We start from the raw sequence: 55,228 nt of genomic DNA, 5'->3' as shown, positions 1-55,228 counted from the left end.
TCAGCCCGGCCATCTTCATCGTCTTGCTGACGCCGAATTCGCTGCTGGCCTTGATCGCGTTGATCGTGTCCGGCCCGGCGTTCGCCAGCCCCAGCACCTGTGCCTTGGAGGCCTGCGCCTGCATGATGAACGACGAGAAATCGGAGGCCGACAGCGGGTGCCTGGCTTCGCCGATGACGGTGCCGCCGTTGATCTTCACGACGTCGGCCGTGTCCTTCTCGAGCGAGGTGCCGAAGGCGAAGTCGGCCGTCAGGAAGAACCACGACTTGCCACCCTGGCGCGTCATCGCGCCGCCCGTGCCGCGCGCCAGCGCGACCGTGTCGTAGGCGTAGTGCACGGCATAGGGCGTGCACTCCTCGTTGGTCAGCCGCGCACTGCCGGTGCCGACGGCCATGAAGACCCGCTTCTTGTCCGCGGCCAGCTTGGCGGTGGCCAGGCCGGCGCTCGAGTTCGCGCCACCGATCAGCATGTCCAGACCGGAGTCGAACCAGGCACGCGCGGTGGTGGCCGCGATGTCGGCCTTGTTCTGGTGGTCGGCCACCTGGAACTCGATCTTCTTGCCGTTGATGCTGCCGCCCATGTCCTCGATGGCCATCTTCACGGCCTCGGCGCCGCCGGGGCCGTCGATGTCGGTGTAGAGCCCGGACAGGTCGGTGATCAGGCCGACCTTGATGGTGTCGCCGGTGTATTGGGCGTACGCCGAGCCCGCGAAGGACAGGGCCGTCAGGGACGACATGGCGACGGCCAGAAGCTTGGATCCAGTTTTCATTGACGATCTCGCAGAGTTTGGACAGGTAAGGGTTTTCGGAAGGGGACGGCGCCGCGCCGTCAGGCGGACTGCAGCTTCTTCGCGGCGGCCAGCGCGGCGAAGGCCACCGGATGCGCCTTGCGGCCGAAGGCGATCGCTTCGGCCAGGGAGTTGCCGCGCAACGTGCGCCAGTAGTCCTTGTTGAGCCTGACCGCGACCGGCGACATGGAGGCCAGCGTGGCGCCCAGTGCGGCGATGCCCGGCAGGAACGCCTCGCGCTCGTACACCCGGCTCACGATGCCGGCCGCGCAAGCCTCGCGGCCATCCATGGCGCGGCCGCTCAGGACCATGTCCTGGATGACGGACATCGAGGCCATCGGCACCATCAGGGCGGCACCGGTGATGGTCGGGATGCCCTTGTTGATCTCGTTGAAGACAATCCGCGCATCCGCGGCCGCCACCCGGACATCCGCCAGCAGCGCCACCTGGAGTCCGCCGCCGGCGGCAAAGCCGTTGATGGCGCTCAAGGTGGGGATGTCCAGTGCCAGCACCGACTCGTACAGCGCGCCCCATTCGGCCATCCATTCGTCGGCGCGCAACGGATCGACGGGTTCGCTGGTGTCCTGTCCCGAGGAGAAATCCTGCGTTCCGGCGCCGGTGATGATCAGCGCCCGCACCGAAGGATCGTCCTTCAGGGCCCTGGCGGCCTGCGTCATTTCGAGCCGCAGTTGCCGGTTCATGGCATTGGCCTGTTCCGGCCGCTCCAGGCGCAGGGTCGCGACGCCGTCCAGATGGGTGAGGGAGATGGTTTGGTACTGCATGGGGCTTCCTTGGGTTCTCAGGATTTCAGGGCTTCGCGCAACACGAGCACCACGGCCGCGTCGGCCGCGTTGCCCAGGTAGGTGAATCCGGTGCGGTCGGCGCGCCGGCCGTAGGAGTCGATCGGCAGCTGCATCTCGACCGCCCTGGCGTGCGCGGCATCGATGTTCTCGACCTCGAATCCGATGTGAAAGACGCCCTCGCCTCGCTCGTCGAGGAAGCGCTTCTCGGGGCTGTCGCTGCTGCCGGGCTGGCACAGCTGCAGTTGCATCGCCCCGATGTCGGCGCGCTTGAAGCGCAAGCCGAAGAAGCCTTCGGGATTCGGGATCTGGCAGTCGGCGTAGGCCTTCAGGGACATTTCTTCCCAGGGACCGATGCCGAGCGAGGCGTAGTAGGCCGCGGTCTTCTCGATGTCGCGCACCACGATGCAGACGTGGTGCACGTGCTTGAACGGCGTGTCCATGGCGCGCGGGTCGGAGCGGTCGGCGTCAGACATCGAAGCGCACCCCCTGGGCCAGCGGCAGCTCGCGCGAATAGTTCACCGTGTTGGTGGCGCGGCGCATGTAGTTGCGCCACGAATCGGAGCCCGATTCGCGGCCGCCCCCGGTTTCCTTCTCGCCGCCGAAGGCGCCGCCGATCTCCGCGCCCGAGGTCCCGATGTTGACGTTGGCGATGCCGCAGTCGGAGCCGTCAGCGCACAGGAAGGTCTCGGCTTCGCGGACGTCGTTGCTGAAGATCGAGGACGACAGGCCCTGCGGCACGTCGTTCTGCATCGCGATGGCGTCCTCGAGATCGACGTAGCTCATCACGTACAAGATCGGTGCAAAGGTCTCGCGGCAGACCGTCGCGGTCTGCCCGGGCATTTCGACGATGGCCGGCTTGACGTAGTAGGCGTCGCTGCCGAACTGCGCCTGCAGCACGCGCTCGCCACCGAAGACCTTGCCGCCCTCGGCCGCGGCGCCTTCGAGCGAACGCTGCATCGCCTCGAACGCCGCGCGGTCGATCAGCGGGCCGACCAGCGTCTGCGCCTCCAGCGGGTTTCCGATCGGCAACTTCGCATAGGCCTTCTTGAGGCGCTCCACCAGCGGCGCGCGGATGCTTTCGTGCACGATCAGCCGGCGCGTGCTGGTGCAGCGCTGCCCCGCCGTCCCGGCCGCGGCGAACAGGATGCCGCGCACGGCGAGGTCCAGATCGGCCGACGGCGCGACGATCACGGCGTTGTTGCCGCCCAGTTCGAGCAGGCAGCGCCCGAAGCGCTGGGCCACCTTGGGACCGACCGCCCGGCCCATCGCGGTGCTGCCGGTCGCCGAAACGAGGGCCACGCGCGGGTCGTCGACCAGGGCTTCCCCGATATCTCGCATCCCGATCACGACCGAGGTCAGCCCGGCGGGCGCACCCGCGAATTCGCCGGCGACGCGATCGAACAGGGCCTGGCAGGCCAGCGCCGCGAGCGGTGTCTTCTCGGAGGGCTTCCACACGACGGCATCGCCGCAGACCACCGCCAGGGCCATGTTCCAGGCCCACACGGCCACCGGGAAATTGAAGGCCGAGATCACGCCGACGACACCCAGCGGGTGCCAGGTTTCCATCATGCGGTGGCCCGGACGCTCGGAGGCGATCGTGAGGCCGTACAGCTGGCGCGACAGGCCCACCGCGAAGTCGCAGATGTCGATCATTTCCTGCACTTCGCCCTGGCCTTCGGAAGCGATCTTGCCGGCCTCGATCGAGACCAGGGCGCCGAGCGCCTCCTTGTTCGCGCGCAGCGCATCGCCGAACAGCCGGATCAGTTCGCCGCGCCGCGGCGCCGGCACCTTGCGCCAGGCCACGAAGGCCGCCTGCGCGGCGTCGATCTTGCGGGTGACGTCGTGCGAGGCGTCCATCGCGAGCTGTGCCAGCACGGAGCCATCGATCGGGGAACGCGCCTCGAGGCCCTGGCCCTCCAACGCCTGCGCCGGAACGCCGAGCTGAGGCAGGAGCCGATGGATGAGCGCGGGGGTGTCTGTCATGGAATCAGGGCCCTGGGCGAACTTGGCGCCCAGAAAGCGAATAGTGGATGATTCCCTTATCTTATCTATTTGGTCACTTTAAGTACATAAGTTTCCGATAGGGAATTTACTTACTCTTTGGGGATGGGCGCGTGGGGCCACACTCACTCCGCCCGATCTTGGGGGCCGGGTGACAAGGGGGGTAGAGCCAGATGGGTCTCAAGAAGGCGTAGCAGTTGGCGCTGCGCCTTGCCTGGGGGCGCCGGGGTCAGTCGCCGCCGGACGTGCGCGACGCGCGGGAACGCCAACCGACGTAGCCCGCGAAACGGCGCAGAACGCGGGACCGGGGAACATCGCGAGCCAGCGGCGGCAACGACAGCGCCAGCAGCAGCGCAGCGAGAGGCACCGTGCAGATGAAGCCGACATACTTGAAGCCCAGCGCCCCGGCAATCCCGCCCAGCACAAACATGCCCAGCAGCCCGCTGGCCATGCGAATGCGATGGGGGTTGTGACGCACCCGGGCCGGTGCGGCGCTGCCGGCCCGGTTCCAGTAGAAGAGCTTGCCCAGCTCCATGCCCAGGTCGGTGATGTTGCCGGTCATGTGCGTGGTGCGAATGCTGCCGCCGGAGGTCTTGGACGCCACCGCGTTCTGCAAGCCCATGATGAACGACAGCAGCAGCACCGTGAGCGGCACGGCAAAGGGCGTGCTCCACGTGAGCGTGATCGCCCCCATCAGGCCGAAAGGAAACATCAGCGCGGCCTCGAGCAGCAGGGGCAGCGCATAGACGGCACGGAGATGGTGCTGGCGCCCCCAGTTCACCAGCATGGCGCAGACCGCCGCGCCACTCACGAACGCCAGCACGGCGCCCAGCGCGTTGAGCAGGAGCTTCGCATTGCCCAGCACCAGTCCATCCGCCAGCTGGGAGGCGAACCCGGTCATGTGCGAGGTGTACATGTGAAGCACCAGGAAACCGCCCGCGTTGACGGCGCCCGCATTGAAGGCGAGCAGCAGGCCCAGGGTTCTGTTGGTCGAGGGCGCGCGATGGCGGTTGGTGAGAAAACGCAGGCGGCGCATGGCTCTCCATCTTGACACGAAGCCTCTGCAGAAGATTCTCGGCTATCGATTCGCGTTTTCGTTTCTTCCTTCGCCGCAGAGCTGCGGGGACAGTCGCGACTTCTCATCTCTTCACGACGCGCTTTCCATGTTCACTCGACTCCACCGCCGCGCGGCGATCGCCGCCCTTTCCGCCCTTCTCTTCTCAACCCAAGGCCCGCTCCACGCCCAGAACAAGAAAACCCTCAAGGTCGGCGTCTCCGTCGGCAGCGGCGAGCAGATCTTCGAAGTGGTCAAGAAGGCCGCGGCGCGCGAAGGACTCTCGCTCGACGTCATCGTGTTCAACGACTACCAGTTGCCCAATGCAGCGCTGGCCGCGGGCGACCTCGATGCCAACGCCTTCCAGCACCAGCCCTTCCTGGACAACCAGAACAAGTCGCGCGGCTTCGACATCGTGCCGGTGGGCTTGACGATCACCGCGCCGCTGGGCTTCTACTCGCGCAAGATCAAGTCGATCGACGCGCTGCCCGATGGCGCTTCGGTCGGGATCCAGAACGATCCATCGAACGGCAACCGCGCGCTGCTGCTGTTGCAGCAGGCCGGGCTCATCACGCTCAAGCCCGAGGCCGTGAAGAACAACACCGCGACGCCGCTCGACGTGGTGTCGAACCCGAAGAAGCTCAGGCTGGTGCCGCTCGACGCGGCGCAACTGCCGCGCTCGCTGGACGACCTGGCGATCGCCGCGATCAACAACGACTATGCGGAGAAAGCCGGGCTCACGCTCGCCCGGGACGCGGTGATCAAGGAGTCGCCGAAGGGCCCCTACGCCAACATCATCGCGGTGCGCCGCGCCGACAAGGACAAGCCCTGGGCGCAGCAGCTCGTGAAGGCCTACCACTCAGCCGAAGTGAAGCGCTTCATCGAGACCCAGTTCAACGGGGCGCTGGTGCCGGCCTTCTGATCCGGGACGGCAACTGCTCGCCGCGCGGCTGTACGCGATGCAGCATTGCGCCAGCACCTGCGCCGGATCGACGATCGGGATGATCCTGCCATCGACCTGGTAGCCGAGGTTCTGTTCGACCAGCAAGGGAAGCTCGGTACAGCCGAGGATGATCACCTCGGCGCCCCGACCGGCAAGCGCCCGTACCGCGGCTTCCACGCGGGCCCGGCCCTGCGGATCGCGGAACCCGGACTTCACGCCTCGGGGTCCGTAGATGGCATCCATGACCTCGTCCTGGGTGGCGGCCTCCGGCGTCAAGGTCTGTCGCATCGCGCGCTCGATCTCGTCGTGGTACACGCGGGCCGCGATCGTGCCGCTGGTCGCGAGCAGCCCGATGCGACGCGCGTTCCCATAGGCCTTCGCAATGAAATCGACAGTCTCGCGCAGCATGTGAACGATCGGGATCCCCAGCATCGGCTGGATGTGCTTCACGAACGCGTGGGCCGTGTTGCAGGGGATCGCGATGATGTCGGCGTCGGCGTCCTGGAGCTTCCTGCAGGTGGCGTACAGCGCGAGCGTCGGGTCCGCGCCGGCCCCGAGCAGGTGCGCGGTCCGATCGGGGATCTGCGGGTTCTGCTCCACGACCACCTTGAGGTGGTCCTGATCGCGCGTGGCGGGCGTGGCGCGAACCAGCTTGTCGAGGAAGCTCACGGTCGCCGCCGGCCCGATCCCCCCGACCACACCGACCTTGAACAGCCGGGCCACCGGAGCGAAGGCCCGCGAGGCGGCGAACGCCGCGTAGACCTGGTTGGAATCGATCAGGGGCAGCCCCGCCGCCAGCGCACTTCGCTTCAATTCTTGCAGCACACCGCTCAGGACCGTGCTTCCGACCAGGATCACCTCCGCGTCCTGGGCGACGACGTCGTCATGCGCGCGCCGGGCCCGCTGCCGATCGTGGAGGGAGACCCTGTACGTCGACGAAGACGCGACGCCGAGTTCCTCGATCAGAACGGTCAGATCGTCCAGCGCCCGGGCACGCGGGTAGATCACCTCGATGCCGCAGCCCTCGAACGCACGTTCGAACAGACCCAGTGCCTTGACCGGCGCAGACGCCAGCACGCCGATCCGGCGAACGCCGGGGAAGACGGCCGTCACGTGCTCGACCAGGGCGTCCATGAGGCTCGCGACCGGCACCGGCGAGACGGTCGCCAGTTCGGACGCGAACCGGTGCGATGCGAAGGTCGGCAGCAGCGCGCCGGCCAGCCCTGCGTCTGCAGCCCGCCGAATCGAATCGAAGAGCGTGATGCCTCGCTCCGCGTCGGCGTCACGGAACGCCGAATCGCCGTCGAATAGGACCCGATACCGCCGGGGAATCTGGCCCGAACAGATCGCTTCGAGCTTCGCCGCGATGTCGGACGCTCCGAGATGCCCGGGCGGTCCGATGACAAGCAGCGATCGAGGCATCGTCGAGTTCATGGCCGAATTCTGTGTCGTCCGGCGCTGCTTGTCGCATTGGAAATTGGCCAGTAACCATTAAGCCAGCTAATACCTTCGCGTGCCCGCGGTGAGACAATCGACGCCGAGGCGCGGCGTCGTGGCGCGCGGCGCCCACGACGATGGACCGGAGACTGCCTGTGCGACTGAAACATATCGAGGTCTTCAACGCGATCATGCTGACCGGCACGGCAAGCGGGGCGGCCCGGCTCCTGCACGTCACGCAACCCGCCGTGACCCTGACCCTGCAGCACGCCGAGCTGCAACTGGGCTACGCGCTGTTCACGCGCCAGCGCAACAGGCTGGTGCCCACCAGCGAGGCCCAGGCGCTGTACCCGGAGGTCCAGATGCTGGTCTCCAGGCTCGAATCGGTGCGCCGGCTTTCGACCAGCCTGCGCCAGGGCGGCCGCAAGGAACTGAGACTCCTGATCGTGCCCTCCCTCGCGGTGCGGGCGCTGCCGGACGCCCTGAAGCTGTTCCGCAAGCGCTATCCCGACCTCGCGATCTCGAGCCGCATGCTGCACTCGCACGAGATCACGCAGGCCATCGCGCTGCGCGAAGGCGACGTGGGCATCGTCTACGGCATGAACCAGCACCCCGGCGTCCAGCAGGTGGCGATCGCGGCGGGGCGCCTGGTGTGCGTGTCGCTGCGCCCCGCACGCGTCAACGACCGGCGAAGCACCGTGGAGCTCGCCGAGCTGATGCGCAGCGGATTCATCCGGATCGACGAGCGCGATCCGATCGGGGCGATGCTGGCCGAGCAATGCGCGCGGCACGGCGCCGAGCCCAAGGGCGGCTTGACGGCCCAGACTCATCACATCGCGATGGTGTTCGCGGAGCAGGGGCTGGGGCCGGCGATCGTCGACTCGTTCACGGCCGCGGCCACCACCAGCAGCGCGCTGCAGGTGCGCACGCTGCTGCCCGAAGTGCCCGTCAGCGTGCAGGCACTGCTGCCGCAGGGCGAACGCTCGCCGAAGCAGGTGGCCGACTTCATCGAGGCGTTCAAGACGGTGATCGTCAGTGCGCCATCCGGCTGACCGGCACACAATGCCCGTCAGGCTCCGCCATCTCTTCATTCGATTCGCAATGAATTTCATCTACAGAAAAGCAATACCTGAAGACACCCCGGCTTGCATCGCCTTGAGAGGCAAGACCCGAGAGAACGCCTTCTCGGTCGAGCAGTTGAAGGCCCTCGGCATCACGCTCGAGAGTTGGCGATCCGGCATCGGCGACGGCTCCCTGCCCGGCTACGTCGGCACGGTCGAAGGCGAGCTGGTCGGCTATTGCTTCGGCGATCGAAACACGGGCGAGATCGCGGTCCTTGCGCTGCTGCCCGAGTACGAAGGCAAGGGCATCGGCAAGACGCTGCTGGACCTGATGATCCAGGAGTTCAAGGGCCTGGGCTTCAAGAGGCTCTTTCTCGGCTGCTCGTCCGACCCGAAGGTCCGGTCGCATGGCTTCTACAGGCACCTTGGCTGGAAGTCCACGGGCGCATTCGATGCGGCGAACGACGAGGTGCTCGAGTACTTTCCTTGAGGGAGCGGCCGGCGAGCGCACAAGGATCGCTCGATCCATCGGCGTGCGGATCCCTCATATCGTTATCCGATTCCGTTCGTTGCAGCGCAGACCCTTGCTTCCTAAAGTCTCGTCCTTGATCTGATCCATGACGGCGTCTCCCCACCGGGGTCGCCTCTCCATCGAAAGCAAGGTTCGAGAATGAGCGAAGAGAGTGCGGCCCTGTATGTCGGGAATCGCCCGGCCGCCCGGCCGCTGGTCGGCGGGCGGCGTCTGTTGCCTGAGTTCGCAGGCTTGCGCGGCTGGCTGTCGAGCATCGTGCTCGTGCTTTGCTGGTACGCGGCGTCCTCGACGGGCTGGCTCAACCCGCGCGCGCTGCCGGGTCCCGATCGAATCGTTCTCACGGCCTGGGGGATGCTGCAGGACGGCTCGCTGCCACATGCCCTGTGGGTGAGCCTCTCGCGGATGGTGGCGGGTGCGCTGCTGGGCATTGCCGTCGGGCTCGCGGCCGGCATATTCGCCGGCTTCTCGCGGCTCGGAGAAGACATCGTCGACAAGCCGATGCAGATGCTGCGCACCATTCCCTTCACCGCGCTGGTGCCGCTGTTCATCCTCTGGTTCGGCATCGACGAGACGCCCAAGGTGCTGCTGGTGGCCCTGGGGGTGGCGGTGCCGCTGTACGTCAATACCTTCGGCGGCATCCGCAACGTCGACGTCAAGCTGGTCGAGGTGGCTCGTGTCGCTCGCATGGGCCGCATCGCGATCGCACTGCGCGTGCTGCTGCCGGCGGCGCTCCCGACACTGCTGCTCGGGCTGCGCTTCGCGCTGGGGCTGGGCTGGATCGCGGTGATCATCGCCGAGACCGTCGGCGCCAACGCCGGAATCGGCTACCTGCTGACCAATGCCCGCCAGTTCGTGCGCACCGACGTCATGCTGGTCTGCGTCGCGGTGTATGCCTTGCTGGGCCTCGCCACCGACTACCTGGTGCGCCTGCTCGAACGCGCGTTGCTGTCGTGGCGCACGGTCTACGCGGGCTGAGGGCGCCGTACCGCCCCTCTTTCCTTTCCTTCCCTCCCCTCTTTTCTCGTCCGGAGTCGCATGCCACTCACCGTGGGGGTCCATCCCCAGAATCCTTCGTTGTCGATCCTCGCGCGGCGGCCGCGCTTCGTCGAGGCGCTGCGTGCGCAGGGACTCGATTTCTTCATTCATGGCGCAGGTGCGCAGACCATTCCGCTGGTCGAACTGAAGGTGCTGCAACTGGCGGGCACCGGCGCGACGCCCCCCATCCTCGCGAAGGCGCGCGGCCTGCCGAACGCGGTGTTCGGCATGTCGGGGCCGCGGCCCGAGCATGGCGGCCTGGTGGTCCGGGCGGATTCGCCATTCCACTCGCTGCATGACCTGAAGGGACGCGGCATCGCGCTCATGCCGTTGTCTTGGCACACCCAGTTCCTCGCCGCGGAACTGGACGCCGCGGGCATCGACTGGCGCGAAGTCAATGCCGTCGAATTGTTGCCGGCGACCGCCAAGGACGCCTTCGAAGCGGGCCTGCTCGACGCCATCGTGGCCACCGATCCGCTGTTCTCGAAGATCGCTGCCGGGCTTCCCGTCCGAATCCTGGCCGCACCCGGCGATGTCTTTTCCAACCGATCGGTCTACTGGGCCTCGCACGCCGTCCTGGCGGAGCATCCACGCGCGGTCCAGGCCCTGGTGGATGCCATCGCCGCATCCGACCGTGAAACGGCCAAGGATCCCGAAGGCGCCGCGCAGTTGCTCGAAGGCGTCAACGGCAACACGGCAGCCCAATGGCTGCCTGCGCTGCGGGCGCGGCCTTGGGGCATCGAGGTACCCACCGACGCGTTCGCGGCCGAGCAGCAGGCTCATGCCGACATCTTCGCGAAGTTCGGATTGATCCCGTCGCCGCTCGACGTGCGCGACACCGTGACCGACGCCTTTGCGGCGGCCGGCACACATTGAACACAAGGAGCAACGATCCATGGAAGTCCTCTGGTACCTGACAGGCCCCGATGGCCGCTATCCCTGGCGCGCGGATGGCGCCCGGCCACTGAGCTACGCCTATTTCCAGCAGCTCGCGCGCGCGGTCGACCACCTCGGCTACACCGGCGCGCTGCTGGCCACCGGCGCGCACGACGCCTGGGTCCAGGGCGCATCGCTGATTCCCTTCACCGATCATTTCCAGCATCTGATCGCGGCACACCCGCCGCTGCTGTCGCCCACGCTGCTGGGCAAGATGATCACCACCTTCGACCAGTTCTCGAAGGGCCGCCTGCGCGTCAACATCGTCAACGGCGATGCCAAGCTGATGGCGCAGTACGGCGTGCACCTGAGCCACGACGAACGCTATGCGTACACCGACGAATACCTCACCGTGCTGACGGCGCTGCTGCGCGGAGAGACCGTCACCTTCAAGGGCAAGTACATCCACGTGGTGGACGCCGGCATTCCGCTGCCGCCCCATCAGAAGCCGGCACCGCCGCTGTGGTTCGGCGGCTCGTCGCGCGCGGCGCACGAGGTCGCCGCCAAGCACATCGACACCTACCTGTCGTGGGGCGAGACGCCGCAGCAGGCCGAGGAGAAGATCCGCGAGGTGCGCGCGCTGGCCGGCAAGTACGGCCGTGCCAGCCGCATTCGCTTCGGCATCCGGCTGTACGTGATCGTGCGCGACACCGAGGAGCAGGCCTGGGCCGCGGCGCAGGACCTGTACGACCACATGGACGAGAAGTCCATTGCCGGCGCCCAGGCCTACGTGGCCGGCATCGACTCGATCGGCCAGCAGCGCATGTCGGCGCTGCATGCCGGGCGCAAGCCGCGCGACCTGCGCGAGCTCGAGATCGCGCCCAACCTGTGGTCGGGCATCGGGCTGGTGCGGCACGGGCCGGGAACCGCGCTGGTCGGCAGCGCCCGGCAGGTGCTCGCGCGCATCCAGGACTATCGCGACGCCGGGATCGAGGTGCTGATCGTCTCCGGCATGCCGCTGCTCGAGGAAGCCTACCGGTTCGCCGAACTGGTGCTGCCCCATCTGCCCGTCGATCGCGTCGCCGATCAGGGCGTCACCTCCGCATGGACCAAGGAAAGAGATACGGCATGGAAGAAACTGGCATGAGCAAGATCACAAGCCATCGCGGCGCATCGGCGCATGGGCTGGGGCGCCGCGCGGCGCTGGGCGTTCTCGGCGGCGGCCTGCTGGCGGCCGTTGTCGCGGGTTGCTCCCGCGAGAGCGCCCAGGCGCCGGCGACGCCCGCCGCCGCACCCGAAGCGGCAGCCACCACCGTTCGGATCGCGCCGTTGCACGCCTTCAACTTCCTGACGCTGGCGCACCAGAGCGGCGGCATCGACGCGGCGGTGAAGGCGGCCGGCGGCAGCGTGGACTGGAAGCCCTCGTTTCCTGCCTACGTGCCGACCGCCGAAGCCTTGCGCGGCGGCAGCGTCGACATCGGCAGCGGCAGCTCGACCTCGTTCCTCGCCGCCTCGACCGCCGACAAGGACCTGGTGGTCTTCGCGGTCGAGAAGAGCTCCGGCAAGGACCAGGGCATCGTCGCCACGGGTGCCAGCGGCATCCGCAGCATCCCCGACCTGGTGGGCAAGAAGATCGCGGTCAACAAGGGCGGCACCGGCGAATACCTGCTGCGGCTGGCGCTCGCGCGCCACGACATCCCGGTGGAGAAGGTGACCGTGGTCTACCTGGGACCGACCGATGCGGCGACCGCCTTCGCGCAGGGCCACGTCGACGCCTGGGCGGTCTGGGAGCAGTTCTTCGCCGCGGGCCAGGCCGAGCCCGGCGCGCGCGTGATCGCCTACGCCTCGGACATCGGGTCGCTCAATCGCAACGTTCACGTCACCACGCGCAAGTTCGCCCAGGCGCACCCGGCGCTGGTGAAGGCGGTCTACGACGCGCTGCGCAAGGAGGCCGAAGCGGTGCAGGCGGCGCCCGGCCGCGTGGCCGATCTCAACGAGCGGGAGGGCGTGCCCAAGGCGGTGGCCGACATCATTCGACAGGTGCCGCCGTCCACGGTGGTGCAGGCCGACGAGGCGCTGCTGCGCGAGTTCCAGGAGATCGCCGACTTCTACGCCAGGCACGGCCTGTCGCCGCAGCCGATCGACGTCAAGGGAACGACCTACGATGTCCTCGCTGCCCAGTGAACCGGCCGCCGCGGGCGGCGGCATCCGGCTGCGCGCGCTGACGCGCAGTTTCGACCGCGCCGCCCCCGTGCTCCGGGGGCTGTCGCTGGACATCGCGCCGGGCCAGTTCGTGGCGCTGCTGGGCCGCAGCGGCTCGGGCAAGTCCACGCTGCTGCGCATCCTCGCCGGGCTGGACGCCGACTACAGCGCGGAGCGCCTGCAGCTTCCCCCGTCGGTGTCGGTGGCTTTCCAGGAGCCGCGCCTGTTCCCGTGGCTGCGCGTGTGGCGCAACGTGGTGCTCAATCTGCCTGGCGCGGATCTTCGCGCCGTCGCGCTCGCGGCATTGGAAGAGGTCGGCCTCGACGCCAAGGCCGACGCGTGGCCGCAGACGCTGTCGGGCGGCCAGGCCCAGCGCGTCTCGCTGGCCCGCGCGCTGGCAAGGCAACCCGAGCTGCTCCTGCTGGACGAACCCTTCGGGGCCCTGGACGCGCTCACCCGCGTCACGATGCAGAAGCTGGTGCTCGACCTGTGGCGACGCCACCGGCCCAGCGTTCTGCTGGTCACGCACGACGTGGACGAGGCCATCCTGCTGGCCGACCGGATCCTGGTGCTGGATCAGGGCCGCATCGTGGCCGACACCGCGGTCACGACGCCACGCCCGCGCCGCCTGTCCGACCCGGCACTCGACCCGCTCAGGGCGACCCTTCTCGAGTTGCTCGGGGTGGTGGCGGAAGCCTGATCTCGTGCTGCCGCTGCAGGCATCCATGGGAACCTAGCGTCGTGAGTTAGAAACTCGCAAACAAACGACCTGGAGGAAGTCATCCTGGCTCGCACCGCCTCGGTTGTATCAAGCACGAGAGGATCAGGCCGCCACACCGCTCAGTTCAGCAACGCATCTCTCCTGCCCCCGAGTCCCGATGCGAGTTGCCGGAGTACCCCGAACGTGGTCAACCTATCAAGGCTCGCGCTTGGAAACCATCAACGCGCTCATCAAGTGACCAAGAACAAGGAACTGCGCGGCAAGCACAGCCACTAGGCAGGCTGGAGTGCGTGTGGCGAGCATGCGTCGTATCGAATCGACCGTGCTGCTGCCATCCCAGAAGGCTCCCCGCAGTTGGCGCACGCGCGTCGACCCGCGCTACGTTTGAGCTACTCGAACTAACGCCCGCACGTCTGGACCGGAGCGTCGCCTGAGTGCCATCGAGTCAGCACGATCCAGCGGTTCGCGATCGAGTGCGGCTACCATTTCAGACCACCCGTTTTTCGCGTCCGCAGGGCACCGCAATCAGGGGTCGGATCTATCTATATCTATACAGGGAGAAATCAAATTGACGTCCGAGATCATTCTTTCCCAGTTCGGCCCTCGCGAGTCGATGGAATACGATGTGGTAGTCGTAGGGGCAGGCCCAGCCGGTCTGTCGACGGCGATCCGGCTCAAGCAATTGGCTGATAAAGCTGGCAAGGACATCAGCGTAGCTGTCCTGGAAAAGGGTTCCGAACCAGGCGCGCACATCCTGTCGGGGGCCGTGATGGATCCGATCGCCCTGAGTGAACTCATCCCCGACTGGAAGGAGCGCGGCGCTCCGCTCAACCAACCGGTGACCAAGGACGAGGCGCTGTTTCTGTCCGAGACGCGCTGCTTCTCGACGCCCTCGTTCCTGATGCCAGACAACTTCCACAACGAGGGCAACTACGTCATCAGCTTGGGCAACCTGGTGCGTTGGCTGGCCGCGCAGGCGGAGAGCCTCGGCGTCGAGATCTTCCCCGGCTTCGCTGCGGCCGAAGTGCTCTACAACGACGATGGTTCGGTGAAGGGGGTGGCCACCGGAGACCTGGGCATCGACAAGTCAGGCGCACCTACCGACAGCTTTCAGCTCGGCGTGGAACTGCTGGGCAAGTACACCATCTTCGCCCAAGGTTCGAGAGGCCATCTGACCAAGCCACTCATCGCCAAATTCAAGCTCGACGAAGACAGGGCGCCGCAGAGTTACGCCATCGGCATCAAGGAGATGTGGGAAGTCCCTGCAGAGCGCGCGCAGCCGGGTCTGGTTCTGCATGCCGCGGGCTGGCCGCTCCCGGCCGACACCTACGGTGGTGGCTTTCTCTATCACATGGAAGACAACAAGGTTGTGTTGGGCTTCATTGTCGGCCTCAACTACCAGAACCCTTGGCTCAGCCCGTTCGAGGAAATGCAACGCTGGAAGACTCATCCCGCCATTCGCAAGCACATCGAAGGCGGCAAGCGCCTAAGCTACGGGGCGCGTGCGATCACCGCGGGTGGCTTGTCGAGCCTGCCCCGGATGGTGTTTCCTGGCGGCGCGTTGATCGGCTGCGATGCAGGCTTTCTCAATGGCCCGCGTATCAAGGGCAGCCATGCCGCGATCAAGAGCGGCATGATGGCCGCCGAGGCCACCTTTGAAGCCATCGCCGCGAACCGCCAGCACGACGAGCTGAGTGCCTATCCCGAGGCCTTTGAGAACAGCTGGCTGTACAAGGAGCTTCACCAGGCGCGCAATTGGAAGCGCTGGTTCAAGTGGGGCATCGTGGGCGGCACGCTAGGTACTGGTATCGAGTACTGGTTGCTGCCACGGCTGGGCATCAAGTCGCCACCTTGGACGCTGGGCGCCTCCCAGGCCGATCATCTGTATCTGAAGCCTGCGAGCGAGTGCCCAAGGATCGAGTATCCCAAGCCGGATGGGAAGCTGACCTTCGATCGCCTGAGTTCGGTTTTCATTTCCAACACCAACCACGAAGAGAAGCAGCCGGCCCACCTGACCTTGAAGGATGCGTCCGTACCAGTGAAGGTGAACCTAGCGACATACGCCGGGCCGGAAGCGCGCTATTGCCCCGCCGGCGTCTACGAGTTCGTCCAGCAGGACGATGTCGACAAGCTCGTCATCAACGCGCAGAACTGCGTCCACTGCAAAACCTGCGACATCAAGGACCCGACTCAGAACATCGTCTGGGTCACGCCTGAAGGGAGTGGGGGCCCGAATTACTCTGGCATGTGAGCAACAGGGAGCGGAACACCAATGACAACCACAAGCCGTTCGTCTGGTCCAAGACCGCCTACGACATCCTCGCGAGCGTCGAGAGATCTTGTTTGCGAACTTCCAACTCACGACACTAGCGCAGCGCCATCAACAGCACGCCCGTGACGGCCAGCGCCGCGGTCCAGGCGCGGCGCAGCGCCGTGCCGCTCAGCAGGCCAGGGTGCATCGCCACGCCGCGGCACACGCCGGTGGCGATGACGCCGGTCGTGGCCAGCATCGCAGCCGTATGGACGCCGACCGCCGCCAGTGCCAGCACCAGCGAGCCCGACGCGGTGATCTCGCGCGCCGGATCGTCGGCCAGGCACAGCGGCAGGAGCGCCGGTACCAGCATCAACCCGGCCCCGTGCGCGGTGGCCATCAGGAAGGACCAGAGCGCGATGACGGCGTGGCCGGCGCGCGGGCCGATCGGCTTGCGCTGCCCGGCGCCGCGCAGCAGGCGGTACGACGCCGCGCCGACCAGCAGCGCGCCGGCCAGGCCTTGCACCAGCGCGCGATCCATCGACAGGCCCTGTGCGACGGCGCAAGCGACGACCGCGATCGACGCGGCGTGCCCGATGGCGATCGGCAGCAGGGCACGCCGCGCCTGCGCCCCGTCGCGCGTACGCACGCCCCAGGCGGCGGCGAACATCCAGCCGTTCGCCGGGCTCAATCCGTGAAAGGCGCCGAGGCCGGCAATCGCCAGCCACGGCCACAGGTTCGTCATGGCGCATTCGTCCAGGCGAGGCGAAGCAGGCTCAGTCGCGCGCTTCGCAGCACGAACCGGCCGCCGGCGCCGTCTTCGCGAGCGCTGCCGGCTCGTAGCGGTCATGGTGGCGCACCCAATCCATGGCGTGGGCCGGGTTGTGCTCGTCGCGGCCCCTGGGCGTGAGGTCCAGCAGGCTGTACGTTCCCATCATCACCTCCACACCGCGCCCGTAGGTCGAGTAGGTGTGGAAGATGGCGCCCGCGTCGTCCTTGTAGAACACGCTGATGCCGGGCGCTTCCTCCGCCGGGAAGGGCTGCATGCCGTAGTTGTAGTAGACCTCGCCCTGCCCCCTTGCCCGCTCTTGCGGCGTGAAGCTGACGCCGAAGTCGTGATTGAAGTCGCTGCCGTACGAGGACACCCATTTGAAATGCCAGCCCATGCGCCGGCGAAAGCGCTCGATCTCGGCCAGCGGCGCGCGCGAGACGACCCGCAGCGTGACGTCGCGATGCGCCAGGTGCACGTTCATGCCGTCGATGTGATCGGCCATGAAGGAGCAACTCGGGCAACCCTGCTCCCACTCCGGGCCGAGCATGAAGTGCTGTACCAGCAGCTGGCGGCGGCCTTCGAAAAGTTCGGCGAGCGCGCGCCGGCCTTCGGGTGCGTCGAAGGTGTAGTCCTTCTCGATGCGCACCCACGGCAGCGCGCGCCGCTCGCGGGCGATCTGGTCGCGCAGGCGGGTCAGCTCCTTTTCGCGCGCCAGCAGCGTCTTGCGCTCGGCAACCCATCGGTCCGCCGACACGACGGAATGGTTCACGGTGTTTGCTTCGGAAATCGCGGTGTTCATGCTGTGCTCCTTGGCTCGGAGAGCCGTTCAAGGGTGTCGATGCGGCGGTCGAGGAGATGCGCGGTCAGGACCCGGCGCTCTTCGGACGTCGCACGGCGCGGACCTTGCCGCTCGATCCGCCACCGCAGTAGAAAAGGTCTGCCCCGTCGGACTCAAGCCCGCTGACGCCGATGCCGTGCGGCATCTCCAGGCGTTCGAGCACCGCGCCGCTTTCCGGGTCGATTCGACGGATCTCGCTTTGCTCCGCTTCCCAGGTGCCGTGCCACAGCTCGCCATCGACCCAGGTCACGCCGGTGACGAAGCGGTTGGACTCGATGGTGCGGATGACCGCGCCGGTCGCCGGGTCGATCTGGTGGATCCTGCGATCGCGGTACTGCCCCACCCACAGGCTGCCCTCGGCCCAGGCGAGCCCCGAGTCGTATCCGTGGCCAGGAGTCGGGATCGACGCCACCACCTTGCCGGTGACGGGATCGATCTTGTCGATGCGCTCCTCGGCGATCTGATAGAGATACGTGCCGTCGAAGGCGGTGCCGGCGTCGCAGGCCCGGTCGAGCGTGCGCGTGGGCTCGCCGCTCGCGGGATCGAAGGCGATCAGCCTGGCCCCGGTGGCGGCCCAGACGCGCTGGCCATCGTGAGTGATGCCGTGCACGTTGTCGACGCCGGCAAATGGGCCGTACTCGCGCACGATCTCGGCGGCATGCGCCGTTGCCTGGAATCTGTCCTTGCCTGTCTTGCTGCTCATCGCGGGTTCCTTGTGACGCGCCCGGGATCGGCGCCTGGAGACAACTCTATTCAATCGGCAGCGCGGCGGGGAGTAACAAGATCGTCGTGAATCCGGCCAGCGGCGGCGACAGCCAGCGACGCGCCCGCGCCCGACCGATCGAGCGCACCCGTCCGTCGGCCTCGAGTTCGACCAGCGCGCGCTGCACCGTGCGCTGGCTGGCCCCCAGGGCCAGCGCCAGGGCCGACGTCGACCAGGGCGCGCCGTCGGAGAGCAGCGCCGCCAGCGATGCCTGCTCACCATCGATGGGCGGCGCCAGCACGACGACGGCGCGCTCGCCGTGCGGCCTGAGGACGAAACCCCGCGCGGTGGCCTCGATCTGCGCGAGTGCCGTGACGAGCGCGCGCAGACGACCGATCTCGACCCGCAGGCGCGCACGATGCGACTCGTCGGGGCGCAGCGTGCGGAACGCACACGCGATCAGGGTTTCCCGATCGACATCGCCGGGCCACGCCTCGGCGAGCGCGCGCGCCAGCGCGAACAGCACCGGCCGGCGCGCCAGCGGCCACCACGCGGTGCCGGCGCGCAGCCCGCGGCGGCAGGCATCGACCACCAGCGCATCCGAGGCCAGGAGCGCCGCGACCTCGTCGAGGCGCAGCGCCTGCTCGCCGCCGGCGATCAGGCGCCGGGCCGCCGGATGGTCGAGCGCGGCCCGCGCCTCCGCCACCTCGGCCAGGAGCGCCGGCACGCGCGCGCGATCGGCCGCTTCGTGGGCACGGGCGAGCGCCGCCCGGGCCGCGCCGGTGCGCAGCGAACGCAGCGCCAGCTCCGCCGCGGTCAGCTCGGCCACGGCCGCCAGCGACGGCGGCAGGCCGCTCGCATCGAGCGGCGCCAGCGCGGCCGCGGCCTCGTCGAGGCGGCCCAGCAGCAGGAGCCTGCGCACCGCGATGAGCCGCGCCTGCATCGCGTTGGCGCGATCGGCGTGCGCCTCGAGCGTGGCCGAGGCCGCCGCCAGCGAGCGCGGCGAGCCGCCGAGGTCGCGCATGGCCAGCGCCACCTCGGCCTCGGCGACGACGCAGCGAGCGCGCGCCAGTTCCTCGTGGGCACCGAAGCCGCGGGCCGCGCGGCGAAGGAGCTCGCGCGCACGCGGATGCTCGCCGAGCTGGGCCATGGCGATGCCGCGCAGCGCCAGCGCCGGCGGGTCATCGCGCAAGGCGACCCGCTTGAGGGCGCCGAGCGCGTCACCGGTGGCGAGGGCGCGCGCGGAGGCAGTGATCAGGGAATCCATGGCGACAGGCTACACCGGCGCGCTCACGAAGGCTCTCGCGTCCACGACGGGCCCCGGTACGTAATTTCCCTCACGCAAGCGTCAGATTCCGATCAGCGACGCAGAAAGAACATCGACCCGCGCTGCAAATGCGGCGCCCGGTTCCACAGCCGTGGGGTTGTTCCCACCACCGGCCACAACCTCTCTTCGCGCGTATGAACAATCGAAATCTCGTCAGAGGCCTGTTCCTCATGGCGATCTCGCTGGCCTTCGGCCTGCAGGCTCTGCGTTACCCGATCGGCGACTTCAGCCGCGCGGGGCCGGGATTGTTTCCCGCAATGGTGAGCGCCATGCTGCTCCTGATCAGCATCGTGACCGTGGTCCGATCGTTCTTCGTCGAACGCGTGCACCTGGGCCTGAACTTCAGGAACATCGCCATCATCATGGTGAGCCTCTGCGGCTTCGCGGGGCTTTCGATGTACCTGAACATGATCGCGGGCATCGTCTTCATGGTCTTCTTCTCCACCTTGGCCGGCACCTCCTATTCGTGGGTGCGCAACGTCAAGATCTCCGCCGGCCTGGTCACGATGGCCCTGCTCCTTCAAAAACTCCTCGGCTTGAACCTGCCCCTCTACTGATGGACGTCCTGAACAACCTGGCGTTCGGCTTCTCGCACGCCCTGACCATCCAGAACCTGATGTACTGTGCCATCGGCTGCACCGTGGGCACGCTCGTCGGTCTGCTGCCGGGCCTGGGCCCGCTGGCCACCATCAGCCTGCTGCTGCCGCTGACCTACTCGATTCCAACCACCGGCGCGCTCATCATGCTGGCCGGCATCTACTACGGCGCGCAGTACGGGGACAGCGTGAGTGCCATCACGATGAAGATCCCGCACGCCAGCAGCATCGTGGCCTGCATCGACGGCTACCAGATGACGCTCAAGGGCAAGACCGGCCTGGCGCTGTTCACCGCGGGCGTCTCGAGCTTCATCGGCGGCACGGTCGCCATCCTGGTGCTGTCGTTTCTGGCTCCCACGCTGGGCGAAGTGGCCTTCCTGTTCGGTCCGGCGGACTACTGCGCCATGATGATGGTCGGCTTCGTGTGCGTGAGTTTCGTCACCACGGGCAGCCTGCTCAACGGGCTGGCCATGTGCATGATCGGGGTGCTTCTGGGCACGATCGGCACCGACGTCAACAGCGGCGCCCAGCGCTTCACCATGGACCTGCCCTTCCTGGTGGACGGCGTCGGCGTCGTGAGCATCGCATTGGGCTGCTTCGGTATCGCCGAGATCACGAAGAACCTCGATGCCCGGGAAGAACGCTCGCCCTTCAACGGCAAGATCAACCTGATCCCCACCTGGGCGGAATTCAAGCGGATCATCCCCAGCGCGCTGCGCGGCAGCGTGGTCGGCTCCTTCCTGGGCATCCTGCCCGGCGGCGGTCCCACGATCGCCCAGTTCGCCGCGTATGCGATCGACAAGAAAGTCAGCAAGTACAAGCACGAGATCGGCACCGGCTGCATCGAGGGCGTGGCGGGCCAGGCTGCGGCCGACGAAGCCGCCGCGCGCACCAGCTTCATCCCGCTGATGAGCATCGGCATCCCGGAGAACGCCGTGATGGCGCTGATGCTGGCCGCCTTCATCATCAAGGGCATCCAGCCCGGGCCGAACATGATCGCCAGCCACCCCGAGCTCTTCTGGGGCCTGGTGGCCAGCATGTGGGTCGGCAACGTCTTCCTGCTGGTCCTGAACGTGCCGCTGGTGCGCTACTGGCTGTCGGTGTTCAAGATTCCCTACAGCGTGCTGTTCCCGTCGATCCTGTTCTTCTGCTGCATCGGCACCTACAGCGTCAACAACAACCTGGAGGACGTCTTCATCACGGCTGCGTTCGGCTTCATGGGCTACATGTTCATGCGGCTGGAGCTCGACGCCGCCCCGCTGATGCTCGGCTTCATCCTCGGGCCCATGCTGGAGGAGAACTTCCGCCGCGCGCTGCTCCTGAGCCGCGGGAGTTTCACGACCTTCCTCACGCGGCCCATCAGCGGCACGCTGCTGGCCTTGATCGCCGCCTTCGTCACCTGGCAGGTGGTCGCGTTCATCTTTCAGGTGCGCAGGAGGAATGCCCTTCGGGAGCAGGCCGCCTAGGACACGCCCTCTTCGCGACCATGGCCTTGCGGTCCGCGCTGGACCGCGGTTTCGCGCTCGGCCATGATCGCCGGACGATGGTCACGTCCATGGTCCGCGCAATGGCTTCGGCGCTTCTCCTGGCCACGACAGGAGCCCTTGCCGCGGCCACGCCGGACTTCGCAGCCGAGCGCCGGCAGATGACGGAGGACATCGCGGCGCTGGCTCGCCAGACCCGCGCCGACACCGGCCGGCCCGCCTTCGACGCGCGCGTGATGGCGGCCATGGCCAAGGTGCCGCGGCACGAGTTCGTGCCCGCCGACCAGGTCGCTTTCTCGTACGCGAACCGGCCGGTACCGATCGGCCATGGGCAGACCATCTCGCAGCCCTACATCGTGGCGCTGATGACGGACCTGGCCAAGGCGGAGCCGGGCGACAAGGTGCTCGAGGTGGGGACCGGCTCCGGCTATCAGGCGGCGGTGATGGCGCAGCTGGCCCGCACGGTCTACACCATCGAGATCATCGAGCCGCTGGGGCTGCAGGCCACGCAAAGGCTGCAGAAACTGGGCTACGCCAATGTCCAGGTGCGCCTGGGCGACGGCTACCACGGCTGGGAGGAACACGCGCCCTACGACGCCATCCTCGTCACCGCGGCGGCCAGCCACGTCCCGCCGCCCCTCATCCGCCAGCTCAAGCCCGGCGGCCGGATGGTGATTCCGGTGGGCGCGCCGTTCCTGGTCCAGCAGTTGATGCTGATCGAGAAGAACCAGGACGGCACGGTGTCGACGCGGCAGATCCTGCCGGTGGCCTTCGTTCCGCTGACCGGGCAGCAGCGCTGAGCCCGGAGCGCCGATGACCGCCGCGCCGCTGATCGCCGTGGCCCTGGTCTCGGCCGCCGCGCTGGCCTACGAGATCCTGCTGATGCGACTGTTCTCGATCATCCTGTGGCACCACTTCGCCTACATGATCATCAGCCTCGCGCTGCTCGGCTGGGGTGCCAGCGGCGCCTTGCTGACCCTGGCGCAGCACGCGGTCCAGCAGCGATTCGCGCCGCTGTTCTGCGCCGCCGCCGCGGCTTTCGGGCTCACTGCGGTCGGCTGCTTCGTGGTGGCCCAGCGCGTGCCGTTCAACCCGCTCGAGATCCTCTGGGACCCGCGCCAGCCGGCCTACCTGCTGGCCGTCTACCTGCTGCTCCTGCTGCCCTTCCTGTGCGCCGGCGCCTGCGTGTGCATGACCCTGCAACGCTTTCGCGGCGAGCTGTCGCGCATCTACAGCGTCGACATCCTCGGTGCCGGCGCGGGAAGCCTGGGGATCGTGGCGCTGCTCTTCGTGCTGTCGCCGGCCGACGCATTGCAGCTGGTCGGCGCGCTGGGGTGCGTCGCGGCGGCAGTCGGGTGGATCGAATGCGGCGGGCGGCGGCGCTGGCCGGTGCTCGCCATGGTGGCGCTCGCCGGCGCAGTCCTGCTGCTGCCCGCGGCGTGGCTGGCGCCCGTCATGTCGCCCTACAAGGAGTTGTCGCAGACCCTGCGCATCCCCGGCGCCCGGGTGGTGGCGCAGCGGTCGAGCCCGCTGGGCCTCGTGAGCGTGGTCGAGAGCCCGCGCATTCCGCTGCGCCACGCGCCCGGCCTGAGCCTCACTGCATCGACCGAGCCACCGCCGCAATGGGGCGTCTTCACCGACGGCGAAGGACTCAACGCGCTGACGCGCTTCGACGGCCGGCGCAGCTCCCTGGCGCACCTGGACCAGATCAGCTCCGCGCTGCCCTATCACCTGCTGCGGCAGCCGCGCGTGCTGGTGCTGGGCGCCGGCGCCGGGGCGGACGTGCTGCAGGCGCACTATCACGGCGCACGCCGCATCGACGCGGTGGAGTTGAATCCCCAGGTCGTCGAACTGGTGCAGGGCCGGTTCGCGGCCGCGGCAGGCGGTGTCTACGGGCCGATGGCGCGCGTGCACGTGGCCGAGGCGCGCGGCTTCGTTGCCGCCAGCCACGACCGCTACGACCTCATCCAGGTGGCGCTGCTCGATTCCTTCAGTGCGTCCTCGGCCGGCCTCTACGCGCTCGCCGAGAACTATCTCTACACGGTCGAGGCCTTGCAGGACGACCTGCGCCACCTGCAGCCCGGCGGCCTGCTGGCGGTCACGCGCTGGGTCACGCTGCCGCCGCGCGATGCACTCAAGCTCTTCGCCGCCGCAGTGGTGGCGCTGGAGCGATCGGGCATCGCCGACCCCGGCTCGCGGCTGGCGTTGATACGAAGCTGGAAGACCAGCACGCTGCTGGTCAAGAACGGCGCGTGGACCCCCGAGGACATCGCTGCGATCAAGGGCTTCTGCGTCGCCCGCTCCTTCGATGTGGCCTTCTACCCCGGCATGCGGCGCGACGAGGCGAATCGCTTCAACGTGGTCGAAGGCCCGGACCTGTTCGACGGCGCGCAGGCGCTGCTGGGTCCGGACCGCGACGCGTTCATGGCGCGCTACAAGTTCCACATCGAACCGGCCACCGACGACAAGCCGCACTTCTTCCACTTCTTCAAGTGGCGTTCGCTGCCGGAGCTCCTCTCGCTCAAGGGGCAGGGTGGCCTGCCGCTGCTCGAATGGGGCTATCCGGTGCTGGTTGCAACGCTGGCGCAGGCGGTGGTCGCGAGCCTGCTGCTGATCGGGCTGCCGCTGGCCTGGGTCGCGCGGACGGGCGCGCCGCACGGTCGGGGCGTGCCAAGCACCGGATCGCGTGGGCGCGTGCTGGCCTACTTCCTGGCGATCGGCTTCGGCTTCATGTTCATCGAGATCGCGTTCATCCAGAAGTTCGTCCTGTTCCTGAGCCATCCGCTGTATGCGATCGCCGTCGTGCTGTTCGCGTTCCTGCTGTTCGCCGGCATCGGCAGCCGCGTGTCGGGTCGGCTGAAGGGGTCTCCGGTGCCGGCGGTGGTGGGCGCCATCGCCGTGTCGGCGGCGCTGTGCCTGCTCCTGCTGCCCTGGCTCTTCCAGCACGCGATGGGCCTCCCCGACGCGGTGCGAATCCTGATCTCGGCGGCGCTCATCGCCCCGCTGGCATTCTTCATGGGCATGCCCTTTCCCCTCGGCCTCGCCAGGGTGGAGGCCGCCGATGCCCGGCTCATTCCCTGGGCCTGGGGCATCAACGGCTGCGCCTCCGTCACCGCGGCGGTGCTGGCCACCTTGCTCGCGATCCATATCGGATTCACTGCCGTGGTGATGGCGGCGCTGGCGATGTATGGGGTGGCGGCCGCGGCGCGCCCCTGACGCCCCGGGCCTGGGCACAGACACGATGCGCGCGAATCCGGGGTTGACAGCGCATCGCCTTCGCCGAAGGATGACGATTCGCCGTCGAATCACCGAACCGGGCCTGGATGAAACCTGCTGCGATCATGCTTTGGCTCGCCACCGCCTGCGTGATCGCGCTGGCAGCGCCCGCCATGTTCCAGGACCGTCTGCTCTACTACCCCGCCCGGGCGCCAGCCGCCGAGATGGAGTCCGCCGGCCTCGCCGCCTGGCCGGCCGAGGGCGACTTTCGCGGTCTGGTGGCGGAACCGGAAGGCCCCGCGCGCGGCACCGCCCTCGTGTTCCACGGCAATGCAGGCCATGCCGGGCATCGCGGCTACTACGCCGCGGCGCTCGCCCGCCTCGGCCTGCGCGTGATCCTGGCCGAATACCCGGCCTACGGTCCGCGCGACGGTGCGTTGGGCGAGCGCAGCCTGGTCGAGGATGCCGAGCAGACCATCGCGCTGGCCCATCGGCTGCACGGCGCGCCGGTGCTGCTCATCGGCGAATCGCTGGGCGCCGGCGTGGCGGCCGCGGCGGCCGATCGGCAACGCGACCACGTCGCGGCCCTGATGCTCATCACGCCGTGGGACAGGCTCGAACACGTCGCGGCCCACCACTATCCGTGGCTGCCGGTGACGTGGTTGCTGCGCGATCGCTACGACAGCGCCGCCCACCTGGCATCCATCGGCCGCCCCGTGCTGGTGGTGGTCGCCGAGCGTGACCGGATCGTTCCTGCCCGCTTCGGCACGGCGCTGTACGAGGCGCTGCCCGGTCCCAAGCGGCTCGAGGTGGTGCGGACCGCCGACCACAACGACTGGATCCGATACGTGGACGAGGCCTGGTGGCGCAGCGCCATCGGGTTCCTGCTCGGCGAGCCCGCGCCACGCTGAGGGCAAGGCGCCGAAACGATCCCGACGGCGGCCGACGCGGAATTGGAGAAATCCCTCCGGGACGTGACAATGGGCTCCGACGCGTGGGCGAAAGCCCGGCACAACGACGAAAGGGACGTCATGAGCAGTTCCATGGTCAATCGCGAAGGATCGCTCGGCGAGCGCGATCCGCGTCAAGCTCATCCAACCAGACCCGCGGTCCGCGGAGGCGGCACCGCCAGGCGCGTGGCAAGCGCCCTTGCCTGCGCCGCCGCGCTGGCCCTGTCGGGGTGCTACTACTACGGCTACCCCGTGCCCGGCATGGCGCCGGCCAGCTTCGACCGCTCCTTCTCCGCAGCCGCGGGCGCGATGCGCGACCAGGGGCTGACCATCAGCGTCGAGGACCACCGCGGCGGGACCATCGTCGGCCAACTCGGAGCGGGCACGGTGACGGCCACCGTCCGCCAGCAGGCAGACGGCAGCGTGCGCGTACAGTTCGACGCCACGGGCGCGCGCGATCCGGCGCTGATCGATCGCGTTTCGCGCGGCTACGACGCCCGCATGGGACGCTGAGCACTCTTGCCCAGGGCAAGGTCGACGGGGCGGCCCGCACCCCGGCATCAGGTCGCGTTCACGGTTCGCTTCGGTTCCATCGTCTTGGGCACGCCACGCTAGCCTTCGACGATGACATCGACGCGCTTCTCCCGCACGGCCTGCACGAACGCCCGATAGTCGCTGCGGTTCTGGTCGCCGTACTCGACCGAGAACTCACCGATGGCGTCGTCGAAGGTCTGCCCCGAACCCATGTAGCCGTGGATCATCGCGGCATCACCCGAACGAGCGTGCGCGCGGGCCAGCGCGTGAGCGCACATGCGCCCATATTGCCGCAACACGCCCGTGTCCCAATCCTCGATGACCGCGGACATCTTCATGTCGCGAAGCTGGCGCACATAGTAGTCACGGCCGTTCATTCCCCGGGTCCATCCGAGGAACACGTCGCTCGCCGCCTGCATCATGCGCTGGCCCATCACGACGCGCTGGCCGTGGTTCGAGTAGCGGCTCTTCCCCGCATAGGCCTCGAGCACCGAGGGGCGTGCCTCCTTCACCTGCAGGAACAGCGGGTCGTCGTCGGCCGCCATGAACAGTGCGACAGCACACATGGTGCCGACACTGCCCACGCCGACCACCTTGATGGCCAGGTCGAAGAAATGAAACCGGTCGAACAGCGTCCGCGTCTGCTCGGGCAAGCTCTCTCTGTAGGAGGCGATCGCTTCGGCATACCCCGACTCCAGGCCGAGGGCCTGTTCGCCGGTCGGATGGAAGATCAGCGGCGGCTCGTCCTTGATCCTCGGCGTGGCGCCCTCGTGCGAAACCAGCTTCGGGTACAGATGGTCGGGGACACTCTTGCGTCGTTCTGCTTCGATCCGATCTGCCATCCGCTTGCGGATTCTCTGCAGGAGTTCCGGATCGACCGACCGATCCGCGTAGCGCTGCAGATCGATCTTGTCGTACCAGACATCGAGGGCCCGCATGGACGCGTAGTCGGCCATCCGTTCGCGATACTCGCGCGCGATATCCGTCGCTACGCGTGCCGCATCGCTGTCGGGAAGTCGCAGATGCCGCGCCGCAATCACCACGCTCGCAACAAGCCTCTTGAGATCCCACTCCCAGGGGGCCGGCAGCGTCTCGTCGAGATCATTGATGTCGAAGATCACGTTGCGCTCCGGTGTCGCGAAGCCGCCGAAGTTCATCAGGTGGGCATCGCCGCACGCCTGCACCCGGATCCCGCTGCTCGGTGTCGTGCCGAGGTCCGCGGCCATCAGTGCGGCAGCGCCGCGGTAGAAGGCGAACGGCGACGCAGACATGCGCCCGAAGCGAATCGGGACCAGGTCCATCATGCGGCCCTCGTTGGTCTCGACCAGGAGCTCGATCGGATCGCGCCGGTCCTTCGGCGCCTTCCACCCCGCATGCGCCGCGCGCGGCACCTTGTCGCGCAACGCCTTTCCCTTGGAGCGCCGCTCCTCGACGGACGTGTAAGGCGTTGCCGTTCGAGGCGATGCGTTCGCGCGCTCGTTCTTGCCGGTCTTGGCCATGACAGTGCTCCTGGCGGTTGATTCTTCTAGGCTGTCGCAGGCCCTGCCGCGAGCTCTTCGAGACCTGCACGGGGCCTTCCTTCGGCATCGGCGCGTTGACCACCACACTTCAGAACCCAACCGAAATCCTAAGGCCGAGTCGCACGCCTGAATTGCGCCAGATCAATGTTACGAAGTCGAAATCCCCGGGTCACGGCCGAGCCCGCTTCGGGGCCCTCCGAGCAGGGCGATGACTCCATCGGCATCAAGTGTCAATCTGTGTTTGCTGTTTTGTTGATTGATCAAGAGTGACCGCCTCTGATCGTCCGTGAGGCAGCCCCGGACAATCGACCGACCGGGGGCGTCGAGCTTGACTGAACGCAGGAAAGAGGGGTCGCTGGTTCAATTCGGCGACTGACCGCGCGGCTGCGGCCTCATCGCCCACAGGCCTAGGCATCGATGCGGCGCCAGGGCGTGGCGCGCCGCTCGGCCCAGGCCAGGCCGCCATAGAGCACGATGCCGAGGATCGCCAGCATGAACACCGCCGCGAACACCCGAGGCGTGTCGAAGGTCCCCTGCGCGCTCAGGATCACATAGCCGAGGCCGCGCTGCGACGCGACGAACTCGCCCACGATGGCGCCCACCAGCGACAGCGAGATCGCCACCTTCATGCCCGTCAGGATGGAGGGCAGCGCGCACGGCAGCCTGACCTTGAAGAAGAAGTCGAGCGTCGACCCCTTCAGCACGGTGCCGAGGTCCAGCACGTCCTGCGGCACCGAGCGCAGCCCGTGCACCGCGTCGACGATCACCGCGAAGACCGCGATCAGGAAGGCGATCGCGATCTTGGGCTCGGAGCCGGTGCCGAGCCAGATCACGAACAGCGGCGCGATGGCCACCTTGGGCACGCTGTTCAGGGCCACGATCAGCGGGTAGATCGCATGCTCGAACCAGCGCGACCCCACCAGCAGCATCGCCAGCGCCACGCCGACCAGCACCGACAGCACGAAGCCGCCGAGCGTGGTCAGCAGGGTGTAGAGCGCGTGGTCCAGGTACCAGCGCCACTCGCCGGCGAGCTCGCCGAGGATCGCGGTCGGCGGCGGCAGCGTCACCGGCCGCACGTGCAGCACCCGCACCAGCACTTCCCAGACCGCGAGGAAGGCGACGATCGACAGCGCGCCCAGCAGCCATTGCCTGGCCTTGGCCATCCACGGGTTCATCAGGCAGCCTCCTCGAGGGCGTGGGCGGGCTCTTCGTTGATCAGCCCCATGTCGTGGAACAGGTCGCGGATGCGCCCCGTGTAGGCGCCGAACTGCGCCGTCTCGCGCACCGCCAGACGGCGCGGCCGCGGCAGGTCGACCTCGATGATGTCGGCGATGCGGCCCGGCCGGGGCGAGAAGACCACCACCCGGTCGGCGAGGAACACCGCCTCCGAGATCCCGTGCGTCACGAACATCACGGTGTTGCGGGTCTCGAGCCAGATGCGCTGCAGCTCGACGTTCATCTGGTCGCGCGTCAGGGCATCGAGGGCGCCAAAGGGCTCGTCCATCAGCAGCAGGCCCGGCTGGTCGATCAGCGCACGGCAGATCGCGGCCCGCTGCCGCATGCCGCCCGACAGCTCGCGCGGATAGCGGTCGCCGAAGTCCGAGAGGCCGGTCAGCTTCAGCAGCTGCGCCATGGCCGCGCGGTAGGCCTGGGTCGGCTTGCGGGCGAACTCGATCGGCAGCAGGATGTTGCGCTCGATGGTCCGCCATTCGAGCAGCGCGTCGCGCTGGAACACCATGCCCAGGTGGTCGGGCGGCCCCGCCACCGGTCGGCCGTCGACGCTGAGCGTTCCGGCCGTCACCGGCTCCAGGCCGGCGACGCAGCGCAGGAAGGTGCTCTTGCCGCAGCCGCTGGGCCCGAGGATGCTGACGAACTCGCCCGGCCGGATGTCCAGCGAGATCCCGTCCAGCGCGGTCAGCGCGCGCTCCCCGGGGTAGACCTTGCGGACGCCGTCCGCGTGGATCGCCGCAGCGCTCATTGAGCACCTCCGCGCAGCAGCGCTGCGGTATTCGCCTTGGGAGCGGCCCGGCGGCTCATTGAGCACCTCCGCGCAGCAGCGCTCCGGTATTCGCCTTGGGAGCGGCCCGGCGGCTCATTGAGCACCTCCGCGCAGCACCACCGGCCGCACCAGGCCCGGCACGAAGAAGTCTTTGCCGTCCTTGATCGACTTGATCAGGCCGGCATCGGTCAGCGTCTTCACCGCGATCGTCCAATCCGCAGCCACGGGAACGCCGATCGGCTGGCCGGCCGCCGCCGGCGACTGGAAGAAGGGCCGCAGCGCGTCGATCTGCGCCCGCACCACCTTCTTGTCGAGCTTGGCCTGCGGCCGCTGCGCGACGATGGCCTCCACCGCTTCGTCCTCGTGGCCGTTCAGCACGTAGGCCCACGAAGCCGCCACGACACTCGCGAACTTGCCGATGGCCGGACCGCGCGCCTTGAGCTTGTCCTCGGTGGCGAACAGCCCGAAGCTCGGCATGTTGAGTTGGTAGTCGGCGAAGCGGATCGCATCCGAAGGCCGCGTCAGCGACACCACGGGCAGGAAGAACGGGATGGTCGAGAACGCCGCGTCGGTGCGGCCCGCGGCATAGGTGGCGGCCTTGCCCGCGGCATCGACGCCGACCAGTTCCAGGTCGCTGCGCTTCAGGCCGCCGGCGGCTAGGAAGGCGTCGATGAACGGCGCCTCCAGCGAGCCCGCGGTGTAGGCGACCTTCTTGCCCTTCAGGTCCTTGGGGCCCTGGATGCCGCCGTCCTTCGGCACCAGCAGGCCGACGTCGCTGAGCCGCGCGAAGACCGCGACCGCCTTCACCGGCACGCCCTTGTCGCGCGCGATCATCATCGAGGCCAGCGCCGCGTGGCCGACATCGAACTGGTCGCCGCCGCCGACCAGCTGCACCGTGGTCACCGAGCCGTTGCCGTCCTCGAGGCTGACGTCGAGCCCGGCCGCGTTGAACCAGCCCTTCTGCTGGGCCAGGTGCACCGCGGCATGCACGCCCCAGGGCGTCCAGTCGAGCCGGACCTTCAGCTTCTCGGGGGCCTGGGCGCAGGCCGCGGCCATCGCGCCGAGGCCGATGCAGCACGCGAGCGCTGCGCGAAGAGTTCTAGCAAGCGAGCCATTCATCATCGTTCTCTCCAAAATCAAAAAGACCAATCAACGGACAAAGCTGCGCCCTCGGCGCGAATCCTTCGAAGCGCGCCGGGATGCCGGGAAACACGAGAAGACTGCGGGCTAGTCGCCGGCTCCGAACCAGCGGCGGATGCGCGACCACAGAACGCCGAGGCCCATGCTGAAGGCATTCAGGCGCGCCGGCGGCAAGGGGGCTTCGCCCGCGCGCGCAGGGTCCATGCGCAGCGCCACGTTCTTGCCGAACTCCTGGATCAGGCGGCCGACGAAGTCCTTGACCAGGCCCGAACGCGAGAACTGCGCCAGCGGGCCTTGCAGCGAATAGAGCAGGTCGACGTCGACCCGGGTCGCGCTCGGCGACACCTCCGTCAGGCGGTAGGCGACGTCGCCGTTGGCGCGCGACTGGCTCAGCGAGTCCTGGCCCGCGCCCTTCAGCACCGCGCTGCGCGTGCTGTCGTCGCGGTCGAGCCGCGCGGCGCCGTTGAAGCTGGCCGACATCGGCCCGAACTTGATCGCCACCCGGCCCTTCACGCGGTCGCCGGCGTGTTCGGTCAGTTCGGCGCCCGGCAGGCAGGCGGCGACGGCCGGCAGGTCGGCCATGAAGCGCCAGACCTCGGCGGCCGGGAACGGCACCGAGAACTGGCCCTGGATGCGGGTGCCGTTGGCCGAAGCCGCATCCGTCGACGCCGGCTCGCCGCGCGGTGCCGCAGCCACCGCGGCGACGCCGGTGTCCGCGGCCTCGAAGGCCGCGAAGCCCGGCGCAGTGGCGATCGGCGACGCCTTGCAGCCCTGGGCCTGCAGCGCTTCGCGCATCGACGCGATGCCGGCGTGGCCGCCGTCGCGGCATTGGTCGAGCACGTCGCGAATGGCCGCCACGATGCCCACGTAGCCGGTGCAGCGGCACAGGTTGCCCGACAGCTCGAGCCGGACCCGGGCCTCGTCCGCATCGGGGAAACGCAGCACGATGTCGCGTGCGGTGGCGAGCATGCCGGGCGTGCAGTAGCCGCACTGCAGCGCATGGTGGCGCGAGAACGCCGGGCGCAGCAGCGCCATCACCGGGTCGTGGTCGTAGCCCTCGACCGTGGTCACCTTCCGGCCGTCGCAGGCCACCGCAAAAGCGATGCACGAGCGCACTGGCCGGTCGTCGACCAGCACCGTGCAGGCACCGCAGACGCCGTGCTCGCAGCCCAGGTGGGTGCCGGTCTGGCGGCCTTCTTCGCGCACGAAGTCGGCGAGGTGCATGCGCGCGGGCACGTCGCGATGCAGCGCGCGGCCGTTGAGTTCGACGGCGATGGTCGTCATGTGCAAAGCTCCGGAATGAAGATCTGGTGCAGGCAGCGCTCGACCGCCGCGACCCTCAGTTTGCGATCGACCGCATCCTTGCCCGGCAGCGCCGCGGCAACGGCCGATCGAAGGGTTTCGCGCGACGGCATGGCGGCGGTCCGCGCCACCTCCGCGGCAAGGGCCGGCAAGGCTTGCGGCGCGCCATCGAGCGCGCCGAGCACGATGCGCGCGAGCTTGCGCGAGGGATCGAACACCGCCGCGCAGCTGGCCTCCGCGAACTCGCCGGTCTTGCGGCAGAACTTGAAATAGCCCCAGCGCGCCGCCATGCCCAGCTTGGGAACAAGAACTGCCGACAGCACGTCGCCCTCGGCCAGTTCGGTGGTGTAGGCGCCATGCATGAAGCGCTCCATGGTCACGCGGCGGGTGCCGGCCGGCGAGGCGATCTCGATCTGGGCGCCCAGGGCGGCCATCGCCAGCACCCAGTCGGCCGCCGGGTCGGCATGCGCGAGGCTGCCGCCGAGCGTGCCGCGGTTGCGGATCGCGCGGTAGGCGATGCCGGCGGCCACCGACTGCAGCAGGCCGTCGCGCAGCAAGGGGTGCACGCCGTCCTCGATCTCGGCATGCGTCACGGCCGCGCCGATGCGCAGCAGGTCGCCTTCGGCCGTGACCTGTCGCAGCTCGCCGAGCGAGGAGACGTCGACCACCTGTTTCGGCCGCGCCAGGCGCAGGTTCAGCATCGGCCCGAGGGATTGGCCGCCGCCCATCACCTTGGCGGCGCCGCCGGCGTCGGCCAAGGCACGCAAGGCGTCCTGCAGCGTCGCGGGGCGTTGGTATTCGAAGCTCGCGGCTTTCATCTGGCGTTCCTCATGCAGCCTTCTTTTTCTTCTCGACGACCTGCGCCGCCTCGATCGCCTCCAGCAGGCGGCGGGGTGTCAACGGGGTCTGAGACACTTCAGCGCCCAGTGGCCGCAGGGCGTCGTTCACCGCGTTGAAAATGGCGGCCGGCGGCGCGATCGCCCCACCCTCGCCCATCCCCTTGGCGCCGAACTCGGTGTGCGGCGACGGGGTCTCGAAGTGGTGGATGCGCATGGCCGGCACCTCGGTCGCGCCCGGCAGCATGTAGTCGGCCAGCGTGGAGGCGAGCGGCTGGCCGTTGCGGTCGTAGGGCGTCTCCTCGTAGAGCGCGGTGCCGATGCCCTGCGCCACGCCGCCATAGGTCTGGCCCTCGACCACCATCGGGTTGATCATGGTGCCGCAGTCCTCGACGATCACGTAGTCCAGGATCTCGACGTGCCCGGTCTCGGGGTCGACCGCCACCGTCACCGCATGGGTCGCGTAGGTGAAGGCGCCGGTGTCGACCTTGGGCTTGAAGCCGGTCGTCACCTCGAGCCCGGCCGGGTCGACGTCGGGCGGCAGGCGGTCGGGGCGCAGGTACCAGGCCTGCGCCACCTCGGCCACCGAGACGCTCCGCTCGCCGGCCGCGATGCGCCCGCCGGCGAGCACGACCGTCTCCGGCGTGCTGCCCAGCAGGTGGGCGCCGATATGCCGGATGCGCGGGGCCAGCGCCTTGCAGGCGCGCGCCACCGCGCCGCCGGACATCACCAGCGAGCGCGACGCATAGGTGCCGGTGGAGAACGGCGTCTGCCCGGTGTCGCCGTGCACCAGCTTCATGTGGGCGATGTCGACGCCGAGGATCTCGTGCGCGATCTGGGCGAAGGTGGTCTCCATGCCCTGGCCGTGCGAATGCACGCCGACGCGGATCTCGAGTCCGCCGTCGGGCGTGATCCGCACCGTCGCCGAATCGAAGCCAGGGATCACCGGCGTGCCCCAGGACGCGAACACCGAGGTGCCGTGCGCCGACTGCTCGGTGTAGGTGGCGAAGCCGACGCCGATCAGCCGGCCATCCGGCTGCGTCTCGCCCTGGCGCCGCCGCACGGCATCGACGCCGATCATGTCGCGCGCCTTGACCAGACTGGCCGGATAGTCGCCGCTGTCGAAGTGCTTGTTGGCGACATTGACATAGGGCATGGCCGAGGCCGGTACCAGGTTCTCAAGCCGGACCTCCCACGGCTCGCGGCCGACCGCGCGGGCGATGGCGTCGAGCGTGAGCTCCATCGCGAAGCAGACCCCGGTGCGCGCCACGCCGCGGTAGGGCACGAAGCCGGGCTTGTTGGTGGCGACGCACTCGGTCACGCAACGGTAGCCGCGGAAGGCATAGGGACCTGGCAGGTTGCCCACCGCCTGGCCGGGTTCGAGCCCGATCGTGAACGGCCACACGGAATAGGCGCCGCCGTCGATCGTGATGCGGGCGTCGAGCGCGAGCAGGCGGCCTCGCGCATCGGCGTAGGCGGTCATCTGGTAGCTGTGCTCGCGCGTGTTGGCGCCGGCGATCAGGTGCTCGCGCCGGTCCTCGAGGTAGCGGAAGGGCCTGCGGTAGGTCTTGGCCAGCCAGGCCACGCAGAGCTCTTCCTGCTGCAGCACGCACTTGTAGCCGAAGGCGCCGCCGACGTCGGGCGAGATCACCCGCACCCGCCCCTGCTCGAGGCCCAGGCATTCGGCCAGCACGGTGCGGATCATGTGCGGCACCTGGGTGGCGCTCACCACCACCAGCTGGTCGGCCTGGTGGTCCCAGTAGGCCAGCACGGCCTTGCCTTCCATCGGCACCATGCATTGGCGGGCCAGCGAGACCTCGCGCCGCACCACCAGCGAGGCCTGGGCGGCATGCGCCTCGAACTCCTTGTCGGCGTGCAGCGTCACGAAGGTGTTGTCGCGCCATTGCGGGTGGATCAGTTCGCCGGTGGCGGCGCGCGCGCTGTCGGCGTCGGCGTAGACCGGGAGCTCGTCGTACTCGATCTCGATCTGCTCGGCCAGGTCTTCGGCCTCGGCGCGCGTGCGGGCGAACACCATCGCCACCGGCTCGCCGACGAAGCGGACCTTGCCCGAAGCCAGCGGCGGCTGCGCCGACGGCTGGTAGGTGGGCAGCGTGGAGTCGGCCACGATGTCGCGCGCATCGGGCATCGACGCGCGCAGCACGACGCGCTCGGCGCCCGCTTCGGGCAGCCGGGCCGAGACGATGCTGGCGTGCGCCAGCGGGCTGCGCAGGAAGGCGACCTCGCTGAGTTCCGGCAGGCTCATGTCGGCGACGAACTGGCCCTTGCCGTGCAGGTGGCGCGCGTCTTCCTTGCGCAGCACGCGCGCGCCCACGCCTTGCGCGTCCGGGTCGCCGGTGTGATGGGGGTGAGTGGTGTCCATGCTCAAGGCTTCCTGCTGTCGAACGGCGAGGGGGCGTCGTCGCCCGGGTAGGCCGACGGGCTGCCTTCGCCCTGGTGCGGCATCTCGATCTTGATCGTGTCGAGGTCGATTTTCGCCGCCTTGTGAACATTGCCGGTCACCATGCCCGGGAAGGCGATCACCAGCCCGACCATCGCCAGCTGGATCAGCACGAACGGGATCGCACCGCGGTAGATGTCGCTGGTCAGCACCTCCTTCGGCGCCACCGAACGCAGGTAGAACAGCGCGAAGCCGAACGGCGGATGCATGAAGGAAGTCTGCATGTTGACCGCCAGCAGCACGCCGAGCCAGATCAGGTCGATGCCCATCTTGTCGGCGACCGGCGCGATCAGCGGCACGATGATGAAGGCCAGCTCGAAGAAGTCGAGGAAGAAGGCCAGCAGGAAGACCATCAGGTTGACCACGATCAGGAAGCCCAGTTGCCCCCCCGGCAGGTGCAGCAGCAGGTGCTCGACCCAGAGATCGCCGTCGACGCCGCGGAACACCAGGCCGAAGACGGTCGCACCGACCAGGATGAAGATCGCGAAGCAGGTCAGCTTGGCGGTCTTGTCCATCGCCTGGCGCAGCAGCGGCAGCGAGAGCTTGCGCCGGCCGAGCGCCAGCAGCAGTGCGCCGGCCGCGCCCATGGCGCCGCCCTCGGTCGGGGTCGCGATGCCCAGGAAGATGGTGCCGAGCACCAGGAAGATCAGCACCAGCGGCGGCACCAGCGTCGTCAGGACCCTGAACGCCAGCGCGCCGCCGCGCAGCGTGCGCGCTTCCGGCGGCAGCGCGGGCGCCGCCTCCGGCTTGACGATCGAGTAGACGAAGACATAGACCGCGTACAGGCCGGTGAGCACCAGCCCCGGCACCAGCGCGCCGGCGTACATGTCGCCGACCGACTTGCCCATCTGGTCGGCCAGCACGATCAGCACCAGCGACGGCGGGATGATCTGGGCCAGCGTGCCGGAGGCGGCGATCACGCCGCTGGCGAGCCGCTTGTCGTAGCCGTAGCGCAGCATGATCGGCAGCGAGATCAGGCCCATCGAGATCACCGAGGCCGCGACCACGCCGGTGGTGGCGGCGAGCAGGCCGCCGACGAAGATCACCGCGTAGGCGAGGCCGCCGCGCACCGGACCGAACACCTGGCCGATGGTGTCGAGCAGGTCCTCCGCCATGCCGCTGCGCTCGAGGATCAGCCCCATGAAGGTAAAGAACGGGATCGCCAGCAGCGTCTCGTTGAACATGATGCCGAAGACGCGTTCGGGCAGGGCCTGGAACAGGGAGGGCTCGATCAGTCCGAGCGCGATGCCGACGAGGCCGAAGATCAGCCCGTTGGCGCCGACGGCGAAGGCCACCGGGTAGCCGATCAGCAGCAGCAGCACCAGGCACGCGAACATGATCGGCGCCATGTAGGTGGTCAGGAATTCAATCATCGTGGGTCCGGGGGGTCAGGGGGTGCGGCCGCATCAGGCCGCATTCGGCGCGCCGAGCTTGTCGTCGAGGCCACGCAGTTCGGCCACGTCCTTGATCACTTCGGAGACCCCCTGCAGCAGCAGCAGGGCGAAGCCGACCGGGATCAGCAGCTTCACCGGCCAGCGGATCAGGCCGCCGGCGTTGGAGGAGACTTCGCCGCTGGTGTACGCATCGACGAACGGCGCCCAGGACAGCACCAGGATCAACAGGGTCATCGGCGCGAGGAAGAAGAGCGTGCCGAAGATCTCGACCCACAGTTGCTTTCGCCGCGAGAGCCGCGAATGGATCAGGTCGACGCGCACGTGCTCCTTGTTGAGCAGGGTGTAGCCGGCGCAGAGCAGGAACACCGCCGCGAACAGGTACCACTGGATCTCCAGCAGCGAATTCGAGCTCATGTTGAAGGCCTTGCGGACCACCGCATTGCCGCTGCTGATCAGCACCGCGACCAGGATGAGCCAATACGATGCCTTGCCGACGGCCGTGTTCAGGGCGTCGATCAGGCGCGAAGCGCGCAGCAGCGAGTTCATGGCGATGAGTTCCTTCGGCCCGATCAGCCCTTGTTCTTCGCGAGTTCAGCGAAGGTGAAGTTGTCGAGCGCGCTCTCGGCCACGCGGAACCAGCTCGCCTCGTTCTGGCGGAACTGCTGCCACTTGGGAAAGATCGCCTTGAACTCGGGGTTCTTGGCCGACAGCTCGCCCCACAGTTCTTCGGAGGCCTTGAACGCCGCGACCATCACGTCTCTCGGGAAGTAGGACAGCTTGGCGCCCTGCCCGATCAGCTTCTTGAGCGCGTCGGGATTGCGGGCGTCGTAGTCGGCCAGCATCTTCATGGTCTCTTCGGAGCAGGCGCATTCGAAAGCCGCCTTGTAGGAAGCGGGCAGCGCGGCCCAGGCCTTCTCGTTGACCATCGAGGTGATCGAGGCGCTGCCCTCCCACCAGCCGGGCGCGTAGTAATGCTGGGCCACGCGCTGCAGGCCGAGCTTCTCGTCGTCGTAGGGGCCGATCCATTCGGCGGCGTCGATGGTGCCCTTCTCGAGCGCCGAGTAGATGTCCGACGCCGGTATCTGCTGCGGCACCGTGCCCAGCTTCTCGAGCACCATGCCGCCGATGCCTCCGATGCGCATCTTCAGGCCCTGCAGGTCGGCCACCGACTTGATCTCCTTGCGATAGAAGCCGCCCATCTGCACGCCGACGTTGCCGCTGACGAAGTTGACGATGCCGTATTTCCTGTACATCGCGCGCACCAGCGGCATGCCGCCGCCGAAGTGCATCCAGGCGTTGTGCTGGCGCGCGTTCAGGCCGAAGGCCAGGCCGGTGTCGAAGGCGATCGCGGTGTCCTTGCCGATGAAGGCCGAGGCCAGCACGTGGTTGCACTCGATGGTGCCGTTGCTCACCGCCTCCATGTTCTGCGCCGGCGGCACGATCTCGCCGCCCGCGAACGGACGAATCTCGAACCGGCCCTCGGTCAGTTCGGACACCCGCTTGCACAGGCGATCGGCCGAACCATAGATGGTGTCCAGGCTCTTGGGCCAGCTGGTGGACATGCGCCACTTGACGGTCGGAGCGGTCTGGGCGATGGCAGGAACCGCGAGCGTGGCGAGGCCCGCCAGCGCTCCGGTCTTCTCGAAAAAGCGGCGTCTTTGCATGAATAACTCCTGGGATGTGGGGCAGAGAATCGTCAGTATGCTGAGTTGATTATTCCGTGTCAACGACATTTTCTTCGTGTTTTCCCGTGCACCAGAACGTCGGCTTCCAGTGCTTGTTTCGGTGCATCACATAGGGAATTCGCACTGAATAAGTGCAAACCCTGTGTCTTCGAAGCGAAACTGAAAAACGCTTGCGCCCTTCAAATATTATTCAGTACACTGACGATATCAATTCAGTGTACGTTTCAAAGGACGCCTCATGGCCTGGATCAGAATCGCTGCCGCGAGTCAGTTGCAAGACGACGAAGTCATGCCGATCGCGCTGGGAGAGACACAGCTCGCGCTGTTCCGCAGCGGCGGCGAATTCCACGTGACGGACAACGTCTGTACGCACCAGTACGCGCTGCTGTCCGATGGCTACGTGGAGGACGGCTGCGTCGAGTGCCCGTTGCACCAGGCGCGTTTCGACCTGCGCACCGGCGCGGCCATGTGCGCGCCCGCCACCCAGCCGATCCGGATCTATCCGGTGCGGGTCGAGGACGGCGACGTCCTGGTCGATGCCTGAGAGCGCGGCCATGACCGACGAAGCGCCTTTCCTGATCATCGGCGCCGGCCAGGCCGGCGCGACGGCCGCCGCCGCGCTGCGCACGCTCGGCCATCGGGGCCGCATCGTGATGGTCGGCGACGAATCTTCGCCGCCCTACGAGCGCCCGCCGCTCACCAAGGCGGTGCTGGCCGATGCCGCGATGGACGGCCGCATCGGCATCCATCCCGCGGGCTTCCACGACGCCCAGGCGATCGAGTTGCGGCTCGGCGTCGGCATCGCGTCGCTCGATGCCGAGCGCGGGCTGGCGCACTGCAGCGACGGGCAGGTGCTGCCCTTCAGCCGCTGCCTGATCGCCACCGGCGGGCGGGCGCGCACGCTGCCCTCGCTGCCGCCAGGCACGCCGCATGTGCACTATGTGCGGACGCTGGCCGATGCGCAGGCGCTGCGCGCTGCGATGGCCGGCCGGTCCGCGCTGACCGTGCTCGGCGCCGGCTTCCTTGGCCTCGAAGCGGCCGCCACCGCGCGCGCCGCGGGCCTCGAGGTGACCGTCATCGAAGCCGCCGCCCGCGTGCTGCCGCGCGCGGTGCCACCCGAGTTTTCGGGCTGGCTCGCGCAGCGCGTGCGCGGCGCGGGCGTCGACCTCCGGCTCGGCCGCAGCTGCGTCTCGATCGCGCCGAACACGGACGGCATGGCCCTGCGGCTGGACGACGGCAGCGCCCTCCATGCGCCGCTTTTGGTGGTCGCGATCGGGCAGACACCCGAGGTCGCCTTGGCCGAGGGCTGCGGCCTTGAACTGCATCCGCAGAACGGCGGCATCCGCATCGATGCGCAATGCCGCACCAGCGCACCGAACATCTACGCCGCCGGCGACTGCGCGAGCCAGGTCCAGCCGCTGGTCGGCGAAGAGATCCGCCTCGAATCCTGGCAGAGCGCCAACGAGCAGGCCCGCGTCGCCGCCGCGGCGATGCTCGGCGTGCCGACCGAGGCCGCCGCGACGCCCTGGTTCTGGACCGACCAGTTCGGCTGCAACATCCAGATGCTCGGGCTGCCCGCCGCGGCCGCCGCCTATCACCTGCGCGGCGAGGCCGCGATCGACGGCACGCCGAAGTTCCTGCTGCTCGGCGTCGATGCGGCCGGCCGCCTCGTGCACGCGATCGGCGTCAACGCCGGCGGCGACCTGCGGCCGCTTCGAAGCCTGGTCGAACAGCGCATCGCCTGCGACCCCGCGCGGCTGCGCGACACCTCGATTCCCCCGCGGCAACTGGTGCGCGACGCACTGGCCGCCGCGGCCAGCCCCTCACTCTCCTGACTGGATCCCGCCATGTACAGCACCCATGCGGTCATCAACCGCACCCCCAGCACCAAGGACGCCGAGCTCGCCGCCTGCAAGTGGCCCGAGGACGCGGCGAACTTCATTCCCGACTGGGTCTACACCAGCGAGGCCGTGTACGACGAGGAGATGGAGAAGATCTTTCGCGGCCGCTCCTGGAACTTCGTCGCCCTCGAGGCCGAGGTGCCGAACACGGGGGACTTCAAGCGTTCCTATGTCGGCGCCACGCCGGTGGTGGTGTCGCGCGCGGCGGACGGCTCGATCAACGTCTTCGAGAACCGCTGCGCCCACCGCGGCGCCGAGTTCTGCCGCCACAGCCAGGGCAACGCGACCGAGTTCGTCTGCCCCTACCACCAGTGGTCCTACGACCTCAAGGGCAACCTGCAGGGCGTGCCCTTCAAGCGCGGCGTGAACCGCCAGGGCGGGATGCCGAAGGACTTCCGCAACGAGGACCACGGCCTGCGCAAGCTGCACGTCGCGACCCGCAACGGCGTGGTCTTCGCCTCCTATGCGAGCGACATGGAGTCGCTCGAGGACTACATGACGCCCGAGATCCTGAAGGACTTCGACGTCGTCTTCAACGGCAAGCGCCTGAAGGTGCACGGCTACTACAAGAACGAGCTGCCGTGCAACTGGAAGATGTACCACGAGAACCTCAAGGACCCCTACCACGCGACGCTGCTGCATTCCTTCCTGGTCGTCTTCGGCCTGCTGGTCGCGGRCAACGACGCCGCGATGATCGCCGACCCGGTGCACGGCCGCCACGGCACCATGGCCTCGGCCAAGAAGGAGGACAAGTACGCCGCGATCAGCGACGAGAACAAGAAGGAGATGCGCTCGTACCACGAGGGCATGCGCCTGCGCGACGACCGCTTCCTGGACTTCGTCAAGGAGTTCGATTCGCCCTGGTCGGTGACCATGCAGACCATCTGGCCCAACCTGATCGTGCAGCGCGAGATGAACACGCTGGGCGTGCGGCAGATCGTGCCCAACGGCCCCAACAGCATGCTGATGCTGTGGACCATGTTCGGCTACGAGGACGACACCGAGGAGATGACGCAGCACCGGCTGCGCCAGGGCAACCTGATGGGCCCGGCCGGCTTCCTCGGCCTGGAAGACAACGAGGCGATGAAGTTCGTGCAGGAGGGCGTGCGCCGGTCCAGCACCGAGACCAATGTGCTCAAGCTCGACGCCGGCAACGTCGGCAGCTCCACCTCGCTGATCTCGGAAGCCGCGATCCGCGCCATGTACGGCTACTACCGCGAAGTGATGGGGTTCTGAAGCCATGAAAGCAACGACCCAGTCCCTGTTCCGCGAACGCCGCATCGAGCCGGCGCGCGCCACCGCGCTGCGCCACGAGATCGAAGACTTCAACGCCGAGTACTGCGCGGTGCTCGATGCCGGCCAGGTCGAGGCCTGGCCCGCGTTCTTCGCCGCCGACGGCCTCTACCGCGTGACCGCGCGCGAGAACGCCGAACTCGGCATGCCGGTCGGCCTGGTGTATGCGCAGGGGCGCAACATGATGCACGACCGCGCGGTGGCGATCGCCAAGACGCAGATGTTCGCGCCGCGCTACAACCTGCACCTGGTGACCAACACGCGCGTCACCGCCGAATCGGAGGCCGGCGAGGTGCAGGCGCAGGCCAACTTCCTGCTGCTGCAGACCCTGGTCGAGGGCCCGAGCACGGTGCACATGGCGGGCACCTACTACGACCGCTTCGTGCGCGTCGACGGCCGGCTGCTGCTGCAGGAGCGCCAGGCCATCTACGACACCACGATCATCGCCAACGACCTGGTCTACCCGCTGTGAGCACGCCGGCTCGCCACGCCTCAGATGGCGCGCAGCACCGTGCGGCTGTACTGGTTGTTGGCCTCGACCAGGATCTTCATGAGGTCCATCAGCATCGTGCGCTCGGCCGGACGCAAGGGCGCCAGCAGGCGCTCCTGCGCGCGTGCCATGTCGCCGCGCAGCGAGTCCACCACCGTCTGTCCCTCGGCCGTCAGGCGCACGTGGCGGGTGCGCTTGTCCGACGGGTTGGGCCGGCGCTCGACCAGCCCGCGGTCCTCGAGCCGCTTGACCACGTCGGCGGTGGTCGTGCGGTCGAGGCCGACCTCCTGGCCCAGCGAGGTCTGGTCCAGATCGGGCAGCACCGAGACGGCCGTGAGGATCGCGTACTGGACCGGCGTGACGTTCTGCGACTTGCACTCCTCGAAGAACATCGCGACGTGGATCTGGTGCAGCCGGCGCACCAGGAATCCGGGCCGCGCGAAGAGAAGTTCCTTGGCGGGGTCGACCGTGGTCATGTGGATGTCCGAAGCCTCGACCGCGGGCTCCTGACCGGACTGACGCTTCTTCGACGACACCTGGATCCCCCATTTGTTAGCACACTGATGATTGTATAGACGCCGTGCCGCAGCCATCACCTTCGAAGAGCAGAAGCTTGACCGAGCGCAATGTCCGCCGCGCCCATCAGCGCGGCGCGCTGGAGAACGACTGGCTGCAGGCGCGCTTCAGCTTCTGCTTCGGCGACTACCAGGATCCGAACCACACGCACTGGGGTTCGCTGCGCGCGCTCAACGAGGACCGGGTCGCGGCGGGCCGCGGCTTCGCCTGGCACGGGCATCGCGACATCGAGTCGCTGACCTACCCGATCGAAGGCTGCATCCGTCACACCGACAGCCTGGGCAACGACTACGTGTTCGGCCCGGGCGAACTGCACCGCATGACGGCCGGCAGCGGCATCGAGCATGCCGAGATGAACGCGTCGAGCGTCGACGCCGAGCGGCATCTGCAGATCTGGCTCTACCCCCAGGCCCGCGGGCTCGCGCCCGGCTGCGAGCGGGTGCGCATCGACGCCGCGGGCGGGCGCGATGCCTGGCAGCTCATCGCTTCGCCCGACGGCCGCGACGGCTCGGCCACCGTGCAGCAGCGGGCGCTGCTCTTCGTCGGCCGGCCGGCGCGCGGCAGCGCGCTGGGCTACCGGCTCGAAACGCATCGGCTCGGCTACCTGCACGTGGTGTCGGGCGCGGTGAGCGTCGACCCCGGCCTGCAGCTGCGCAGCGGCGACGGCCTGCGCTTCACCCACCACGAGGCGCTCGAACTCGTCGCCGGGGCGGACGGCACCGAGGTCCTGCTGTTCGACCTGTAGCCCGGCACTCCACATTCACTTTCACCCACCCGGAGCAACCAAGATGACAAGGATTCGCAAGATCGCGCTCGAAGAGCATTTCATGGCGCCCGGCTTCGAGCGCTACTCGAAGTCCTTCCTGCAGCACATCGACAAGGCGGTCTATGCCGAGCTCGCGAGCCGGCTGGCCGACTTCGACGAGATCCGCCTCGGCGAGATGGACCGGGCCGGCATCGACGTGACCGTGCTGTCGCAGACCGGGCCCGGCGTCCAGGGCGAGGCCAGCACCTCGCTGGCGATCGGCAGCGCGCAGGAGAACAACGACTTCCTCGCGCAGCAGGTGGCACGCCATCCGACCCGCTATGCCGGCTTCGCGGCGCTGCCGATGCAGGACCCGAAGGCGGCGGCCGCCGAGCTGACGCGCGCGGTGCGGCAGCTCGGATTCAAGGGCGCGCTGGTCAATGGCCACACCCACGGCCGCTACTACGACGACCCTGCCTACGACGAAGTATGGGAGCGGCTGCAGGCGCTCGACGTGCCGCTGTACCTGCACCCGATCGACTTCCCTTCCGTGCCGGCCTCGTTCAACGGCCATGCCGAGCTCAACGGCGCCACCTGGGGCTGGGGCGTCGAGACCGCGACGCATGCGCTTCGGCTGCTCTTCGGCGGCGTCTTCGATCGCTTCCCGCGGCTCAAGCTGATCCTCGGCCACATGGGCGAAGGCCTGCCCTTCCAGCGCTGGCGATTCGACAGCCGCTTCGCCGCCTATCCGCACGGCCTCACGCTGCAGCGCGCGCCCTCGGAGTACATCGGCCGCAACATCGTGATCACCACCTCCGGCGTCTGCTCGCCCGCCGCCCTGGCCGGCGCCATCGCGGAGATGGGCGCCGAGGCCGTGATGTTCTCGGTCGACTACCCCTACGAGTCGACCGCCGTCGCCGCCGACTTCATCGAGGCCGCCCCCATGGACGAGCGCACGCGCGCGCTGGTCTGCCACGGCAACGCCGAACGCCTTCTCAAGCTGAACGCCTCCTGAGCGTTTCCCTTCATTCACCGGAGACCCCCATGACCAAGACCTACCGCATCGGCCAGATCGTGCCGAGCTCGAACACCACGATGGAGACCGAGATCCCGGCCATGCTGCTGGCCCGCCAGTCGGTGCGGCCCGAGCGCTTCACCTTCCACTCGAGCCGCATGCGCATGAAGACGGTCCGGAAGGAAGAGCTGGCGGCCATGGACGCCGAGTCCGACCGCTGCGCGCTGGAGCTCAGCGACGCCCGCGTCGACGTCCTGGGCTATGCCTGCCTGGTGGCGATCATGTCGATGGGCCACGGCTACCACCGCGCCTCCGAAACCCGCCTGCACGCGCGCACCGCCGACAACGGCGGCAGCGCGCCGGTGGTCACCAGCGCCGGTGCGCTGGTCGACGCGCTCAAGGTGATCGGCGCCCGCCGCATCGCGCTGGTGGCGCCCTACATGAAGCCGCTGACCGAGATGGTGGTCGACTACATCCGCCACGAGGGCGTGGAAGTCAGCGACTGGCGCGCGCTCGAGATCCCCGACAACCTCGAGGTCGGCCGGCACGACCCGGCCCGCCTGCCCGCCATCGTGGCCGGCATGGACACGCGCGACGTCGATGCGATCGTGCTGTCGGCCTGCGTGCAGATGCCCTCGCTGCCGTCGGTCGCCAGGGTCGAGGCCATGACCGGCAAGCCGGTGATCACCGCCGCCATCGCCACCACCTACGCCATGCTGAAGGCGCTGGACCTCGATCCGGTGGTGCCGGGCGCCGGTGCGCTGCTGTCGGGCGCCTACTGATCCGGAGCACCCGCACATGACCCGCAGCACCTTCCTCTACGGCGCCAACCTGCGCGCCAACGGCATCCGCCAGCACTACCTGCGCTACGGCGGCCAGGGCCGCCCCGTGGTCCTGGTGCCCGGCATCACCAGCCCGGCCGTGACCTGGGGCTTCGTGGCGGAGCAGTTCGGCCGCTGCTTCGACACCTACGTGCTCGACGTCCGCGGCCGCGGCCTCTCGGAGTCGTCGGACACGCTCGACTACGGCCTGGACGCCTGCGCCCGCGACGTCGGCGCCTTCGCCGAAGCCCTGGGCCTCGAGAACTACGCGCTGGTCGGGCATTCGATGGGCGCGCGCATCGGCATCCGCGCCGCGCGCCTGTGCCCCGCCGGGCTCGAGCGCCTGGTGCTGGTCGACCCGCCCGTGTCGGGACCGGGACGCCGCGCCTACCCGGCCAACCTCGCCTGGTACGTCGACTCGATCCGGCTGATGCGCGACGGCGCCGGCTTCGAGGCGCTGCGGGCCTTCTCGCCGACCTGGACCGACGCCCAGCTGCGCCTGCGCTCCGAGTGGCTCCACACCTGCGACGAACGCGCGATCGTCAGCACCTACGACAGCTTCCACCAGGACGACGTCCATGCCGACCTGCCGCACATCGCGGTGCCGACCTTGCTGATGGTCGCGGGCCGCGGCGACGTGATCCGGCCCGAGGACCAGGACGAACTGCGCCGCCTGATGCCCGCGCTGCAGACCGCGCACGTGCCCGGTGCGGGCCACATGATCCCGTGGGACGACGAAGCCGGCTTCTACCGCGCCTTCGGCGACTTCCTCGGCCGGCCGCTGGCAACGGCGGCGAACTGAACCCCCATTCAAAGGAGCACGCGATGCCCGTCAGCGACCATCAACTGATCGACGCCTGGAAACAGGTGCTCACCCTCTCGAACCTGCAGGCCGGCCAGAGCGTGACCGTGCTGACCAGCGCCGCCACGCATCCGCAAACGCTGCAGTGCGCGCTGATCGCCTCGCAGGCCATGGGCGCGATCGTCAACCGGCTCGACCTGCCGCCGGTCAACGCCGAGAAGGCGCTGAGCCGCGACAGCCTGGCCTACCTCGGCACCACGCCGCTGACCGGCAACCCGGCGGCGATCGCGGCCCTGAAGGCCAGCGACCTGGTGCTCGACCTGATGACCCTGCTGTTCTCGCCCGAACAGCACGAGATCCTGTCGGCCGGCACGAAGATCCTGCTGGCGGTCGAGCCGCCCGAGGTGCTGGTGCGCATGGTGCCGACCCTGGCGGACCGCGTGCGCGTCAAGGCCGCCGCGGCGCGCATCACCGCAGCGCGCGAGATGCACGTGGTGTCGGCGGCAGGCACCGACCTGCGCTGCAAGCTCGGCCAGTACCCCGCGATCAGCGAGTACGGCTTCGTCGACGAACCCGGGCGCTGGGACCACTGGCCGAGCGGCTTCGCGCTCACCTGGCCCGACGAAGGCGGCGCCAGCGGCCGGATCGTGATCGACCGCGGCGACATCCTGTTGCCGCAGAAGTCCTATGCGGTGGAGCGCATCGTGCTGACGGTCGACAACGGCTATGCGGTGAAGATCGAGGGCGGCGTCGACGCCGAGCTGCTCGAGGACTACATGGCCTCGTTCCGCGATCCCGAGGCCTACGCGATCTCCCACATCGGCTGGGGACTGCAGCCGCGCGCGCGCTGGTCGACGCTGGGCCTCTACGACCGCGAGGCCACGATCGGCATGGACGCGCGGGCCTACGAAGGCAACTTCCTGTTCTCGCTCGGGCCCAACAACGAGGCCGGCGGCAGCCGCAACACGGCCTGCCACATCGACATCCCGCTGCGCAAGTGCACCGTGCGCCTCGACGGCGAGGACATGGTGCGCGAAGGCCAGGTGCTGGACGGCCGGGAGAACCACGATGCACGCTGAGATCAAGACCTACGAGCGCCAGGGCTTCGGCACCGCGCTGCCGCTGAAGGGGCCGGTCGGCCTGCTGATCGTCGACTTCGTCAACGGCTTCGCGGACCCGGCGGTGTTCGGTGGCGGCAACATCCCCGAGGCCATCGCCCGCACCGTGCCGCTGCTGGCCGCTGCGCGCGAGCGCGGCTGGGCGATCGCGCACAGCCGGATCGTCTACGCCGACGACGGCGCCGACCACAACATCTTCTCGCTCAAGGTGCCCGGCATGCTCGGCCTCAAGGAGCAGCACGCCCACAGCGCGATCGTGCCGGAGCTGACGCCGCGCGCGGGCGAGCTGGTGGTGCGCAAGACGGTGCCCTCGGCCTTCTTCGGCACCTCGCTGGCCGCGTGGCTGAGCCAGCGCGGCGTGCAGACGCTGGTGGTCGCCGGCGCGGTGACCAGCGGCTGCGTGCGCGCCAGCGTGGTCGACGCGATGTCCCACGGCTTCCGGCCGCTGGTGGTCTCCGACTGCGTCGGCGACCGCGCGCTCGGCCCGCACGAGGCGAACCTGTTCGACATGGAACAGAAGTACGCGGCGGTGATGGCACGCGACGCCGCACTGCAGGCGCTGGGCCGGGTCTGAACCGGCCGGCGACGGCCTGGCCGTTCAACGGCCTCGTCGGGCGCCGTCAGCTCGCAGCCAGCCACGGCGCGCCGAGCGTCCACGCCACCTTCTTGGCCGCTTCCACCACCTGGGCCTCCAGCCGCGCCCGGTGAGGGCCTACCCGGGAGACCGGCAGCGCGATGCCGATGGCATGGCGGACGAGCCCTTGCTGCTCGAACACCGGGGCCGCGATGGCGCCCGCTTCCAGCGTATGTTCTTCCAGCGACGTCGCCACGCCGCTCGCGCGCACTTCTTCCAGCCCTTTGCGCACCGCCCGCACGGCCGTCACCGTGTGCTCGGTCACGCGCGCGAGCTCATGCGTCTGGAAGTAGTGCGTCAGGAACTTCGCGTCCTGGAACGCCAGCAGCGCCCGCCCGAAGGCGGTGCAATAGAGCGGCCGCCGCGCGCCGATGTCGGGTGAAAAGCGGATGGGATTGGAACCGTTGACCCGCTCGACGTACACGGCCTGCGCAGCCGGGGCGTCCAGCATCGCGAGCATCGCGGTTTCGCCCGTGTCGTGGGCCAGCTGCGCCACGATGGGCCGGGCCGCGGCGGCCACCGTGGCAGAGGCCGCGATCACCAGGCCCAGGCGCAGCGAGGCGCCACCCAGGAGGTAGCGCGTTTCCTGCATCGCGACGTGCCCGGAGCCGAGCAGTACGCGCAAGTGGCTCAGCAGGCTCGTCTTCGGGATTCCCAGCCGTTCGCTCAGCTGCGTGAGCGGCATGCCCTGCGGCATTTCGGCCAGGGCTTCGACGATCTGCATCACCCGGATCGGCGAGCGTGGGCCCGCGTACTCGCCCTCCTCGAGTTCGCTATCGACGGTTTTCTTCTTCGTGGCGTTCATGTCCGTCGGGATTGTAGGGAGCCGGTTCGATGTTGACTCCCATGCAATTCCGATATTAGACTTCTGTTCCGATATTGGACTTTTGTTTTTTCCACGCTGTGTTCGCGAGATTCAAAGGAGCCCCATGAACAACCGGATGTGCGAGATGTTCGGCATCGACGTGCCGATCTTTGCCTTTTCCCATTGCCGCGACGTCGTGGTCGAGGTGTCCAAGGCAGGCGGCCTGGGCGTGCTGGGCATGGCCCGCATGAGCCCGGAGCGCGTGCGCGAGGAACTGCGCTGGATCGACGAGCACATCGGCGGCAAGCCCTACGGCATCGACGTCCTGATGCCCACCACCTTCGAGGAAGCCGCCGGGCTCAAGTACGACCCCGAACGCCTGTTCCCCGGGGAGCAGCTGTCCTTCGTGCGCCGGCTGCTCGACGAGGCGGGCGTTCCCAGGTTGCCCGAGGGGGAAGCGGCGCACATCGAGCAGGAACTCGTGAGCCAGTTCAACTTCACGCCCGGCGAAAGCGCCCGCATGCTGGAAATCGCCATGGAGCATCCGATCAAGCTCATCGTCAATGCCCTCGGCTCGCCGCCGGCCGAACTCGTGGCGCGGGCGCATGCGCGCGGCATCAAGGTGGCGGCACTGGCCGGTGCGGCCAAGCACGCGCTCAGGCACAAGCAGGCCGGCTGCGACTTCGTCATCGCCGTCGGCACCGAGGCGGGCGGCCACACCGGCCAGACCACCTCCATGGTGCTGTGGCCCCGGATCGTCGACGCCGTCGCGCCGATGCCTGTGCTCGGCGGCGGCGGCGTGGGGCGCGGCCGGCAGCTCGCGGCGGCGCTCGCCCTGGGCTGCGAGGGCGCATGGTGCGGCTCGATCTGGCTCAAGACGGTCCAAAGCGAAGTGGTCCCGGAGATCAAGGCCAAGTTGTTCGCGGCGGGCTCGGAAGACGCGGTGCTCACGCGCAGCGTCACCGGCAAACCTTGCCGCACGCTGCGCAGCAGCTTCACGGACGCCTGGGACAAGCCCGGTGCACCGCCCACGCTGCCCGCGCCGCTGCAGGCGATCCTGTGGTGGGGCCAGGGCCGTACTCGCGTCGAGCGTGCACACGTCAAGGACTTCCTGACCTACCCGGTCGGCCAGCTCGTCGGCGACATGACGCAGGAGACGTCGGTGCGGCAGGTGGTCCACGACATGCTCGACGAACTCATCGAAACCAAGGAGCGGCTCGACCGCGTTCTCGGATGAGGCTGCCCGACATGCGAAGCCTGTTCTTCGCGCCGGGCAACCGGCCCGACCTCCTCGCGAAATTCCCACGCTTCGAGGCCGACTGCTACGTCATCGACCTGGAAGACGGCACGCCGCCCGCCGACAAGGCGCAGGCGCGCGACAGCCTCGCGTTGTCGGTCGGCACGCTGCGACAGGGGGGCCTGCGCGGCCTGCTCACGGTACGGGTCAACAAGCCCGAATCCCCCCATTTCACGGCCGACCTGCAGGCCGCCTTCGCGACCGACGCCGACGGCATCGTCATTCCCAAGCTGGAGCGCGCCGACGCCTTGCTGGCGGCGGCGCGGCTCATCGGCGAGCGCGACGAGGTCGCGCCGCGCGCCCGGCCGCGCATGGTGATCGGCGGCATCGAATCACTTCATGGCGTCATCGATGCCGTGGCACTGTGCCGCGCATCGCCCTGCCTGCAAGCCGTCTATTTCGGCGCCGAGGACTACGCCGCCGACATCGGCGGGCGGCGCACGCCGCGCGGCGACGAGGTCTACCACGCCCGTTCGCATGTCGTGCTCGCGGCCAAGGCCGCCGGCATCCTGGCCATCGACCAGGCCGTGGTGGACATCCGCGAGGAGGCACTCTTCCGCGAGGACGCCGCGCGCGGTCGCGACCTCGGCTACGACGGCAAGATCTGCGTGGCGCCGCGCCAGGCCGCCTGGGCCCACGAAGCGTTCACGCCTTCACCGGCCGAGCGCGACCAGGCACTGCGCCTGGTCGCGGCCTACGAGGACGCGACCAGGCGCGGCATCGGCACCATCGAGTTCGAGGGCCGGATGATCGACCCGCCGCTGCTGCAACGTGCGCAGCGGCTGCTGGCCCTGGCGGAGGCCGCGCCATGAAGCCTATCGATGCGGCGGCGCTCGACCTGGCCGAATTCATGCGCCCGGGCGACGGCGTCGTCTTCGGCCAAGGCACGGCGGAGCCGGAAACGCTGACCGGCGCACTGGCGGCTCAACGCGGGACGATCGGCGGCGCGCGCGTCTTCATGGGCGCCGGCTTCTCCAGGACATTCCAGCCCCAGCATGCCGACGCGCTTCGCTTCAAGGGCATCGGCGGCATCGGCACCCATCGCAAGCTGGTTGCGGCCGGGTGCCTGGACGTGCTGCCTTGCCACGTGTCGCGCATCCCCTCGCTGATCCGTGCTGGCGCCATCTCGTGCGACGTGGCAATGGTGCAGCTGAGCCCGCCCAACGAGCGCGGCGAGTACAGCTGGTCGCTGGCCAACGACTATCTGCGCGCCGCCGTGGAGCGGGCGCGGGTGGTCATCGCGGAAGTGAATGCGCAGGCGCCGTGGACGCCCTGCGACCACCCGTTGACCGATGCCGACATCACCGTCCGGGTGGATACCGACCGACCGCTGCTCCAGCTGCCGGCCGCCGCCTTTGGCGAACTCGAGCGGCGTATCGCGGCCCATGTCGACCCTTACATCCCGGAGCACGCGACGCTGCAAGTGGGCATCGGCGCCATTCCGGAAGCGATCGTGGCCCAACTCGCCGGGCGGCGCGGCCTGGGGGTTCATTCCGGAATGATCGGCGACTCGGTGGCCGACCTGATGGAGCGCGGCGCCATCACCAACGCGCACAAAGGCGTGGACGAAGGCGTCACCATCTCGGGCGTGCTGTTCGGTACGGATCGGCTGTACCGCTTTTCGCACCGCAACCCGGCTCTCAGGCTTGCGGCGCTCGACTATACGCATGCCGGATCGACCGTGGCACGCCTCAAGCGCCTGGTGTCGATCAACTCGGCCCTCGAGGTGGACCTGACGGGCCAGGTGAATGCCGAAGCCCTGGGCGCCGACTACCTCGGCGCGGTAGGCGGCCAGGTGGATTTCGTGCGCGCCGCGCGTCAGTCGGAAGGCGGCGTGTCGATCATCGCGCTGCCCGCCACCGCCCGGGGCGGCGCCGACTCGCGCATCGTCGCGCGGCTGTCAGGCCCGGTCACGACGGCACGCAGTGAAGTCGACCTTGTCGCGACCGAATACGGCGCCGTGCGGCTCGCCGGCCTCGGCCTGCGCGAGCGCATGCGGGCTCTGATCGGCATCGCGGCGCCCGAGCATCGCGAGAGGCTGGCCGAGCAGGCCGGCCTGCTCCAGAAGGAGGCGATATGACGGCCGGTGCTCCCCTCTCGGGCTTCAAGGTGCTCGACCTGAGCTCGGTCCTGATGGGCCCCTACTGCACGCGCCTGCTGGCGGATCTGGGCGCAGAGGTCATCAAGCTCGAAGACCCGGCCGCAGGCGACGGCACGCGCCACCTGGCCGAAGGCAGAAGGCCCGGCATGTCAGGCACCTTCGTGCAACTCCACCGCGGCAAGCAGGGTATCGCCCTGGACCTGAAAGACCCCGAAGGCCGCGAAGCGTGCCTGCGGCTGGCCGCGGGCGCCGACGTGTTCGTGCACTCGATACGGCCGGGCCCGCTCGAGCGCCTCGGGCTCGGCTACGAGGCGGTCGCCGGCCGAAGCCCTGACATCGTCTACTGCAACCTGCTGGGCTTCGGCCGCGGCGGGCGCTACTTCAATCAGCCCGCTTACGACGACACCGTCCAGGCGCTCAGCGGCATGGCGATGCTGCAGACCGAATACCAGGGCGAGCCAGGCTACGTGCCCTCGGCGATCGCCGACAAGGTCGCAGGCCTGAGCGCCGCGCTGGCCATCGTCGCGGCCTTGCTGCAGCGGCGCGAGGACGGGCGCGGGCAGCAGATCGACGTGCCGATGTTCGAGACCGTTGCCTCCTTCCTGCTGCTGGAACACCAGAGCGGCACGGTGTTCGACCCGCCGCTGGGGCCGCCGCGCTACGAACGCCTGCTGGCGCGCGACCGGCGGCCGTTCCGCACCCGCGACGGCCTGCTCGCGGCCATGGTCTACAACGACAAGCACTGGTCACGCTTTTGCGTCATCGCGGGGAAGCCTTCCTTGCGTGACGACCCGCGCTTCGTGTCCTTCGCCGCCCGCAGTCGCAACGCGGTCGCCTACTATGCACTTCTGTCGGCTCTCTTCGCCGAACGCAGCACGGCCGACTGGGAAGCCACCCTGCACGCGGCCGAAATCCCTTGCGCCCGCGTGAACAGCCTGGCCGACCTCTTCGACGATCCGCATCTGCGCGATGTGGGCTTTTTCTCCGAGGCCGACGCGGCGGGAGACGGCGCAGTGCGCCTGGCGCGTCCGGCGGTACGACTGCGCGGCATGGCCGGGCTCGAAGACAAGCCCGCCGCGTGGCGCGCCCCACTGCTTGGCGAGGACTCGCGCGCCGTTCTGGCCGCCGCCGGCTACAGCGTGGCCGAGATCGATGCGCTGGCGGCGCGAGGCGTGCTGCGCGACGACTCGCCGCGCGCTGCGCCTTCGAGCCGGCATCAGCAACACCCCGAGGGAGTTCCTGCCCATGGCTGACGAAGTGCTTTTCGAGGTGGTGGATGGGCACACCGCGATCATCACCATCCACCGTCCGCAGCAGCGCAACGCAGCCAGCCAGGCCGTGCGCAGCGGCCTGCGCGAGGCCTTCGAGCGCTTCGATCGCGACGAGGCGCTGCGCGTGGCCATCCTGACCGGCGCCGGCGACAAGGCCTTCTGCGGCGGCATGGACCTGAAGGAAATGGCGGCCAGCGGCCTGGGCGTGCCGCCGCGCGACTTCCTGCCCGTGATCGGCGACAACCTCCACGTCGGCAAACCGGTCATCGCGGCCGTCAACGGCGTGGCCTATGCGGGCGGCTGGCTGTTCGCGCAGATGTGCGACCTGTGCATCGCCTCCGAGCACGCGACCTTCGCCATCACCGAAGCCAAGGTCGGCCGCGGCATGCCGTGGGCGGCGCCGCTCGTTCGAATGCTCCCCCAGCGGGTGGTCATGGAACTGCTGCTCACCGGCGCGCCACTCTCCGCCCGGCGTGCCTGCGAACTCGGCTACGTCAACGCCGTGGTCCCGGCGGACCAGCTGCGCGCCGAGGCCTTGGCGATGGCCGCGACCATCGCCGCCAATGCGCCACTGACGGTGCGCGCGGCCCGGGAGCTCGTGTATCTCTCGTCCGAGATGGGACGCTCGGCGGGCCTGCGCGCCGCCGCCCATCTGTTCGACAGCGTGTACCGCAGCGAAGACGCGGCGGAAGGCCCGCGCGCGTTTGCCGAGAAGCGCCCGCCGCGCTGGAAAGGCCGCTAGCCGTGCCCGGCCAGTCAACAGCACCAAGGAGACAAGACCCATGCCAACTCGCCGACTCACCCTTGCCGCGCTCGGCGCGGTCGCCCTGGCGGCCTGCGCCGCCCTCGGCACCGCGCCCGCCGCCGCGCAGGCGTTTCCGAACCGCGCGATGCGGCTGATCGTGCCGTTCCCGGCCGGCAGCGCATCCGACAGCGCGGCGCGCATCCTGGCCAAGGCGATGAGCGAGCAGCTGAAGCAGCCCATCACCGTGGAGAACAAGCCCGGCGCCAACGGCATCCTGGGCGTGGAGCTCGTCAAGAACGCGGCCGGCGACCCCTACACCCTGCTCGTCACCGCCAGCACCACGCATGCGGCCAACCTCAGCCTCTACAAGCAACTGCCCTACGACCCGGTGAAGGATTTCGTGCCGCTGGCCAAGATGGGCGTCACGGCTTTCGTGCTGATGGTGCGGCCGAACTTTCCGGCCAACACCGCGCAGGAGTTCCTGAGCTATGCGCGCGCCAATACCGGCAAGCTCAGCTACGGCCATGGCACGGCGGGCATGCTGGCCTCCGGCGCCCTGCTGTCGAAGATGGGGCAGTTCAGCGCCCAGCCTGTCGCCTACAAAGGCAACCCGCCGGCCATGATGGATCTGATGGGCGGCGTGATCGACTTCAGCTTCGTCGACGTCGGCAATGCGTCGGTGCAGATGAAGGCCGGAAAGCTCAAGGGCCTGGGCATCACCATGGTGCGCCGCACCGTGCTGGCGCCGGATCTGCCGACCCTGGCCGAAGCCGGACTGCCCGGCTTCGAGATCGTGCCGTGGGTCGGCCTGCTCGCCCCCGCCCGCATTCCCGAAGACGCGCGCGCCGCGCTGGAGTCCGCCGCCATGAACGCCCTGGCGCGCCCGGACGTCAAGGCCCAGTTCGTTCAGGTCGGGCTGGACCCGGAGCCCGCCGATGGCGCAGGCCTGGCGCGCACGATCGACGCCGACATCAGACTCTGGGCCCGGGTTCTCGCCGACGCGGGCGTCAAGCCGGAGTAGACGCGCGACCGCGCCGCCGGCCCGCCTCAATCCAGCGGGATCCAGGCGGGCAAATCGCGCTTGCCGTGCAGGACGCGCCAGACGTCGATGTGGTCGCCGCGCTCGACGTAGAAGACCAGGTACGGATAGCGCTTCA

The 55,228-nt window shown here is 68.6% G+C and carries 54 protein-coding genes (2 of these 54 only partly in view); 31 read left to right on the top strand and 23 right to left on the bottom strand.

All coding sequences use genetic code 11. From position 1 onward, the window contains the following. The 5 genes from AB4Z46_RS10955 to AB4Z46_RS10935 form a co-directional block, all read right to left on the bottom strand. Positions 1-769, bottom strand: partial view of an ABC transporter substrate-binding protein gene (locus AB4Z46_RS10955; RefSeq protein WP_442283514.1) — the 5' portion only. Its footprint begins 443 nt before the window's first position; the window shows 769 of its 1,212 coding nt (coding positions 1-769); its start codon is at positions 767-769; its stop codon lies off the left edge, out of view. A gap of 59 nt (positions 770-828) precedes the next feature. Beyond that, the gene (locus AB4Z46_RS10950; protein ID WP_442283513.1) at positions 829-1,569 is read right to left on the bottom strand and encodes an enoyl-CoA hydratase/isomerase family protein; all 741 of its coding nucleotides are present in this window, start codon (positions 1,567-1,569) and stop codon (positions 829-831) included. Positions 1,570-1,586: 17 nt separating this feature from the next. Further along, on the bottom strand, positions 1,587-2,063 hold the full coding sequence (locus AB4Z46_RS10945; RefSeq protein WP_442283512.1) for a VOC family protein: 477 nt from the start codon (positions 2,061-2,063) through the stop codon (positions 1,587-1,589). Continuing rightward, entirely contained in the window at positions 2,056-3,573 is a 1,518-nt protein-coding gene (gene amaB, locus AB4Z46_RS10940; RefSeq protein WP_442283511.1) for an L-piperidine-6-carboxylate dehydrogenase, read from the bottom strand. The genes AB4Z46_RS10945 and amaB overlap by 8 nt, the downstream gene beginning before the upstream one ends. A gap of 247 nt (positions 3,574-3,820) precedes the next feature. Beyond that, positions 3,821-4,627, bottom strand: a complete 807-nt coding sequence (locus tag AB4Z46_RS10935) for a YoaK family protein (RefSeq protein WP_442283510.1) — start codon at positions 4,625-4,627, stop codon at positions 3,821-3,823. 127 nt (positions 4,628-4,754) lie between these two features. Between AB4Z46_RS10935 and AB4Z46_RS10930 the strand changes: the two genes are divergently transcribed. Next, complete coding sequence (locus AB4Z46_RS10930) at positions 4,755-5,567, top strand: MetQ/NlpA family ABC transporter substrate-binding protein (RefSeq protein ID WP_442283509.1); 813 nt, start codon at positions 4,755-4,757, stop codon at positions 5,565-5,567. On the opposite strand, the gene AB4Z46_RS10925 is transcribed toward AB4Z46_RS10930, so the two are convergent. Next, entirely contained in the window at positions 5,505-7,022 is a 1,518-nt protein-coding gene (locus tag AB4Z46_RS10925; protein ID WP_442283508.1) for an amino acid racemase, read from the bottom strand. The two genes, AB4Z46_RS10930 and AB4Z46_RS10925, sit on opposite strands and share 63 nt — an antisense overlap. 158 nt (positions 7,023-7,180) lie before the next feature. On the opposite strand from AB4Z46_RS10925, the gene AB4Z46_RS10920 reads away from it, so the two are divergent. The 8 genes from AB4Z46_RS10920 to AB4Z46_RS10885 all read left to right on the top strand — a co-directional run bounded on the left by AB4Z46_RS10920 (position 7,181) and on the right by AB4Z46_RS10885 (position 15,703). Further along, positions 7,181-8,077, top strand: coding sequence for a LysR family transcriptional regulator (locus tag AB4Z46_RS10920; protein WP_442283507.1), 897 nt, complete (start codon positions 7,181-7,183; stop codon positions 8,075-8,077). A 49-nt stretch (positions 8,078-8,126) separates the two neighbouring features. Next, positions 8,127-8,576 carry a GNAT family N-acetyltransferase gene (locus AB4Z46_RS10915; protein WP_442283506.1) on the top strand — a complete coding sequence of 150 codons (450 nt, stop codon included), beginning with the start codon at positions 8,127-8,129 and terminating at the stop codon, positions 8,574-8,576. 180 nt (positions 8,577-8,756) lie between these two features. Beyond that, complete coding sequence (locus AB4Z46_RS10910) at positions 8,757-9,593, top strand: ABC transporter permease (protein ID WP_442283505.1); 837 nt, start codon at positions 8,757-8,759, stop codon at positions 9,591-9,593. A 60-nt stretch (positions 9,594-9,653) separates the two neighbouring features. After that, the gene (locus AB4Z46_RS10905; protein ID WP_442283504.1) at positions 9,654-10,529 is read left to right on the top strand and encodes an ABC transporter substrate-binding protein; all 876 of its coding nucleotides are present in this window, start codon (positions 9,654-9,656) and stop codon (positions 10,527-10,529) included. 19 nt (positions 10,530-10,548) lie between these two features. Then, complete coding sequence (locus tag AB4Z46_RS10900) at positions 10,549-11,676, top strand: LLM class flavin-dependent oxidoreductase (protein WP_442283503.1); 1,128 nt, start codon at positions 10,549-10,551, stop codon at positions 11,674-11,676. Further along, positions 11,673-12,713 carry an ABC transporter substrate-binding protein gene (locus tag AB4Z46_RS10895; protein ID WP_442283502.1) on the top strand — a complete coding sequence of 347 codons (1,041 nt, stop codon included), beginning with the start codon at positions 11,673-11,675 and terminating at the stop codon, positions 12,711-12,713. The genes AB4Z46_RS10900 and AB4Z46_RS10895 overlap by 4 nt, the downstream gene beginning before the upstream one ends. After that, positions 12,694-13,431 (top strand): ABC transporter ATP-binding protein, encoded by a 738-nt coding sequence (locus tag AB4Z46_RS10890; protein WP_442283501.1) that lies wholly within the window; start codon positions 12,694-12,696, stop codon positions 13,429-13,431. Before AB4Z46_RS10895 ends, AB4Z46_RS10890 begins: the two co-directional genes overlap by 20 nt. A 634-nt stretch (positions 13,432-14,065) precedes the next feature. Then, a complete protein-coding gene (locus tag AB4Z46_RS10885; RefSeq protein WP_442283551.1) occupies positions 14,066-15,703 on the top strand; it encodes an electron transfer flavoprotein-ubiquinone oxidoreductase in 1,638 nt (545 codons plus the stop codon). Positions 15,704-15,818: 115 nt separating this feature from the next. On the opposite strand, the gene AB4Z46_RS10880 is transcribed toward AB4Z46_RS10885, so the two are convergent. From AB4Z46_RS10880 to AB4Z46_RS10865, 4 genes are all read right to left on the bottom strand, one after another. Continuing rightward, the gene (locus AB4Z46_RS10880) at positions 15,819-16,448 is read right to left on the bottom strand and encodes a hypothetical protein (RefSeq protein WP_442283500.1); all 630 of its coding nucleotides are present in this window, start codon (positions 16,446-16,448) and stop codon (positions 15,819-15,821) included. A 31-nt stretch (positions 16,449-16,479) separates the two neighbouring features. Further along, entirely contained in the window at positions 16,480-17,274 is a 795-nt protein-coding gene (locus AB4Z46_RS10875; RefSeq protein WP_442283499.1) for a DUF899 domain-containing protein, read from the bottom strand. A gap of 64 nt (positions 17,275-17,338) precedes the next feature. Continuing rightward, positions 17,339-18,016: a Vgb family protein gene (locus AB4Z46_RS10870; RefSeq protein ID WP_442283498.1), complete on the bottom strand. Its 678-nt coding sequence runs from the start codon at positions 18,014-18,016 to the stop codon at positions 17,339-17,341. Between the two features lie 46 nt (positions 18,017-18,062). After that, positions 18,063-19,283, bottom strand: coding sequence for a helix-turn-helix domain-containing protein (locus AB4Z46_RS10865; protein ID WP_442283497.1), 1,221 nt, complete (start codon positions 19,281-19,283; stop codon positions 18,063-18,065). A gap of 194 nt (positions 19,284-19,477) precedes the next feature. On the opposite strand from AB4Z46_RS10865, the gene AB4Z46_RS10860 reads away from it, so the two are divergent. The 6 genes from AB4Z46_RS10860 to AB4Z46_RS10835 all read left to right on the top strand — a co-directional run bounded on the left by AB4Z46_RS10860 (position 19,478) and on the right by AB4Z46_RS10835 (position 26,102). Beyond that, on the top strand, positions 19,478-19,900 hold the full coding sequence (locus AB4Z46_RS10860; protein WP_442283496.1) for a tripartite tricarboxylate transporter TctB family protein: 423 nt from the start codon (positions 19,478-19,480) through the stop codon (positions 19,898-19,900). Beyond that, entirely contained in the window at positions 19,900-21,405 is a 1,506-nt protein-coding gene (locus tag AB4Z46_RS10855; RefSeq protein ID WP_442283495.1) for a tripartite tricarboxylate transporter permease, read from the top strand. Before AB4Z46_RS10860 ends, AB4Z46_RS10855 begins: the two co-directional genes overlap by 1 nt. Positions 21,406-21,506: 101 nt before the next feature. Continuing rightward, the gene (locus AB4Z46_RS10850) at positions 21,507-22,223 is read left to right on the top strand and encodes a protein-L-isoaspartate(D-aspartate) O-methyltransferase (protein ID WP_442283550.1); all 717 of its coding nucleotides are present in this window, start codon (positions 21,507-21,509) and stop codon (positions 22,221-22,223) included. A gap of 13 nt (positions 22,224-22,236) precedes the next feature. Beyond that, positions 22,237-24,639 (top strand): SAM-dependent methyltransferase, encoded by a 2,403-nt coding sequence (locus tag AB4Z46_RS10845; protein ID WP_442283494.1) that lies wholly within the window; start codon positions 22,237-22,239, stop codon positions 24,637-24,639. A 107-nt stretch (positions 24,640-24,746) separates the two neighbouring features. Further along, entirely contained in the window at positions 24,747-25,550 is an 804-nt protein-coding gene (locus tag AB4Z46_RS10840; RefSeq protein WP_442283493.1) for an alpha/beta hydrolase, read from the top strand. A gap of 120 nt (positions 25,551-25,670) precedes the next feature. Next, positions 25,671-26,102, top strand: a complete 432-nt coding sequence (locus AB4Z46_RS10835; protein ID WP_442283492.1) for a hypothetical protein — start codon at positions 25,671-25,673, stop codon at positions 26,100-26,102. 98 nt (positions 26,103-26,200) lie between these two features. On the opposite strand, the gene AB4Z46_RS10830 is transcribed toward AB4Z46_RS10835, so the two are convergent. From AB4Z46_RS10830 to AB4Z46_RS10785, 10 genes are all read right to left on the bottom strand, one after another. After that, positions 26,201-27,622, bottom strand: coding sequence for a DUF2252 domain-containing protein (locus tag AB4Z46_RS10830; RefSeq protein ID WP_442283491.1), 1,422 nt, complete (start codon positions 27,620-27,622; stop codon positions 26,201-26,203). A 428-nt stretch (positions 27,623-28,050) separates the two neighbouring features. Next, positions 28,051-28,818 (bottom strand): ABC transporter permease, encoded by a 768-nt coding sequence (locus AB4Z46_RS10825; protein WP_442283490.1) that lies wholly within the window; start codon positions 28,816-28,818, stop codon positions 28,051-28,053. Then, positions 28,818-29,621, bottom strand: coding sequence for an ABC transporter ATP-binding protein (locus AB4Z46_RS10820; protein WP_442283489.1), 804 nt, complete (start codon positions 29,619-29,621; stop codon positions 28,818-28,820). Before AB4Z46_RS10820 ends, AB4Z46_RS10825 begins: the two co-directional genes overlap by 1 nt. A 114-nt stretch (positions 29,622-29,735) precedes the next feature. Continuing rightward, on the bottom strand, positions 29,736-30,698 hold the full coding sequence (locus tag AB4Z46_RS10815) for an ABC transporter substrate-binding protein (RefSeq protein ID WP_442283549.1): 963 nt from the start codon (positions 30,696-30,698) through the stop codon (positions 29,736-29,738). 171 nt (positions 30,699-30,869) lie between these two features. After that, complete coding sequence (locus AB4Z46_RS10810; protein WP_442283488.1) at positions 30,870-32,072, bottom strand: xanthine dehydrogenase family Fe-S subunit; 1,203 nt, start codon at positions 32,070-32,072, stop codon at positions 30,870-30,872. After that, positions 32,063-32,902, bottom strand: coding sequence for an FAD binding domain-containing protein (locus AB4Z46_RS10805; RefSeq protein ID WP_442283487.1), 840 nt, complete (start codon positions 32,900-32,902; stop codon positions 32,063-32,065). Before AB4Z46_RS10805 ends, AB4Z46_RS10810 begins: the two co-directional genes overlap by 10 nt. Positions 32,903-32,912: 10 nt before the next feature. Further along, positions 32,913-35,300, bottom strand: a complete 2,388-nt coding sequence (locus AB4Z46_RS10800) for a xanthine dehydrogenase family protein molybdopterin-binding subunit (protein WP_442283486.1) — start codon at positions 35,298-35,300, stop codon at positions 32,913-32,915. A 2-nt stretch (positions 35,301-35,302) separates the two neighbouring features. Continuing rightward, a complete protein-coding gene (locus AB4Z46_RS10795; protein ID WP_442283485.1) occupies positions 35,303-36,751 on the bottom strand; it encodes a TRAP transporter large permease in 1,449 nt (482 codons plus the stop codon). A gap of 33 nt (positions 36,752-36,784) precedes the next feature. Next, positions 36,785-37,318, bottom strand: a complete 534-nt coding sequence (locus AB4Z46_RS10790) for a TRAP transporter small permease subunit (RefSeq protein ID WP_442283484.1) — start codon at positions 37,316-37,318, stop codon at positions 36,785-36,787. A gap of 23 nt (positions 37,319-37,341) precedes the next feature. Next, positions 37,342-38,436 (bottom strand): TRAP transporter substrate-binding protein, encoded by a 1,095-nt coding sequence (locus tag AB4Z46_RS10785; RefSeq protein ID WP_442283483.1) that lies wholly within the window; start codon positions 38,434-38,436, stop codon positions 37,342-37,344. Positions 38,437-38,695: 259 nt separating this feature from the next. On the opposite strand from AB4Z46_RS10785, the gene AB4Z46_RS10780 reads away from it, so the two are divergent. Genes AB4Z46_RS10780 through AB4Z46_RS10765 form a run of 4 tightly spaced genes read left to right on the top strand, consistent with a single transcriptional unit; the run spans position 38,696 to position 42,123 of the window. Then, positions 38,696-39,001 (top strand): non-heme iron oxygenase ferredoxin subunit, encoded by a 306-nt coding sequence (locus tag AB4Z46_RS10780; protein WP_442283482.1) that lies wholly within the window; start codon positions 38,696-38,698, stop codon positions 38,999-39,001. Positions 39,002-39,011: 10 nt separating this feature from the next. After that, positions 39,012-40,292 carry an NAD(P)/FAD-dependent oxidoreductase gene (locus AB4Z46_RS10775; protein ID WP_442283481.1) on the top strand — a complete coding sequence of 427 codons (1,281 nt, stop codon included), beginning with the start codon at positions 39,012-39,014 and terminating at the stop codon, positions 40,290-40,292. 12 nt (positions 40,293-40,304) lie between these two features. After that, entirely contained in the window at positions 40,305-41,594 is a 1,290-nt protein-coding gene (locus AB4Z46_RS10770; RefSeq protein WP_442283480.1) for an aromatic ring-hydroxylating dioxygenase subunit alpha, read from the top strand. Between the two features lie 4 nt (positions 41,595-41,598). Then, complete coding sequence (locus AB4Z46_RS10765) at positions 41,599-42,123, top strand: aromatic-ring-hydroxylating dioxygenase subunit beta (RefSeq protein ID WP_442283479.1); 525 nt, start codon at positions 41,599-41,601, stop codon at positions 42,121-42,123. Positions 42,124-42,143: 20 nt separating this feature from the next. On the opposite strand, the gene AB4Z46_RS10760 is transcribed toward AB4Z46_RS10765, so the two are convergent. Next, complete coding sequence (locus AB4Z46_RS10760) at positions 42,144-42,617, bottom strand: MarR family winged helix-turn-helix transcriptional regulator (RefSeq protein ID WP_442283478.1); 474 nt, start codon at positions 42,615-42,617, stop codon at positions 42,144-42,146. Between the two features lie 137 nt (positions 42,618-42,754). Between AB4Z46_RS10760 and AB4Z46_RS10755 the strand changes: the two genes are divergently transcribed. The 6 genes from AB4Z46_RS10755 to AB4Z46_RS10730 are packed head-to-tail and all read left to right on the top strand — an operon-like array spanning position 42,755 to position 47,792. Next, positions 42,755-43,462 (top strand): pirin family protein, encoded by a 708-nt coding sequence (locus AB4Z46_RS10755; RefSeq protein WP_442283477.1) that lies wholly within the window; start codon positions 42,755-42,757, stop codon positions 43,460-43,462. A 13-nt stretch (positions 43,463-43,475) separates the two neighbouring features. Further along, positions 43,476-44,477 carry an amidohydrolase family protein gene (locus AB4Z46_RS10750; RefSeq protein ID WP_442283548.1) on the top strand — a complete coding sequence of 334 codons (1,002 nt, stop codon included), beginning with the start codon at positions 43,476-43,478 and terminating at the stop codon, positions 44,475-44,477. Positions 44,478-44,506: 29 nt separating this feature from the next. Next, the gene (locus AB4Z46_RS10745) at positions 44,507-45,259 is read left to right on the top strand and encodes a maleate cis-trans isomerase family protein (RefSeq protein WP_442283476.1); all 753 of its coding nucleotides are present in this window, start codon (positions 44,507-44,509) and stop codon (positions 45,257-45,259) included. 16 nt (positions 45,260-45,275) lie between these two features. Beyond that, entirely contained in the window at positions 45,276-46,100 is an 825-nt protein-coding gene (locus AB4Z46_RS10740; protein WP_442283475.1) for an alpha/beta fold hydrolase, read from the top strand. 23 nt (positions 46,101-46,123) lie between these two features. Further along, positions 46,124-47,179, top strand: a complete 1,056-nt coding sequence (locus AB4Z46_RS10735; RefSeq protein WP_442283474.1) for a 2,5-dihydroxypyridine 5,6-dioxygenase — start codon at positions 46,124-46,126, stop codon at positions 47,177-47,179. Continuing rightward, positions 47,169-47,792: an N-carbamoylsarcosine amidohydrolase gene (locus AB4Z46_RS10730; protein WP_442283473.1), complete on the top strand. Its 624-nt coding sequence runs from the start codon at positions 47,169-47,171 to the stop codon at positions 47,790-47,792. Before AB4Z46_RS10735 ends, AB4Z46_RS10730 begins: the two co-directional genes overlap by 11 nt. Positions 47,793-47,838: 46 nt before the next feature. Here AB4Z46_RS10730 and AB4Z46_RS10725 read toward each other — a convergent pair whose 3' ends face one another. Next, positions 47,839-48,657 carry an IclR family transcriptional regulator gene (locus AB4Z46_RS10725; protein WP_442283472.1) on the bottom strand — a complete coding sequence of 273 codons (819 nt, stop codon included), beginning with the start codon at positions 48,655-48,657 and terminating at the stop codon, positions 47,839-47,841. A gap of 124 nt (positions 48,658-48,781) precedes the next feature. On the opposite strand from AB4Z46_RS10725, the gene AB4Z46_RS10720 reads away from it, so the two are divergent. The 6 genes from AB4Z46_RS10720 to AB4Z46_RS10695 are packed head-to-tail and all read left to right on the top strand — an operon-like array spanning position 48,782 to position 55,092. After that, complete coding sequence (locus AB4Z46_RS10720) at positions 48,782-49,894, top strand: nitronate monooxygenase (RefSeq protein WP_442283471.1); 1,113 nt, start codon at positions 48,782-48,784, stop codon at positions 49,892-49,894. Then, positions 49,891-50,766, top strand: a complete 876-nt coding sequence (locus AB4Z46_RS10715) for an HpcH/HpaI aldolase/citrate lyase family protein (protein WP_442283470.1) — start codon at positions 49,891-49,893, stop codon at positions 50,764-50,766. Before AB4Z46_RS10720 ends, AB4Z46_RS10715 begins: the two co-directional genes overlap by 4 nt. After that, on the top strand, positions 50,763-52,034 hold the full coding sequence (locus AB4Z46_RS10710) for an acetyl-CoA hydrolase/transferase family protein (RefSeq protein ID WP_442283469.1): 1,272 nt from the start codon (positions 50,763-50,765) through the stop codon (positions 52,032-52,034). The genes AB4Z46_RS10715 and AB4Z46_RS10710 overlap by 4 nt, the downstream gene beginning before the upstream one ends. Beyond that, positions 52,031-53,308 (top strand): CaiB/BaiF CoA transferase family protein, encoded by a 1,278-nt coding sequence (locus tag AB4Z46_RS10705; RefSeq protein WP_442283468.1) that lies wholly within the window; start codon positions 52,031-52,033, stop codon positions 53,306-53,308. The genes AB4Z46_RS10710 and AB4Z46_RS10705 overlap by 4 nt, the downstream gene beginning before the upstream one ends. Then, a complete protein-coding gene (locus AB4Z46_RS10700; protein WP_442283467.1) occupies positions 53,301-54,068 on the top strand; it encodes an enoyl-CoA hydratase-related protein in 768 nt (255 codons plus the stop codon). The genes AB4Z46_RS10705 and AB4Z46_RS10700 overlap by 8 nt, the downstream gene beginning before the upstream one ends. 40 nt (positions 54,069-54,108) lie before the next feature. Then, a complete protein-coding gene (locus AB4Z46_RS10695; protein WP_442283466.1) occupies positions 54,109-55,092 on the top strand; it encodes a Bug family tripartite tricarboxylate transporter substrate binding protein in 984 nt (327 codons plus the stop codon). 26 nt (positions 55,093-55,118) lie between these two features. Here the strand turns inward: AB4Z46_RS10695 and AB4Z46_RS10690 are convergent, their stop codons facing one another. Beyond that, a protein-coding gene (locus AB4Z46_RS10690; RefSeq protein WP_442283465.1) for a type II toxin-antitoxin system RelE/ParE family toxin crosses the window boundary here: on the bottom strand, positions 55,119-55,228 show its 3' end. 211 nt of this gene lie beyond the right edge of the window; only the last 110 of its 321 coding nucleotides appear in the window; its start codon lies off the right edge, out of view — the gene reads right to left on this strand; its stop codon occupies positions 55,119-55,121.

Origin of the sequence: Variovorax sp. M-6, assembly GCF_052114385.1 — a bacterium.
Classification (GTDB): Bacteria; Pseudomonadota; Gammaproteobacteria; order Burkholderiales; family Burkholderiaceae_C; genus Variovorax.
This window is presented reverse-complemented; position numbering and strand designations above follow the sequence as displayed.

Excerpts from the sequence above, each read along its gene's own strand:
- AB4Z46_RS10775 (WP_442283481.1), top strand. The coding sequence starts at position 39,012 with ATGACCGACGAAGCGCCTTTCCTGATCATCGGCGCCGGCCAGGCCGGC.
- AB4Z46_RS10735 (WP_442283474.1), top strand. The coding sequence starts at position 46,124 with ATGCCCGTCAGCGACCATCAACTGATCGACGCCTGGAAACAGGTGCTC.
- AB4Z46_RS10860 (WP_442283496.1), top strand. The coding sequence starts at position 19,478 with ATGAACAATCGAAATCTCGTCAGAGGCCTGTTCCTCATGGCGATCTCG.
- AB4Z46_RS10725 (WP_442283472.1), bottom strand. The coding sequence starts at position 48,657 with ATGAACGCCACGAAGAAGAAAACCGTCGATAGCGAACTCGAGGAGGGC.
- AB4Z46_RS10795 (WP_442283485.1), bottom strand. The coding sequence starts at position 36,751 with ATGATTGAATTCCTGACCACCTACATGGCGCCGATCATGTTCGCGTGC.
- AB4Z46_RS10730 (WP_442283473.1), top strand. The coding sequence starts at position 47,169 with ATGCACGCTGAGATCAAGACCTACGAGCGCCAGGGCTTCGGCACCGCG.
- AB4Z46_RS10800 (WP_442283486.1), bottom strand. The coding sequence starts at position 35,300 with ATGGACACCACTCACCCCCATCACACCGGCGACCCGGACGCGCAAGGC.
- AB4Z46_RS10890 (WP_442283501.1), top strand. The coding sequence starts at position 12,694 with ATGTCCTCGCTGCCCAGTGAACCGGCCGCCGCGGGCGGCGGCATCCGG.
- AB4Z46_RS10895 (WP_442283502.1), top strand. The coding sequence starts at position 11,673 with ATGAGCAAGATCACAAGCCATCGCGGCGCATCGGCGCATGGGCTGGGG.
- AB4Z46_RS10875 (WP_442283499.1), bottom strand. The coding sequence starts at position 17,274 with ATGAACACCGCGATTTCCGAAGCAAACACCGTGAACCATTCCGTCGTG.
- AB4Z46_RS10740 (WP_442283475.1), top strand. The coding sequence starts at position 45,276 with ATGACCCGCAGCACCTTCCTCTACGGCGCCAACCTGCGCGCCAACGGC.
- AB4Z46_RS10710 (WP_442283469.1), top strand. The coding sequence starts at position 50,763 with ATGAAGCCTATCGATGCGGCGGCGCTCGACCTGGCCGAATTCATGCGC.
- AB4Z46_RS10880 (WP_442283500.1), bottom strand. The coding sequence starts at position 16,448 with ATGACGAACCTGTGGCCGTGGCTGGCGATTGCCGGCCTCGGCGCCTTT.
- AB4Z46_RS10815 (WP_442283549.1), bottom strand. The coding sequence starts at position 30,698 with ATGGCCGCGGCCTGCGCCCAGGCCCCCGAGAAGCTGAAGGTCCGGCTC.
- AB4Z46_RS10830 (WP_442283491.1), bottom strand. The coding sequence starts at position 27,622 with ATGGCCAAGACCGGCAAGAACGAGCGCGCGAACGCATCGCCTCGAACG.
- AB4Z46_RS10790 (WP_442283484.1), bottom strand. The coding sequence starts at position 37,318 with ATGAACTCGCTGCTGCGCGCTTCGCGCCTGATCGACGCCCTGAACACG.
- AB4Z46_RS10705 (WP_442283468.1), top strand. The coding sequence starts at position 52,031 with ATGACGGCCGGTGCTCCCCTCTCGGGCTTCAAGGTGCTCGACCTGAGC.
- AB4Z46_RS10930 (WP_442283509.1), top strand. The coding sequence starts at position 4,755 with ATGTTCACTCGACTCCACCGCCGCGCGGCGATCGCCGCCCTTTCCGCC.
- AB4Z46_RS10850 (WP_442283550.1), top strand. The coding sequence starts at position 21,507 with ATGGCTTCGGCGCTTCTCCTGGCCACGACAGGAGCCCTTGCCGCGGCC.
- AB4Z46_RS10950 (WP_442283513.1), bottom strand. The coding sequence starts at position 1,569 with ATGCAGTACCAAACCATCTCCCTCACCCATCTGGACGGCGTCGCGACC.
- AB4Z46_RS10745 (WP_442283476.1), top strand. The coding sequence starts at position 44,507 with ATGACCAAGACCTACCGCATCGGCCAGATCGTGCCGAGCTCGAACACC.
- AB4Z46_RS10905 (WP_442283504.1), top strand. The coding sequence starts at position 9,654 with ATGCCACTCACCGTGGGGGTCCATCCCCAGAATCCTTCGTTGTCGATC.
- AB4Z46_RS10785 (WP_442283483.1), bottom strand. The coding sequence starts at position 38,436 with ATGCAAAGACGCCGCTTTTTCGAGAAGACCGGAGCGCTGGCGGGCCTC.
- AB4Z46_RS10820 (WP_442283489.1), bottom strand. The coding sequence starts at position 29,621 with ATGAGCGCTGCGGCGATCCACGCGGACGGCGTCCGCAAGGTCTACCCC.
- AB4Z46_RS10835 (WP_442283492.1), top strand. The coding sequence starts at position 25,671 with ATGAGCAGTTCCATGGTCAATCGCGAAGGATCGCTCGGCGAGCGCGAT.
- AB4Z46_RS10935 (WP_442283510.1), bottom strand. The coding sequence starts at position 4,627 with ATGCGCCGCCTGCGTTTTCTCACCAACCGCCATCGCGCGCCCTCGACC.
- AB4Z46_RS10915 (WP_442283506.1), top strand. The coding sequence starts at position 8,127 with ATGAATTTCATCTACAGAAAAGCAATACCTGAAGACACCCCGGCTTGC.
- AB4Z46_RS10865 (WP_442283497.1), bottom strand. The coding sequence starts at position 19,283 with ATGGATTCCCTGATCACTGCCTCCGCGCGCGCCCTCGCCACCGGTGAC.
- AB4Z46_RS10715 (WP_442283470.1), top strand. The coding sequence starts at position 49,891 with ATGAGGCTGCCCGACATGCGAAGCCTGTTCTTCGCGCCGGGCAACCGG.
- AB4Z46_RS10700 (WP_442283467.1), top strand. The coding sequence starts at position 53,301 with ATGGCTGACGAAGTGCTTTTCGAGGTGGTGGATGGGCACACCGCGATC.
- amaB (WP_442283511.1), bottom strand. The coding sequence starts at position 3,573 with ATGACAGACACCCCCGCGCTCATCCATCGGCTCCTGCCTCAGCTCGGC.
- AB4Z46_RS10910 (WP_442283505.1), top strand. The coding sequence starts at position 8,757 with ATGAGCGAAGAGAGTGCGGCCCTGTATGTCGGGAATCGCCCGGCCGCC.
- AB4Z46_RS10695 (WP_442283466.1), top strand. The coding sequence starts at position 54,109 with ATGCCAACTCGCCGACTCACCCTTGCCGCGCTCGGCGCGGTCGCCCTG.
- AB4Z46_RS10885 (WP_442283551.1), top strand. The coding sequence starts at position 14,066 with ATGGAATACGATGTGGTAGTCGTAGGGGCAGGCCCAGCCGGTCTGTCG.
- AB4Z46_RS10945 (WP_442283512.1), bottom strand. The coding sequence starts at position 2,063 with ATGTCTGACGCCGACCGCTCCGACCCGCGCGCCATGGACACGCCGTTC.
- AB4Z46_RS10780 (WP_442283482.1), top strand. The coding sequence starts at position 38,696 with ATGGCCTGGATCAGAATCGCTGCCGCGAGTCAGTTGCAAGACGACGAA.
- AB4Z46_RS10855 (WP_442283495.1), top strand. The coding sequence starts at position 19,900 with ATGGACGTCCTGAACAACCTGGCGTTCGGCTTCTCGCACGCCCTGACC.
- AB4Z46_RS10925 (WP_442283508.1), bottom strand. The coding sequence starts at position 7,022 with ATGAACTCGACGATGCCTCGATCGCTGCTTGTCATCGGACCGCCCGGG.
- AB4Z46_RS10765 (WP_442283479.1), top strand. The coding sequence starts at position 41,599 with ATGAAAGCAACGACCCAGTCCCTGTTCCGCGAACGCCGCATCGAGCCG.
- AB4Z46_RS10870 (WP_442283498.1), bottom strand. The coding sequence starts at position 18,016 with ATGAGCAGCAAGACAGGCAAGGACAGATTCCAGGCAACGGCGCATGCC.
- AB4Z46_RS10720 (WP_442283471.1), top strand. The coding sequence starts at position 48,782 with ATGAACAACCGGATGTGCGAGATGTTCGGCATCGACGTGCCGATCTTT.
- AB4Z46_RS10805 (WP_442283487.1), bottom strand. The coding sequence starts at position 32,902 with ATGAAAGCCGCGAGCTTCGAATACCAACGCCCCGCGACGCTGCAGGAC.
- AB4Z46_RS10825 (WP_442283490.1), bottom strand. The coding sequence starts at position 28,818 with ATGAACCCGTGGATGGCCAAGGCCAGGCAATGGCTGCTGGGCGCGCTG.
- AB4Z46_RS10845 (WP_442283494.1), top strand. The coding sequence starts at position 22,237 with ATGACCGCCGCGCCGCTGATCGCCGTGGCCCTGGTCTCGGCCGCCGCG.
- AB4Z46_RS10760 (WP_442283478.1), bottom strand. The coding sequence starts at position 42,617 with ATGACCACGGTCGACCCCGCCAAGGAACTTCTCTTCGCGCGGCCCGGA.
- AB4Z46_RS10840 (WP_442283493.1), top strand. The coding sequence starts at position 24,747 with ATGAAACCTGCTGCGATCATGCTTTGGCTCGCCACCGCCTGCGTGATC.
- AB4Z46_RS10900 (WP_442283503.1), top strand. The coding sequence starts at position 10,549 with ATGGAAGTCCTCTGGTACCTGACAGGCCCCGATGGCCGCTATCCCTGG.